At 60.9% G+C, this 52,127-nt stretch carries 44 protein-coding genes; 18 read left to right on the top strand and 26 right to left on the bottom strand.

Going from position 1 to position 52,127, the window contains the following annotated elements; all coding sequences use genetic code 11:
- Window positions 1–50: 50 nt before the first annotated feature.
- Window positions 51–1,160, bottom strand: coding sequence for a 2-aminoethylphosphonate--pyruvate transaminase (locus PMI21_RS04865; RefSeq protein WP_007940963.1), 1,110 nt, complete (start codon window positions 1,158–1,160; stop codon window positions 51–53).
- Between the two features lie 113 nt (window positions 1,161–1,273).
- Between PMI21_RS04865 and PMI21_RS04870 the strand changes: the two genes are divergently transcribed.
- Window positions 1,274–2,137 carry a LysR substrate-binding domain-containing protein gene (locus PMI21_RS04870; protein WP_007940962.1) on the top strand — a complete coding sequence of 288 codons (864 nt, stop codon included), beginning with the start codon at window positions 1,274–1,276 and terminating at the stop codon, window positions 2,135–2,137.
- Between the two features lie 22 nt (window positions 2,138–2,159).
- Here the strand turns inward: PMI21_RS04870 and PMI21_RS04875 are convergent, their stop codons facing one another.
- Window positions 2,160–3,590, bottom strand: coding sequence for a type VI secretion system Vgr family protein (locus PMI21_RS04875; RefSeq protein ID WP_007940961.1), 1,431 nt, complete (start codon window positions 3,588–3,590; stop codon window positions 2,160–2,162).
- Window positions 3,591–3,821: 231 nt separating this feature from the next.
- On the opposite strand from PMI21_RS04875, the gene PMI21_RS04880 reads away from it, so the two are divergent.
- Window positions 3,822–4,526, top strand: coding sequence for a YebC/PmpR family DNA-binding transcriptional regulator (locus tag PMI21_RS04880; RefSeq protein WP_007940960.1), 705 nt, complete (start codon window positions 3,822–3,824; stop codon window positions 4,524–4,526).
- Window positions 4,527–4,598: 72 nt separating this feature from the next.
- On the opposite strand, the gene PMI21_RS04885 is transcribed toward PMI21_RS04880, so the two are convergent.
- The 9 genes from PMI21_RS04885 to PMI21_RS04925 all read right to left on the bottom strand — a co-directional run bounded on the left by PMI21_RS04885 (window position 4,599) and on the right by PMI21_RS04925 (window position 13,870).
- Entirely contained in the window at window positions 4,599–5,903 is a 1,305-nt protein-coding gene (locus tag PMI21_RS04885; RefSeq protein ID WP_007940959.1) for a leucine-rich repeat-containing protein kinase family protein, read from the bottom strand.
- An 81-nt stretch (window positions 5,904–5,984) separates the two neighbouring features.
- Complete coding sequence (zapE, locus tag PMI21_RS04890) at window positions 5,985–7,115, bottom strand: cell division protein ZapE (RefSeq protein ID WP_033064188.1); 1,131 nt, start codon at window positions 7,113–7,115, stop codon at window positions 5,985–5,987.
- A gap of 235 nt (window positions 7,116–7,350) precedes the next feature.
- Window positions 7,351–8,397 carry an ABC transporter substrate-binding protein gene (locus PMI21_RS04895; protein WP_007940956.1) on the bottom strand — a complete coding sequence of 349 codons (1,047 nt, stop codon included), beginning with the start codon at window positions 8,395–8,397 and terminating at the stop codon, window positions 7,351–7,353.
- Window positions 8,398–8,415: 18 nt separating this feature from the next.
- Window positions 8,416–9,531, bottom strand: a complete 1,116-nt coding sequence (locus tag PMI21_RS04900) for an NAD(P)/FAD-dependent oxidoreductase (protein ID WP_007940955.1) — start codon at window positions 9,529–9,531, stop codon at window positions 8,416–8,418.
- Entirely contained in the window at window positions 9,528–10,883 is a 1,356-nt protein-coding gene (locus PMI21_RS04905; RefSeq protein ID WP_007940954.1) for an FAD/NAD(P)-dependent oxidoreductase, read from the bottom strand. Before PMI21_RS04905 ends, PMI21_RS04900 begins: the two co-directional genes overlap by 4 nt.
- A complete protein-coding gene (locus PMI21_RS04910) occupies window positions 10,880–11,170 on the bottom strand; it encodes a (2Fe-2S)-binding protein (RefSeq protein WP_007940953.1) in 291 nt (96 codons plus the stop codon). The genes PMI21_RS04905 and PMI21_RS04910 overlap by 4 nt, the downstream gene beginning before the upstream one ends.
- 7 nt (window positions 11,171–11,177) lie before the next feature.
- Window positions 11,178–11,972: an ABC transporter permease gene (locus PMI21_RS04915; protein WP_007940952.1), complete on the bottom strand. Its 795-nt coding sequence runs from the start codon at window positions 11,970–11,972 to the stop codon at window positions 11,178–11,180.
- A 6-nt stretch (window positions 11,973–11,978) separates the two neighbouring features.
- Window positions 11,979–12,848, bottom strand: coding sequence for an ABC transporter permease (locus PMI21_RS04920; protein WP_007940951.1), 870 nt, complete (start codon window positions 12,846–12,848; stop codon window positions 11,979–11,981).
- Entirely contained in the window at window positions 12,845–13,870 is a 1,026-nt protein-coding gene (locus PMI21_RS04925; RefSeq protein ID WP_007940950.1) for an ABC transporter ATP-binding protein, read from the bottom strand. The genes PMI21_RS04920 and PMI21_RS04925 overlap by 4 nt, the downstream gene beginning before the upstream one ends.
- 243 nt (window positions 13,871–14,113) lie before the next feature.
- Between PMI21_RS04925 and PMI21_RS04930 the strand changes: the two genes are divergently transcribed.
- Complete coding sequence (locus PMI21_RS04930) at window positions 14,114–14,950, top strand: IclR family transcriptional regulator (RefSeq protein ID WP_007940949.1); 837 nt, start codon at window positions 14,114–14,116, stop codon at window positions 14,948–14,950.
- A 36-nt stretch (window positions 14,951–14,986) separates the two neighbouring features.
- On the opposite strand, the gene PMI21_RS04935 is transcribed toward PMI21_RS04930, so the two are convergent.
- Both PMI21_RS04935 and PMI21_RS04940 read right to left on the bottom strand, forming a co-directional pair.
- Window positions 14,987–15,739 carry an anti-sigma factor family protein gene (locus PMI21_RS04935; protein WP_007940948.1) on the bottom strand — a complete coding sequence of 251 codons (753 nt, stop codon included), beginning with the start codon at window positions 15,737–15,739 and terminating at the stop codon, window positions 14,987–14,989.
- A complete protein-coding gene (locus tag PMI21_RS04940) occupies window positions 15,736–16,242 on the bottom strand; it encodes an RNA polymerase sigma factor (RefSeq protein ID WP_007940947.1) in 507 nt (168 codons plus the stop codon). Before PMI21_RS04940 ends, PMI21_RS04935 begins: the two co-directional genes overlap by 4 nt.
- A 259-nt stretch (window positions 16,243–16,501) precedes the next feature.
- Here PMI21_RS04940 and PMI21_RS04945 point away from each other — a divergent pair, with 259 nt between their 5' ends.
- From PMI21_RS04945 to PMI21_RS04965, 5 genes are all read left to right on the top strand, one after another.
- A complete protein-coding gene (locus PMI21_RS04945; protein WP_007940946.1) occupies window positions 16,502–18,103 on the top strand; it encodes an amino acid adenylation domain-containing protein in 1,602 nt (533 codons plus the stop codon).
- On the top strand, window positions 18,100–19,434 hold the full coding sequence (locus PMI21_RS04950) for a hypothetical protein (RefSeq protein ID WP_007940944.1): 1,335 nt from the start codon (window positions 18,100–18,102) through the stop codon (window positions 19,432–19,434). The genes PMI21_RS04945 and PMI21_RS04950 overlap by 4 nt, the downstream gene beginning before the upstream one ends.
- 54 nt (window positions 19,435–19,488) lie before the next feature.
- A complete protein-coding gene (locus PMI21_RS04955) occupies window positions 19,489–20,253 on the top strand; it encodes an enoyl-CoA hydratase-related protein (RefSeq protein WP_007940943.1) in 765 nt (254 codons plus the stop codon).
- A 122-nt stretch (window positions 20,254–20,375) separates the two neighbouring features.
- Complete coding sequence (locus PMI21_RS04960; RefSeq protein ID WP_007940942.1) at window positions 20,376–21,467, top strand: catalase family peroxidase; 1,092 nt, start codon at window positions 20,376–20,378, stop codon at window positions 21,465–21,467.
- Window positions 21,464–22,006 (top strand): cytochrome b, encoded by a 543-nt coding sequence (locus PMI21_RS04965; RefSeq protein ID WP_007940941.1) that lies wholly within the window; start codon window positions 21,464–21,466, stop codon window positions 22,004–22,006. The genes PMI21_RS04960 and PMI21_RS04965 overlap by 4 nt, the downstream gene beginning before the upstream one ends.
- Window positions 22,007–22,143: 137 nt before the next feature.
- Here PMI21_RS04965 and PMI21_RS04970 read toward each other — a convergent pair whose 3' ends face one another.
- Window positions 22,144–23,295: a M14 family metallopeptidase gene (locus tag PMI21_RS04970; protein ID WP_007940939.1), complete on the bottom strand. Its 1,152-nt coding sequence runs from the start codon at window positions 23,293–23,295 to the stop codon at window positions 22,144–22,146.
- A gap of 486 nt (window positions 23,296–23,781) precedes the next feature.
- Window positions 23,782–24,123: a DUF6124 family protein gene (locus PMI21_RS04975; RefSeq protein WP_007940938.1), complete on the bottom strand. Its 342-nt coding sequence runs from the start codon at window positions 24,121–24,123 to the stop codon at window positions 23,782–23,784.
- 129 nt (window positions 24,124–24,252) lie between these two features.
- Between PMI21_RS04975 and PMI21_RS04980 the strand changes: the two genes are divergently transcribed.
- Window positions 24,253–24,918 (top strand): LexA family protein, encoded by a 666-nt coding sequence (locus PMI21_RS04980; RefSeq protein ID WP_007940937.1) that lies wholly within the window; start codon window positions 24,253–24,255, stop codon window positions 24,916–24,918.
- Between the two features lie 39 nt (window positions 24,919–24,957).
- Here the strand turns inward: PMI21_RS04980 and PMI21_RS04985 are convergent, their stop codons facing one another.
- The 4 genes from PMI21_RS04985 to PMI21_RS05000 are packed head-to-tail and all read right to left on the bottom strand — an operon-like array spanning window position 24,958 to window position 30,525.
- Window positions 24,958–26,913 carry an acetyl/propionyl/methylcrotonyl-CoA carboxylase subunit alpha gene (locus tag PMI21_RS04985; RefSeq protein WP_007940936.1) on the bottom strand — a complete coding sequence of 652 codons (1,956 nt, stop codon included), beginning with the start codon at window positions 26,911–26,913 and terminating at the stop codon, window positions 24,958–24,960.
- A complete protein-coding gene (locus tag PMI21_RS04990; RefSeq protein WP_007940935.1) occupies window positions 26,913–27,728 on the bottom strand; it encodes a gamma-carboxygeranoyl-CoA hydratase in 816 nt (271 codons plus the stop codon). The genes PMI21_RS04985 and PMI21_RS04990 overlap by 1 nt, the downstream gene beginning before the upstream one ends.
- Before the next feature lie 13 nt (window positions 27,729–27,741).
- Complete coding sequence (locus PMI21_RS04995; protein WP_007940934.1) at window positions 27,742–29,349, bottom strand: carboxyl transferase domain-containing protein; 1,608 nt, start codon at window positions 29,347–29,349, stop codon at window positions 27,742–27,744.
- A gap of 12 nt (window positions 29,350–29,361) precedes the next feature.
- Entirely contained in the window at window positions 29,362–30,525 is a 1,164-nt protein-coding gene (locus PMI21_RS05000; RefSeq protein WP_007940933.1) for an isovaleryl-CoA dehydrogenase, read from the bottom strand.
- A 211-nt stretch (window positions 30,526–30,736) separates the two neighbouring features.
- On the opposite strand from PMI21_RS05000, the gene PMI21_RS05005 reads away from it, so the two are divergent.
- The gene (locus PMI21_RS05005; protein WP_007940931.1) at window positions 30,737–32,431 is read left to right on the top strand and encodes an AMP-binding protein; all 1,695 of its coding nucleotides are present in this window, start codon (window positions 30,737–30,739) and stop codon (window positions 32,429–32,431) included.
- 618 nt (window positions 32,432–33,049) lie between these two features.
- On the opposite strand, the gene PMI21_RS05010 is transcribed toward PMI21_RS05005, so the two are convergent.
- The 3 genes from PMI21_RS05010 to PMI21_RS05020 form a co-directional block, all read right to left on the bottom strand.
- Entirely contained in the window at window positions 33,050–33,949 is a 900-nt protein-coding gene (locus PMI21_RS05010) for a hydroxymethylglutaryl-CoA lyase (RefSeq protein WP_007940930.1), read from the bottom strand.
- A gap of 41 nt (window positions 33,950–33,990) precedes the next feature.
- Entirely contained in the window at window positions 33,991–34,389 is a 399-nt protein-coding gene (locus PMI21_RS05015; RefSeq protein ID WP_007904077.1) for a MerR family transcriptional regulator, read from the bottom strand.
- 137 nt (window positions 34,390–34,526) lie between these two features.
- A complete protein-coding gene (locus PMI21_RS05020) occupies window positions 34,527–35,462 on the bottom strand; it encodes a LysR family transcriptional regulator (protein WP_007940929.1) in 936 nt (311 codons plus the stop codon).
- 164 nt (window positions 35,463–35,626) lie between these two features.
- On the opposite strand from PMI21_RS05020, the gene PMI21_RS05025 reads away from it, so the two are divergent.
- Window positions 35,627–36,856: an acyl-CoA dehydrogenase gene (locus PMI21_RS05025; RefSeq protein WP_007940928.1), complete on the top strand. Its 1,230-nt coding sequence runs from the start codon at window positions 35,627–35,629 to the stop codon at window positions 36,854–36,856.
- A gap of 117 nt (window positions 36,857–36,973) precedes the next feature.
- Here the strand turns inward: PMI21_RS05025 and PMI21_RS05030 are convergent, their stop codons facing one another.
- Together PMI21_RS05030 and xthA are read right to left on the bottom strand one after the other, a co-directional pair.
- Window positions 36,974–38,314, bottom strand: coding sequence for a substrate-binding domain-containing protein (locus tag PMI21_RS05030; protein ID WP_007940927.1), 1,341 nt, complete (start codon window positions 38,312–38,314; stop codon window positions 36,974–36,976).
- Between the two features lie 70 nt (window positions 38,315–38,384).
- On the bottom strand, window positions 38,385–39,197 hold the full coding sequence (xthA, locus tag PMI21_RS05035) for an exodeoxyribonuclease III (protein ID WP_007940926.1): 813 nt from the start codon (window positions 39,195–39,197) through the stop codon (window positions 38,385–38,387).
- Window positions 39,198–39,436: 239 nt separating this feature from the next.
- On the opposite strand from xthA, the gene PMI21_RS05040 reads away from it, so the two are divergent.
- From PMI21_RS05040 to PMI21_RS05070, 7 genes are all read left to right on the top strand, one after another.
- Entirely contained in the window at window positions 39,437–40,087 is a 651-nt protein-coding gene (locus tag PMI21_RS05040) for a GNAT family N-acetyltransferase (RefSeq protein WP_007940925.1), read from the top strand.
- Between the two features lie 66 nt (window positions 40,088–40,153).
- A complete protein-coding gene (locus tag PMI21_RS05045) occupies window positions 40,154–41,881 on the top strand; it encodes an autotransporter assembly complex protein TamA (protein WP_033064187.1) in 1,728 nt (575 codons plus the stop codon).
- Window positions 41,878–45,552, top strand: coding sequence for a translocation/assembly module TamB domain-containing protein (locus PMI21_RS05050; protein ID WP_007940923.1), 3,675 nt, complete (start codon window positions 41,878–41,880; stop codon window positions 45,550–45,552). Before PMI21_RS05045 ends, PMI21_RS05050 begins: the two co-directional genes overlap by 4 nt.
- A gap of 245 nt (window positions 45,553–45,797) precedes the next feature.
- Entirely contained in the window at window positions 45,798–46,277 is a 480-nt protein-coding gene (locus tag PMI21_RS05055; RefSeq protein ID WP_007940922.1) for a MarR family winged helix-turn-helix transcriptional regulator, read from the top strand.
- Window positions 46,267–47,736 carry an efflux transporter outer membrane subunit gene (locus PMI21_RS05060; protein WP_007940920.1) on the top strand — a complete coding sequence of 490 codons (1,470 nt, stop codon included), beginning with the start codon at window positions 46,267–46,269 and terminating at the stop codon, window positions 47,734–47,736. Before PMI21_RS05055 ends, PMI21_RS05060 begins: the two co-directional genes overlap by 11 nt.
- 15 nt (window positions 47,737–47,751) lie before the next feature.
- Window positions 47,752–48,948 carry an HlyD family secretion protein gene (locus PMI21_RS05065; RefSeq protein ID WP_007940919.1) on the top strand — a complete coding sequence of 399 codons (1,197 nt, stop codon included), beginning with the start codon at window positions 47,752–47,754 and terminating at the stop codon, window positions 48,946–48,948.
- Window positions 48,949–49,012: 64 nt separating this feature from the next.
- Window positions 49,013–50,542: a DHA2 family efflux MFS transporter permease subunit gene (locus tag PMI21_RS05070; RefSeq protein WP_007940918.1), complete on the top strand. Its 1,530-nt coding sequence runs from the start codon at window positions 49,013–49,015 to the stop codon at window positions 50,540–50,542.
- A 127-nt stretch (window positions 50,543–50,669) separates the two neighbouring features.
- On the opposite strand, the gene lpxH is transcribed toward PMI21_RS05070, so the two are convergent.
- A complete protein-coding gene (gene lpxH, locus PMI21_RS05075; RefSeq protein ID WP_007940917.1) occupies window positions 50,670–51,398 on the bottom strand; it encodes a UDP-2,3-diacylglucosamine diphosphatase in 729 nt (242 codons plus the stop codon).
- The gene (locus PMI21_RS05080) at window positions 51,395–51,898 is read right to left on the bottom strand and encodes a peptidylprolyl isomerase (protein ID WP_007940916.1); all 504 of its coding nucleotides are present in this window, start codon (window positions 51,896–51,898) and stop codon (window positions 51,395–51,397) included. Before PMI21_RS05080 ends, lpxH begins: the two co-directional genes overlap by 4 nt.
- Between the last annotated feature and the right edge of the window lie 229 nt (window positions 51,899–52,127).

Here is a 52,127-nt window from a genome sequence, read left to right as displayed (position 1 = left end):
CAGCCGAACGCAGCCTCGCAGGCTCGGCAGCTGCTACGGATCGTGGTGGATCAGATTTCCAGGATTTCCATCTCGCGCAGCACCTCGGCGACGGCCGCCACTGCTGCGTGCATGTCGGCCTGGTTGACGTGGCCGATGCAGCCGACGCGGAAGGTTTCGACCTGGGTCAGTTTGCCGGGGTAGAGGATGAAACCCTTGGCCTTGACCCGTTCGTAGAACTCCTTGAACTGATAGCGCGGGTCTTTCGGTGCGTGGAACGTGACGATGATCGGAGCCTGGATCGCGGCGGGCAGGAAGCTGCGCAGGCCCAGTTTGGCCATGTCATCGAGCAGCACCTGGCAGTTGTTGTCGTAGCGCTGATGCCGGGCCGGCAAACCACCTTCTTCGTTGTATTGCAGCAAGGCTTCGTGCAGCGCCGCGACCACGTGGGTCGGCGGGGTGAAGCGCCATTGACCGGTCTTGGCCATGTAGGTGTGCTGATCGAACAAGTCCATTGCCAGCGAGTGCGAGTTACCGGCGGTCTTCGCCAGCGCTTCTTTGCGTGCGAAGACGAAACCCATCCCCGGCACGCCCTCCAGGCATTTGCCCGAGGCGGCGATCAGGGCGTCGAACGGCACCTGTTGCGCATCGATCGGCAGCGCGCCAAACGAGCTCATCGCGTCGATGATCAGGCGTTTGCCGTGCTGTTCGATGACGTGGGCGATTTCCGCCAGCGGGTTGAGGATGCCGGTGCTGGTTTCGCAGTGAATCAATGCGACGTGGGTGATGCTGGCGTCGCCCCGCAGCAAGCGGTCGACGTCGGCGGCGGTGGTCGGTTCGTCTTCGGCGGTTTCGAAGGTGCTGAACGAACGGCCGAGCACTTCGCAGATTTTCGCCAGGCGTTTGCCGTAGGCGCCGTTGATCAGCACCAGCACTTTACCGTCCCGAGGCACCAGCGTGCCGATCGCCGCTTCGACCGCGAACGTGCCGCTGCCTTGCAGGGGCACGCAGTGGTGGCTGTCGCCGCCGTTGATGATCGCCAGCAATTGCTCGCACAGGCTGGCGGTCAGCTGGTTGAAGCGGTCATCCCATGACCCCCAGTCGACCATCATCGCCTGACGGGTGCGCTGCGATGTAGTCAATGGGCCGGGGGTGAGCAGGGTGGGCTCGGCAATACGCATTCTTGTGTCCTTGCAAAAGCTCAGTGGGATGAAACTACGGGGCATAAATTGCAATTCGGCGTCCTATCAATCAAATTGTTTGTTGTTATGCCAGCTATCAGTGAGGGTTATCCATGAATCTGTTCCAGCTGCGCGCCTTCGACGCCGTGGCCCGCGAGGGCAGCTTCACCCGCGCCGCAGCGCGCCTGTTCATCAGCCAACCGGCGGTCACCGGGCACATCAAGGCGCTGGAGGAGCACTACCAGATCACCTTGTTGCGGCGCACCGCGCGGCGGGTCGAACTGACGGAAGAGGGCACCAGACTCGCGGCGATCACCCGGGCGATGTTCGGCCTGGCCGAAGAAGCGCAGGCGATGCTGGAGGCCAATCGGCAGTTACTCACCGGGCGCCTGGAAGTGGCGGCGGACGGCCCGCACATGGTCATGCCGATGCTCGCCAGCCTGCGCTCGCGTTATCCGGGGATCACCGTGAATTTGCGGTTGGGCAATGCCCGGGAAACCCTCGCGGCGCTGCTGTCGGAGCATGCGGATGTGGCGGTGCTGACCGAAGTCGAGCCGCGTAAGGGGTTGCACCTGCAAGGGTTGAGCGAATCGAGGATTTGCGCGTTGGTGCCCGCTGGCCATCCGTGGGCGCAGAAGTCGAAAGGGCTGCCGCTCAAGGAGCTGGATCAGGTGATCATGGTGTTGCGCGAGCCGAGTTCGATTACCCGGCGCACGTTCGACGAGGCGTGCGTTCAGGCCGGGGTCAATCCGCGGGTGTTGCTGGAGCTGGACAGTCGCGAGGCAGTGACCGAGGCGGTGGCCGCCGAGTTGGGCGTGGGTGTGGTGTCGTCGGTGGAAGTCAGCCACGACCCGCGGGTGGCGGCGGTGCCGATCATTGGCGAGGGGTTGGTCAATCGGCACATGATCGGTTGCATGGAGCGGCGGCGGGATTTGCGCTTGATACAGGCGTTTTTTGGGTTGGCGCCTGTCCGATAGACCGCGAAGAGGCCCGGTAAAATCACGGCATGAGATCCGAGCGGTTGATCAGCCAATCGAGCAGCAGACGGGTATCGCGGCGTGGTTCGGGAGCGGGTCGGGAAGGCTGGAGGCGGCCCATGCCGGCACACAACACCGGCCGGTCCGGATCACTGTCGAGAAAGCTGACCAACACTTCGCTGCCGGCGATGGGCAGCCTGGACGGATCGATCCGACCGTCCGGTGCTGCGAGGGCGACCGGTAGCCAAAGCCCAACGGACTCATCCGCCTCGAGCGTGGCTTTCGGCCACAAGCAGACCTGTATTCGGCCTTGCTCATCGAGCGCCGCCGGTTGCCCGACAGGGCCCAGCACCCGGGCGGTCTGATAGCCCGGGATGCTCGGCCTGGCCTGTTTGAGCGCGGGCCTGAACACCGTTGACCAGGGAATGGCGCTGAACTGATTGCTGTAGCGCCGGGCGATGCCATGGCCGGGCTTGTTTTCGACGAGAATCGACGGCTGCTGCCCCTGGTGCTGGATGTCGGTGAGCAGCCACTGATCGTTGAAACTCGAGAGCGGGTGCTGCGCCACTTGCACGATTCGTCCACTGCGCAGCTCATTCTGGGTGCTTTGGCCGTGGATCTGCCGATGCTGGCAACGCAGGCGTTCCAGCAAGCGGCGGCCGAGCTGCTCGCGATGAAGCTGTTCGGGTGCAGGTCTTGCCGTCATCGGGCCTGTTCTGGCGAGCGGGTGGTTGGCCGCGCCGTCGCCAATCACCTGCGTGCCGCGGTTTCTGGCATCCCATTGTGCCGGGGCGGGGGCCGGGTCATGGCGCTGGAACAGTTCGCTGATCACCGGCAAGAGCGGGTCGTTGAATGCGTCGGCATGGAACGGCATCAGCAGCGGTTCTTGCGGGAAACTCAGGCTGTCATCGGCCAGGACCAGGACGTGCCCGTCGTGCTGATGTTCGAAGTGGAAGTGGATGCCTTCTTCTTCACACAGCCGCTGCATGAAGACCAGATCGCTCTCATCGTACTGAATGCAAAAGGGCCGCAGCGGGTAGTGGCCGCAGGTAAGGTCGAAGCGATAACTGTGCTCGGGCAGCTGATGCTCCTCCAGCAACTGACGCACGATCGCCGGCACGCTGAGACGATGAAATACCCGACGCGAGCTGTGCAACTGAAGTCGTTGAACATGGGGCGCCAGCACCAGCGAGTAGCCGACCCGATGCGGGCCGCGATGTTCGCGGCTGACGCTGTGGATCACGCCATGAATGCCCTGATCAGCCGACAGCCTCAGGAACGCCGGTTGTTGCAGCAACCGATCCAGGTTCATTGCCGGTGCGAGGCCGATCACCTCGATGTCGAATCGATAGGGCTGGTTGAGGCCTTCGCGGCCATTGAACTGCAACACCTGCAAACTCAAACCGCCGTCGAGGAGTGTCAGGGTGTAGGGGTTTTCCTTGTCGTTGTGCATCGAACGCGCTTCTGCCTTGGAGAACGGGCGCAGAGGGTACGAAACCACAGCCCCGAAGCGTCACCGCAAATCGACTTTTCAGAATCGCCCTACAAGCACTGGTGAAGATGTCGACCGGTCATGGGCTGAAGATGTTGGAATTTTTGGTCGATTGGCATCTTTAGGCCGTATAAACTTGCGCTACGCGTCGGCCAATAGATGTCTCGGCGCCACAGATCAAGAGAGTGAGTAATGGGCGCACAGTGGAAGGTTAAACACAAAGAAGCGGCAGCCAACGCCAAGGGCAAGATCTTCGGCAAACTGGTGAAGGAAATCACCATTGCTGCACGCAACGGTGCCGATACCGCCACCAACGCACACCTGCGTCTGGTGGTCGAACAGGCGAAAAAAGCCTCGATGCCCCGCGAAACCCTGGAACGCGCGATCAAGAAAGGCTCCGGCCAGCTCGGCGAAACCGTGCAATACCATCGCGTGACGTATGAAGGGTTCGCACCGCATCAGGTGCCGCTGATCGTTGAATGCGTGACTGACAACATCAACCGCACCGTCGCTGAAATCCGCGTCGCGTTCCGCAAGGGCCAGTTGGGCGCTTCCGGTTCGGTGGCCTGGGACTTCAACCACGTCGGCATGATCGAGGCGTCCCCGGACAGCCCTGACGCCGATCCGGAAATGGCCGCGATCGAAGCCGGTGCCCAGGATTTCGAGCCGGGCGAAGACGGCGCGACGCTGTTCCTGACCGACCCTGCGGACCTGGACGCGGTACAGAAAGCGCTGCCGGAGCAAGGCTTCACCGTGTTGTCGGCCAAGTTGGGTTACCAGCCGAAGAACCCGGTGAGCGGCTTGAGCGACGAGCAGATGGCGGAAGTCGAAGCGTTCCTCGAAGGCCTGGATAACCACGATGACGTGCAGGACATGTTTGTCGGGTTGGCGGGTTAAGCGGTTCTGCAGTTTGTGATTTGACTTGTGGCGAGGGAGCAAGCTCCCTCGCCACAAGTTCTATATTTGCCGCTAGTTGAACGCGGCCAACTCCCGCACCACCTCACTGAACCCCGGCCGCGCCAGCACATCCGGCTGACAGCAGCGCTGCTGTAAATCCTCTAACGCGACCCGCTGTTCATCGCTCAACCCCGAGTCGATCCGTTCCAGCAATTCCCCCAGCAAAATCCCGAACGCCCGCACCTCGATCCGTTGCAGCGCGCGGCTTTCAAGGCTGTCCGAGGTGGCATGGAAAGATGCCGCGCCAAAATCCCCCAACAGACAATCGCCATGCTCGTTCCACAGAATATTGTGGCCATAGAGGTCGCCGTGGGTGATGCCTTGACAGTGCAGGTGCTCGGCCACCGAGGCGATGCCACTGGCGATGCGCATTGCCACGCCGGCGCTGAACCGGGTGTCGTCGGCATAGATGTCGCGGGAGCAGGACGCCAGGCTCGGCAGGCTGGCCAGGTTACGGTAGCTCGGATCGATCAGTTGCATCACCAGCCCGGCCTGCGCCTGTGGATGCCCGACGATGCGCCCTTCGACCCGGATCAGGTTGGGGTGGAGGCCAGCGGTGATGCAGGCGTTCATTTCGTGCAGCGGCGAGCCGTCGCTGGTCATCTCGCCTTTGTAGAGTTTTACCGCGACCTGTTTCGTCTGTTCCCACACCGCCTGATGAATGACCCCCGACGCGCCTTCGCCGAGTTTCTGCTCCAGGCTCAGCTCGGACCATGGAATGCTCGTCGTGGCTTCAAGTGCCGCCGCATCGGCTTCGGTTTCCAGTGGGTTACCGGCGTACGCCAGCCAAGTCAGGCCCGGCAGGGTCAGCAGCCACTCGGGAAGCTCGGTGAGCTGATTGGCGGCAATGCGGATCAGCTCAAGTCGATGACAGCGGCTCAGGCTCTCGGGCAAACGCTGTAACCGGTTGCCGGCGAGCATGAGTTTTTGCAGATGCGGGCGCTCGCCCAGTTCGGTGGGCAGCTCCGTGATGCGGTTGTCGGTCAGGATCAGCCAGCGTAGCAGCGGCGGCAGGGCGGCGGCCGGCACGTGTTCGATGGCGTTGGCCTTGAAGCCGATCATCGTCAGCGCCGCGCACTGGCCAAGGCAGGCGGGCAGTTCGGTGAACTGATTGTCCGAGCAGAACAGCACGCGCAAACGGGTCAGGCGGTGCAGATCGTCCGGCAGGCTGCGCAAGGCGTTGCCACTGAGGTTGAGCACTTCCAGCGAGTCCGCCAGGTCGAAGATTTCCCGGGGGAATTCGTTCAGGCCACAGACCAGGTCCAGGCGGGTGATGCCCGACAGTTGGCCGGCGCGCAGTTGTGCGAGAGTGTGCATAGGCAGGTTCGCTATTGATCAGTGGGAGGGCGCAGGGGCCTGGAAATGGGCGACATGATAGCGGGAAAGTGGTGGTGGCTGTCAGGCGAGTTCCCTGACTTCCACCAACTGCCCCAACCGGCTGCGCGTACGCGCCAGGTCGATGGCATCGCCATCCAGGCATTCGCGCAATGATTGGTGGCCGAGCAGAATCAGGTGTTTGTCCTGGTCGTACAAGACGTCGATCAGGTTGATGAAACGCTGCTGGGCGGCGATTGAACAGTCGGCGAGGCTGGGCAGTTTGTCGATGATCCAGCGGTCGAACCGTCGGCACAGTTCCAGGTAGTCCATGACGGCGGTGGGGTGTTCGCACAGGTCGGCGAAGGTGAAGCCGATGGTTCGCCCTTCGCAGTATCGGGCTTGAAGGTGTCGTGTTCCGACGGGCAGTCGAATGGCCGGTGCATCGTGTTCGAGCAGGTGCAGCGCCTGACGCTGGGCTACCGTGGCCGGCCAGACGTACTGGCCCTGGGTAAACAGCTGCTGCGCATGGGATCGCGCCTGACTGCGATAATCATGGGGGCCACCGACTTCCATCACCTGCATGCGCGTGTTGATCAGGTCGATCACCGGTTTGAAGCGGGCGTGGTAGAGCGGGTTGGGCAGTAAGCCTTCCGGCGGGTAGTTTGAGGTCACCAGCAGCAGAATCCCCCGGCGAAACAGCGCCTTGAACAGCCGCGTGATGAGCATCGCATCGCCGATGTCATGCACATGGAATTCGTCGAAACACAGCACCTGGCAGTTGTGCAGCAGTTCGTCGAGGGTACTTGCCAGCGCATCAGGCTGATCGCGATGGCTGAACATGCCCTGGTGCAATTGCGCAAAAAACTCATGGAAGTGCAGGCGCTGTTTTTCCGCGACAGGGATGGCCTGGAAAAAACCGTCGAGCAGCCAGCTCTTGCCGCGTCCGACAGCACCGTAGAGGTACAGACCAGGAAGTGTTGGCGCCGATGGGCCCAGCAGTGTCGAAGCGTGCTGCGCCATGCAGTCGATCACGCGTTGCTGGCTGTGGCTGAGGGTATAGCCCTGGGCATGGGCCTTGTGGTGGAAGTAGTCGTGGATCACCCTATCCTGCGCGCTGCCACTGGTCGGGGCCGAGAATGCCTTGCCGAAGAAACGGCGCAGCGCGGGCCAGCGTGGTGTGAGTCGCGCACGGTTGGGAGGTCGAACGGCCACTGTGATGTCACCCCGTAATCTTCAGGCCGGCTCCCCGAGCTGCGGCGGCGTAGTTTAACCAAATGGGGAATTTTCCTTCCACTGGTGTCGATGAAATCCCAAGGCCTGTAGGAGCGAGCGGTGCGGCGATCCGACTTGCCCGCGAAGAACGATGACGCGCGGTCCCTGAAAAACCGCGGTGCATTCTTCGCGGGCAAGTCGGATCGCCGCACCGCTCGCTTCTACAGGATTTTCGTTAGCGCTCGATACTGCGATTCCACCGGTCATTCCACGCCGGGCGCTGTTCGTTGACCTGATCCCAATCGATGGCAATCGCCGTTTCCAGATAGTGCTTCATCGCCTCGACCTGACCGCGGGTCTTGTCGGTGGTCGGTGTATTCGGGTTGGACGGAATCTGATCGCCATCTTCAAGCGCCGCGGCCTGTGCTTCAGGCGTCAGCAAGAAGGCCGCGAGTTTCTGCGCCAGTTCCGGCTGGGTGTTGTTGGCGATGGCGCATTCGGCCACGTTGAGCACCACCGAGCCTTCCTTCGGCTGCGCATACTCCACCGGCATGCCCTTGAGTTTCAGCGCGGTGACTTGGGTCGGGGTCAACGGGAACAGCGCCGCTTCGTCGGTCTGGAGCATTTCCGAGATTTTCGCCGAGCTCGGAATGTACTCCAGCACGTTGCGCCCGACGGTGTTCGGCCAGGCCTTGAACCCCGGTTCGACGTTGGTTTCGCTGCCGCCCTGAATCCGGTTGAACATCAGGAAACCGTGCAGGCCGAAGGTCGAGGAAGCCATCGACTGGAACACAACCTTGTCCTTGTATCGAGGATCGGCCATGTCCATCCAGGAGGTCGGCGCGTTCCAGCCTTTTTCCTTGAACAGCCGCGTGTTGTACGCCAACCCGGTAACGCCGAGGCTCACCGCCACCGCTTGATCCTTGATGCGGCCCTTGGCCGGAATCTGCGCCAGGGTCGGGCTGTCTTCGAGTTTGTCGCACAAACCCATGGCAATGGCGCGGTACATGATGCCGTCGTCGAGGAACATCACGTGCAATTGCGGGTTGCCTTTGCTGGCCTGGACCTTGGCCAGGATATCGGCCGAGGTTCCCGGCACGATCACCACTTTGACGTTATTGGCTTTCTCGAAAGCCGGCAGCACCTTGTCGGCGTAGAGCCGCTCCATGGTTCCGCCGTTCATGCCCAGGTAAAGCGTCGGTTCGGCCTGGGCCTGAGTGACCGTGAGCAGAGCGCTCAGGCATGAAAATCCGAGCAGTGCAGTGCGTTTGAAGTTATTCATTGGCGCGACCTTCCTCTATCAAGCTACGGAAATGGAGTGAAACCGGGTGATGGAAAACGCATCCAGCGGCGTCTTTGACGCGCCGCTACAGATGATCTCGGTGAGCGCCTGGCCCACCGCAGGCCCGATCTGAAAGCCCGCGCCGGCAAAGCCGAATGCGTGCAACAGACCGGGTTGCGTGCTGCTGTGGCCGATCACGGGTTGACGATCGGGTAAATAACCTTCGGTGCCGCTCCAGGTACGAATCGCCTGGGCGCCTTCAAGAAACGGGTAGAGCTCGACGGCCTGACGCAGGATCTCGATCACCGCGCTCTGACCAGGCCGGGCGCGGGCACCGTCGAGGGCAAAGCCCTGGCCGCCGCCCAACACGCAATTGCCCCGCGCGACCTGACGGGCATAGATGCCGCCGCCCTCGACACCGGTACTGGCATTCATCACCAGCGGCAATGGCTCGGTGACCAGCATCGCCGGGTGCCCGGCGTGCATCGGCACTGCTTCGCCGAATTGCGCGGCAAGGTTGCCGGCCCAGGCGCCGGCGCAGTTGAGCAGCCAGGGCGCGTGCAATTCGAGGCCGGTTTGAGTGCTGATGCGAAAGCGCTGACCATCATGTTCCACCGCCGTGACTGCGCATTGCTCATGCACCTGCGCGCCATGCCGACGTGCCGCTTGGGCAAACGCCGGCGACACCAGACGTGGGTTGGCATGGCCATCGTCCGGGCACAGCGAGGCACCGACCGCGATGTCTCCGACCCATGGAAAACGTGCGCGCAACTCATTGCGATCAAACAGCTGCAAATCAAGGCCGAACCCCTGGCTGCTGGCAGCGTAGTCCTGCAAGGCGTGCAGATCGTTGAGGCTGCGGGCGAGTTTCAGGTGACCGCTGCGCTGGTACTCGCCGTCGATGCCGATCAGTTGCGGCAGCTGTCCCCAGATTTCGTGGGCCCGTTGCGACAACGGCAATTGCGACAACGGCCGGCCCTGACGGCGCACGCCGCCATAGTTCACGCCGCTGGAATGCGAACCGCAAAAATCCCGTTCCAGTAGCGCCACGCGTCGGCCGGCCTTGCTCAGAAACAGGGCGGCGGAAGCCCCGACAATGCCACCGCCAATGATGACTGCCTCAACCTCGATCATGGCTCGACCTCCAGACCGAACGGCAAGGGTTTGATCGGTGCCTGAGCCCGCAACCGACCGATGTCGGATACTGAACGCTGACTTTCGCAGGCAATGATTTCCGCAGCGGCGGCCCCGCACATCCGGCCCTGACAGCGACCCATGCCGACCCGGCAATGGGCTTTGACCCGGTTGATCTCCCAGTGACCGTCGCGCACTACCTGGCGGATGTCGCCGGCACGTACTTCTTCGCAGCGACAGATCATCAGGTCATCCGCAGCGTCGGCGGCCCAGCTTTCGGGGAAGGCAAAGGCACGCTCAAGACCCCGGCGGAATCTGCCGATATCTTTCAGCGACTGTTCCAGCTGGGTGGCACGTTGCGGCGGGAGCAGGTAACCGCTGTCTTCGAGCAAGGCGAGGGCTGCCCGTTCACCGGCCATTTCCGCCGCGTCGGCGCCCATGATGCCGGCGCCGTCACCGGCCAGGTACACCTCGGCGACACTGCTGCGCCCGGCGCTGTCGCGCTGTGGCAGCCAGGCGCGGTTGAGCGGGTTCCAGGTGAATTTGCAGCCCAGCAGGTCGGCGAGTTGGGTTTCGCTGCGCAGGCCATGGGCGAAGGCGACGGCGTCGCAGTCGATTCGATGTTGGCCTTTTGCGTTGCGCCAGTTCAGCGATTGCACACGCTGTTGGCCATCGATGTCTGACAGGCTGGCGCCCTGATGCACCGGGATGCCGTGGGCGGTCAGCCAGGCGCGGTAATAGAGACCTTTGGCGAGGGTGGCCGGTTGCGACAACAGGCCGGGCAGGGCGCGGGCCTGAGCGCTGAACGGCGAGCTGTCGAGCACCGCGACCACGTTGGCTCCGGCCTTGGCGTATTGATAGGCCACCAGATACAGCAACGGACCGCTGCCGGCGAACACTACGCGTTCACCAATGGCACAGCCCTGAAACTTCAAGGCGATCTGCGCCGCGCCGAGGCTGTACACCCCCGGCAACGTCCAGCCCGGCACCGGCAGAATCCGGTCGGTGGCGCCCGTGGCGACAATCACCCGGGAGAACGCCACACGTATGGCGCGGCCCTCGCGCAAAGTGTCGAGCGCGTTGGCCTCGGCGTTCCACACCAGCGTGTCGGGGCGGTAGTCGAGTTGCTCGCGCAGTTCGTCGATGGTTTGATGCAGCGCGTTGGCCTTGGCGGCTTCGAAGCCGTACAACTTGACGGGCGAACGTTTGAAGTTGGCCGGTTGCCGCCGATAAATCTGTCCGCCACCGCGTGCGGCTTCGTCCAGCAGAACCGGGCGCACGCCATGCGCCACTAGCGTCTGTGCCGCACGAATCCCGGCGGGGCCGGCGCCGATGATCACCACAGCGTTCATACCAAGCGCCCCGGTTCGCGGCTGACGTGCTGTCCGGCTTCAAGCAGGGTCGAGCAGGCCCGCACCCGGCGGCCATCGCCCAAGCGTACCCAGCAGTCCTGACAGGCGCCCATCAGGCAGAAGCCGGCGCGGGGTTCGGCGCTGAAGTCGCTGCCGCGCAGGTGCTCGCTGCAGGTCAGCACGGCGGTCAGCAGGGTGTCGCCGAGCAAGCCACTGGCAGGCACGCCGTCGAGGGTAAAGTCCAGGGCCGGGCGGTCGCCTTCGGCCAGTCGTTTCAGCAGAGCCATGGCGCCCTCATTGTTTACCCACCAGAACCCGATCCAGGCCATAGACCCGATCGAGCAGAATCATCGTCAGCGCGGTCAGCGCGATCACCAGGGCCGACACCGCCGCCATCATCGGATCGATGGATTCGGTGGCGTATACGTACATGCGCACCGGCAACGTCTGAGTAGCCGGCGAGGTGACGAAGATCGACAACGTGACCTCATCGAAACTGTTGATGAACGCCAGCAGCCAGCCACCGGCGACCCCCGGCAGAATCATCGGCAAGGTGATTTGCCGGAACAGCGTGAAGCGCCCGGCACCCAAGGATTGCGCGGCGTGTTCGGCGCTGCGGTCCAGGCCGATGGCCGACGCCAATACCAGCCGCAGCACATACGGCGTGATCACCAGCACATGGGCAAAGATCAGCCAGGCGAAGCTGCCGTTGACGCCCATCAGCGCAAACAAGCGCAGCAACGCCACCCCCAGCACCAGGTGCGGAATGATGATCGGCGACAGGAACAGGGCGTTGAAAAAGTCCCGTCCGGGGAACTCGAAACGGGTGATCGCCAGCGCCGCCGGTACCGCAATCAGCGTCGCCAGGCTGGCCGCGCTGAACGCCAGGATCAGGCTGTTGTAGAACGCATCGACAAAGTCCGCGCGCTCGAACACGGCGCGGAACCAGCGCAGGGAAAAATCCGTGGTCGGCAGGCTCAGGGTGTTTTCCGGGGTGAAGGCGACAAGGCACACCACCACCAGCGGCGCGAGCATGAACAGCACCACCAGGGTATGGAACAGCAGGGCGAAAGGACCGTTTCTGGACATGACGAATTATCCCAATGACTTCTTGTAGCGGCCTTCGATCATCCGGTTCCACGACAGCATGATCAGCAGGTTGAGCAACAGCAGGGCCACGGCAATCGCGGCGCCCATCGGCCAGTTCAGCTCCGACAGGTACTGGTCGTAGATCAGCGTGGCGACCATCTTCAGCCGGCGTCCGCCGAGCAGTCCGGGAATGGCGAAGGAACTGGCCGCGAGGCCGAACACGATCAAGGTGCCGGAGAGCACCCCGGGCATGACCTGCGGCAACACTACTTTGCGTATCACCGTGAAGTGGCTGGCGCCCAGTGACAGCGCAGCCTGCTCGGCGGCCGGGTCGAGTTTTTGCAGCGAGGTCCAGACCGGAATGATCATGAATGGCAGCATCACGTGAACCAGCGCGATCACCACCGCGAACGGCGTGTAGAGCAGCTTCATCGGCGAGCCACCGAAGGCTTGCAGGGTCTGGTTGACCAGCCCGTCGGCGCCCAGCAACAGGCTCCAGCCGAACGCCCGCACCACCACCGAAATCAGCAGCGGCGTGAGGATCAGAATCAGGAAGATCGAGCGCCACGGCGCGCCCATGCGACTGAGGATGTAGGCCTCGGGCACGCCGATCAGCACGCAGAGCAGGGTGGTCAGGGCGCTGATCCACATCGTGCGCAGAAAGATTTCGTAGAAGTACGGGTCGCCCAGCAGGCTGCTGTAGTGGGCGAAGGTGTAGGCGTCGCTGTTGATCCCCGAGCTGTAGTCGAAGACGTTCAACGACAACACCAGCGTCAGCAGCAGCGGGATCGCCAGCAGGCCGATGTACAACGCCAGGGCCGGTGCCGACAACACATACCCTTGGCGTCCCTGGCGGATGGAGGCGAGCGTACTCATGCCGACACCTCGTCGACACTCAGCACCCGCAGCAGTGCCGCGTCCCAGTCGAGGCCGACCGGCGTGCCTTCGGCCAGTGGCGCCGAGCCGTCGTTGCGACGCACCACGCAGAGTTCGCCCAGGGTTGTTGTTACGCCGTACAGCCACTGGCTGCCGAGGAAGAAGCGGCTGGCGATTTTGCCTTGCAAACGACCATGGCCTTTTTCCCGCAGATCGATTTTTTCCGGGCGCAGGCTCAGCGTCAGTTCGCCGTTGCCGGTGTTGCACACCTGAACCACACCGGCGCCGTCTCGCTCACCGGGCAGCAGATTGGCTTTGCCGACGAACCCGGAAATGAACTCGGTGCGCGGGTGTTCGTAGAGGGTGTAGGGCGCGTCGATCTGAGTGATGCGCCCGGCCTGCATCACCACCACCCGGTCGCTGATCGACAGCGCTTCGGACTGGTCGTGGGTGACCATCAGCGTGGTGATGCCGACTTCGCGCTGGATGCGGCGGATTTCGAACTGCATCTCTTCGCGCAAATTGGCGTCGAGGTTGGACAGTGGTTCGTCGAGCAGCAACACCGGCGGCTCGATCACCAACGCCCGGGCCAGCGCAACACGTTGGCGCTGGCCGCCGGAAAGCTCCCGCGGGTAACGCTCGGCGTGCTGGTGCAGGCGAACCAGTTTCAGCACCCGGTCCACCCGTTGCTGCAACTCGCCGTTGGGCACTTTGCGCATGCGCAGGCCGAAGGCGACGTTGTCTTGCACGGTCATGTGCGGGAACAGCGCGTAACTCTGGAACACCACGCCCAGACCACGACTGGCGGGTTTGGCATGGGTGATGTCGCGACCGTCCAGCACAATGCGTCCGCTGCTGACTTCGACGAAGCCGGCGATCATTTGCAGGGTGGTGGTTTTGCCGCAGCCGGAGGGGCCGAGCAGTGAGACGAACTCGCCTTTTTCGACCGACAGGTTGGTGGCGACGACTGCGTCGATCTCGCCATATCGTTTGCCGAGGTTTTCAAGCTGCACAAAAGCCATGACTGCGCTCCACCTGAGATTGTTATGCGTCGCCATTGGCGCGCTTTTTTGTATGGGCAGATACGAAAAGATGTCGCGGGGGGTGTTGGCGCTCGACGTGCGTCGGCTGCCGTTGTTGTTCGAATCGCCCCTGTATGGACGCAGAGTAGGACGAAGAATAGGATGGGCTCAATAACCTATTTCACTGAAGCGATGACTATTTTCAGTTTTATTCAGTGAGTAAATTTATTGATGAGAAATCACATGCCTGATTCCACTGATTGGAATGAAAACAAAAATGAAGTCGGAGTCGGTGCGGTCTCGAGACTGTTTGCGGTGCTGCGCAGCCTGGGGGACACCGTCGAGGGCGGCGAACGCGTGACGCAACTGGCGCAACGCATCGGCTTGTCGCAACCGACCACCCACCGCTTGCTGCGCAGCCTGATGGACGAGGGCATGGTCGAGCAGGACGCCCGCAGCAAACGCTATCGCCTGAGCCTGGAGTTTTTTGCCTTGGCGGCCCGTGCCGGCAATACCGGCAACTTGCGCGAACTGGCGCGGCCGGCGTTGCTGCGGTTGTCGGCATCGTTGGGCGATTCGCTGTTTTTACTGGCGCGCAGCGGCTTTGATGCGATCTGTCTGGACCGCAGTGAAGGGCCGTTTCCGATCCGCACGTTTACCGGCGACATCGGCGGTCGGGTGGCGCTTGGCGTGGGGCAGGGCAGCCTGGCGATTCTGGCGTTTCTGCCAGAAGAAGAGCGTGAAACGGTGATTCGTTACAACTTGCCACGGCTCAAGGATTTTCATCTGTATGACGAGGTGTTCCTGCGCTCGGAAGTCGAGAATGTGCGCGCTCTCGGGTACGCCGGGCGCAACACCGGCGTGTTGCAAGGCATGGCCGGCGTGGCGGTGCCGATCCTCGACCGCGAAGGCCGGGCGGTGGCGGCGCTGAGTGTGGCCACGATCAGCGACCGCCTGGGGCCGGATCGTTTACCGACAGTGGTGGAAATGCTCAAGCGCGAAGCGGCGTTGATCGGGCCGCGGATCAATCCGTTTGATCCGCTGTTGCGCAGGCCTTCGCAGGTGTTTGGGCAGGGGTGACCACAATCTCCAAATGATCGCTCCCACAGGGGGGGATTAAAACTGCGCGGTCTGCTTGAGCATCTGCGCCGCCGGCGTGTCACTCGGGCTGACCATCGCGTAGTTGTACCCGGCATCCGACCAATACTCGGCCTGCAGTTCGCCGTCGCTGCGGCTGCCGCGGGGCAGGAGGAAGTTTTTCGGTCCCGGCGGACGGACGTAGAAGCTGATTTTATGGCCGCCCTGATCTTCGTAAACCACCATCGCTGCCGGCCCTTGTTCGGTACTGAGCAGCCGCCCGCTAATGGGTTTGTATCCAGAAACCGTCAGGTTCGGCAAACGATGGGCCTGGCTGAAATAGCGGTCGAGCCAACCCTGCATGTCGCCATCGTCGCTGACTTGGTAATCCGCCGGCAGAATGCCTTGCAGGGCAATCAGCCGGTAGGCCTGCATCGCATCGGTCATCGGCAGCGCGGCGCTGACCAGGGTCATTTCCCGTGCGTGCCAACCGCCCAATCCGCCGACGCTGACCGCGATCAGCAACACTGCGGCACTGGCCAGATGACGGCGAGACTGGCGTTTGAGGCGCTGGCGAATCAACGCCGGATCGAGTTCCGGGTTGGCCGGTTGCTGCAAGGCGCCGCTCAGGGCCGCGCGCAATTGCTGGGCATCCTGCTGCCAGGCGCGCACTTGCGCGGCGACTTCGGCGTTGCTGGCCAGATAAGTGTCCATCTGTTGTCGGTCGGCATCGCTGAGTTGGTGATCGACGTAGGCGTGCAGGTCACGCTCGCTGGGTGGCATGCTGATCATTTGAGTCTCCGCAGAGAAGGGCGGGTGATTTCGCCGTCGCTGAGTTGGCGCAAGGCCTGGCGCGCGCGGGACAGGCGCGACATTACGGTGCCGGTGGGGACGTCGAGAATCTCGGCGACCTCCTTGTAACTCAAGCCTTCGACCGACACCCAGAGCAGCAGCGCGCGCTGTTCGGTGCTGAGTTGATCGAAGGCTTGCAGGGTCGACTGGGCGATTACCGTGCGTTCTACCGAAGGCTGCGCATCGTCGCGCCCGGTAAAGAACTCGAGCATCCGCGCATACCGCCGGGAGCGGCGGTGGGCGTCGAGAAACTGCCGATAAAGAATCGAAAACAGCCAGGCCCGCAAGTCGCCTTCGGGACGTTTGCCACCCCAATTCGACAGCGCTCGCTCAAGGCAGGCCTGCACCAGATCGTCGGCACTGCTGGGGTTGCGCGTCAGCGACACGGCGAAGCGCCGCAGCCTGGGAATGATTTCACGCAATTGTCCGTCGATGTTGTTCATGGAGAAGGCGTGTTCTCTGGCTGTGATGAATGGCACTGACAAGAAGGACGCCGGCCACCGTGGTTTATTCCTTCGTCGGGGAAAACCATTACTTATTTGTGTAGGAGATTTCTGAGGGGGTTGTAATCCATGTAATGGCATCGAACTTCGCGGCTCAACCCATGCAGCAAGCTCAGGCAGTCAGCCCAGCCTCTCACCAGGCTGCGCAGAACCACCCGTGCTTGAACGTAAATATTGAGCCTGAAGAGAATTTTTTAACATGCAAGAGTGCAAAATTTCCCTTGAGTCGGCACCGATTTGTTCGCCGCTTCCAAACAATGCCCAGGACGTGTGGCCACAATTCGGTCGAGGGCCGACGGTTGCGCCTGAGTATCTTCTGATCCATCGCGCCATCGAGGCGCAAGCCGCCGCCAGACCTCAGGGCGTTGCCGCCCATTGTGAGGGCGAAACCATCACCTATGGTGAGCTGAACCGGCAGGCCAACCGACTGGCCACGCTGTTGCGTCAGCAGGGCGTCGCCCCGGGTGATCACGTGGCCTTGTTTGTGGAACGTTCGATTCCGATGCTGGTGGGAATGTTGGCCACATTGAAAGTGGGTGCTGCCTACATCCCTCAGCACGTAGGGATTACTCCCACTGCGCAATTGCGCCACATCATGGAAGTGGCCTCGACGCGGGTGGTGCTGACACTGTCGAGCCTCGAATCGCTAATTCCCCTGACGGCGCAGCAACACAGCATTTGCCTCGATGAGTTCATGAAGGTTGCGTCAACACCCGCTGACGATTTGAACGTGGCCGGTTTGCTGTCGTCGACCCCGGACCGACTGTGTTTCATTCTGTTTACCTCCGGCACCACCGGCCTGCCCAATGGGGTTCGGGTGACCCACCGCAATGTGTGCAATATTTTGCTGACAGCCCCGGGCAATCTCGGCATACGGCCTGGGCTCAAGGTCGGACAGATACTGAACATTGCCTTTGACATGGCGGCCTGGGAAATACTCGGTTGTCTGGTTCATGGCGCGACGTTGATGATCCGTGGCAAGGACATCGGCCAGACTGCCGAACAATGCGATGTGCTGATCGCCACACCCTCGATTCTCGGCACACTCGATCCATCGCGGTATCAGCAAGTCAAGGTCGTGGCCCTTGCAGGGGAGCCATGCCCGCAGCCCCTGGCTGATCGCTGGTCCTCGTTCTGCACTTTTTACAATGCCTGCGGCCCGACCGAAACCACGATCGTCAACACCATGCAGCATTACAGGGGCGCAGGTGCGTTGACGATTGGCAAACCCACGCCCAACAACACGGTTTACGTGCTGGACGAGGCGGGCCAGCTTTGCAAGGTGGGTGAGCAAGGCGAGATGTGGGCCGGTGGCGACTGTGTGACAGCGGGCTATTTGGGTAACCCTGCGTTGACGGCTGAACGCTATCGACCCGATCCGTTTCTGGGGCAGGGCCGGATGATGTTTCGCACACGTGATCTGGGGCGCTGGACAGCGAACGGCGAACTTGAACACCTGGGACGTGTCGATGACCAGGTCAAGGTCAGAGGGTTTCGGGTGGAGCTCGACTCTGTTTCTGCGGCTCTGGAGTCATCTGATCGCTGCGAGCGGGCGGTCACGTTGAAACTCGACAGTCGCCATCTGGTGGCCTTCGTCTATCCCCTCACCACGGACATCGATGCCGCAAGGCGTCGCTGTGAAGAACGGCTTGCCTACTATTGCGTCCCTTCGCTGATCCTCGCCGTGGATCACATTCCGCTGACATCACGCGGCAAGGTCGACAAGCGCATGTTGCTGGGATGGGCGGCGGAGCATCAGGCCGACCTTGCCGCGGCAAACAGGCAGGGGGTAAACGCATGAGGGGGGCGAATCCGGATACCTCGCTGCCCGCCAGGCGCGCGCTGTGGCTGCGATGGGGAACGTTGCCAATATTTTCTCATTACAACCGCCTGCTAGCCCTGGTGCTTGCACTCAATATTGCGGCACTGGCGCATGGGCTGACCGCCGGGCAGTGGTGGACATCCTCGGGGATTGTTCTTGAGGCGCTGTCGGGATTAGTGGTGGCGAATCTGTCGATGGCGATTTTGATTCGCCAGCAATACATCATCAATCTGCTGTTCTGGCTGGCAACCCGGGCGCCCACTTGCTGGCCGCTTGCGATACGCCGCTCACTGGCCAAGGTTTACCACTTCGGCGGCTTGCACAGCGGCGGCGCGCTGGCAGCCATTGGCTGGTTCGCGGTGTTGAGTGGCTCCTTGAGCTGGCATTGGATTGCGGGGCTGAATGGGGTTTCTCTGGCGCTGCTAGGGGTGAGCGCCGGGTTGCTGGGCACCTTGCTGTTGGTGGCGATCATGGCTCATCCACGGATTCGCGCACGTTTTCACAACGGGTTCGAGCGCATGCACCGCTTTGGTGGATGGACCGCACTCGCCCTGTTCTGGGTATGGACCGTTCTGTTTGTCCGGGACCAGAATCTGCAGATTCCCGTGCATGAGGCGCTGTGGACGTCGGCGGCATTCTGGATGCTGATTGTGCTGACGTTCAGCATCGCCTTGCCATGGTTTCGTCTGCGCAAAGTGCCGGTGCAACTGATCAGGCCTTCTTCTCATGCGGTGATAGCGCGCTTTGGCCATACCACGCCGTTTGCCGGCTCCTCCAACGCCATCAGCCTCCACCCGCTGATGGAGTGGCACTCCTTTGCCAATATTCCCACACCGGGTGAAGCGGGTTTTCGCCTGATCATTTCCCGCGCAGGTGACTGGACCGGCGAGTTCATCGAGCAAATGCCGACGCATGTCTGGGTCAAAGGCATTACCACCGCCGGAGTGGCGCATATCGAGACTCTGTTCAAATCGGTGGTGTACATCGCCACGGGCAGCGGCATCGGCCCGGTGTTGCCCCATTTGCTGGCCAGACAGGTACCGATACATCTGGTCTGGTCCACCCGCAGCCCCCGAATCACCTATGGTGATGCGCTGGTGGAGGAGATCCTGCAGGCCAATCCCGATGCCTTGATCTGGGACACCGACGTACTCGGCAAGCCAGACCTCGTGCAACTGGCCTATGACGCGGTTCGAACGTTCGGTGCCGAAGCGGTGATCTGCATTTCGAACCAGACGCTCACTCAGCGAGTGGTCGAGGAAATGGAGGGGCGGGGCATTCCGGCATATGGCGCCATCTGGGATTCCTGATGCTTGCCAAGCGCTTTTTCATTCAAACATTTCACCGTATTCAATGAGGTCACCATGCACACACTGATCGAACGTCATGATCGAGTCGTATTGATTCGTCTTAATCGCCCGCAGGCCAGGAATGCTTTGAGCTCGGCCCTGATGCGCGAACTGCTGGATACGTTGCAGCGGCTGGACCGTGATCCCGGGGTCGGCTGTTTCGTGATCACCGGGACGGCAGATTTTTTTGCGGCGGGCGCGGACATCAAGGAGATGTACGAAAAGTCTTATCTGGACATGGTCCACGAGGACTATTTTGCTGAATGGGAGGCCTTTGCTGCGTTACGTACGCCAAAACTGGCCGCTGTTGCCGGTTATGCATACGGTGGCGGCTGTGAGTTGGCCATGATGTGCGATCTGATCTTTGCGGCGGATACCGCTCGCTTTGGCCAACCGGAAATCAGGCTGGGGGTGATGCCTGGAATGGGCGGGACACAGCGTCTTACACGCCTGATCGGCAAGTCGAAAGCCATGGACATGATTCTGACCGGACGCTCGATGTCGGCCGAAGAGGCCGAGCGGGCAGGGTTGGTGTCGCGCGTAATCGCTGCCTGCGATCTACTGGAGCAATCCTTGGCTGCGGCGCAGATAATTGCCGGTTTCGCCAAAACAGCCACACTGGCTGCGCGAGAAGCAGTGGACCGGGCACTGGAGTCAGGATTGCGTGATGGCCTTCTTTTCGAGCGAAGAGTGTTTCATGGTTTGTTTGCCACGGTGGGGCAAAAGGAAGGTATGCAGGCTTTTTTGCAGAAGCGTGAGCCGTCTTTCAACCCGGTTTGACCAACCTTGGGGATTCGTCGCTAGCGGTGCTTTGAAAGAAACTACAGTACAGGGGGAATAATCCTGCGTGACGTACGTCTCATAGCTCTTTTCCCCTGTGGCCCTCGGCCCCGGAGACTTTCATGGTTGATCGCTCATCTACAACAGGGCCGTCTCGGCCGCCCCTGAGCACCGCGAGCCTGACGTTGCGCCTGACCGGCATTGCCGTGGTGGTCGCCGCGCTGGCCGGGGCTTTTGCCTACGTCAACGGCACACTCGACCCACAGCGCCTGACGCCGAAAGCGTTGATCAATGTGCTGGAGAAAAACAACGGCGTGCACCCGGGGTTCCGTCGTAACCACGCCAAAGGGGTGTGCGTGATCGGGCATTTCGAGAGCAGCGGCCAAGTGCGCGAGTATTCCAGCGCCCAAGTGTTCAGTGAAGCGCGGACCCCGGTGGTCGGGCGTTTCGCACTGCCTGCCGGCAACCCTTACGCGCCGGACAACAGCGTGCCGATCCGCAGCCTGGCGTTGCGCTTTACCCAGGCCAACGGTCAGCAGTGGCGCACCGGGATGAACAGCATGCCGGTGTTCCCGGTGGGCACGCCTGAGGCGTTCTATCAGTTGCAACAAGCGCAGTCACCGGACCCCGCCACCGGCAAACCGAATCCTGCGGCGGTGCCGGCGTTCTTCGGTTCTCACCCCGAAGCTGCGCCGTTTCTGGCTTGGATCAAGACCGCCAAACCTTCTGCCAGTTATGTGACCGAGACATATAACAGCGTCAATGCGTTTTACCTGGTGAATGCAGCGGGGCAGCGGCAAGCGGTGCGTTGGAGCATGACACCGGTTGCTCAGGACGCGGCGGGCGCGTCAGCACCGGAGGGCGCTGACTTTCTGGAGAAAGATCTGGTTCAGCGCTTGTCCGCCGGACCGCTGCGTTGGCAGTTGAACGTCACCCTGGCGAACCCCGGGGACCCGGTCAACGACGCGAGCAAGGCCTGGCCCGGCGACCGAAAAGTGCTGAACGCCGGCACGCTGGTGCTTGAAAGTACCCAGCCGCAACTCAATGGCGAGTGCCGCGACATCAACTACGACCCTCTGGTATTGCCCAGCGGTATCGAAGGCTCCGACGACCCGTTGCTCGCCGCCCGTTCAGCGGGTTACGCCAGTTCCTACCTGCGTCGCACCAGCGAAGTGAAGCAGTTGCCCAACGCCAAACAGGAGTCTCGACAATGAGCGCTCAACCGAATCATTTCGCTCCCCTGGCGCGGCTGCTGCATTGGCTGATGGCGCTGATGATCATTGCGATGCTGTTTATTGGAGCGGGCATGGTGGCCTCGGTGTCCGAGCGCCATGAGTGGTTGATCCACCTGCACAAACCTTTGGGCATCGCGATTCTGCTGTTGGTGGTCGTGCGTCTGGCCGTGCGTTTTTCGACCCGGCAACCACCGCTGCCGGCGGACCTGCCGGGTTGGCAAGTGCTCGCGGCGAAGGCCTCGCATGTTTTGTTGTACGCCTTGATGCTGATTTTGCCACTGCTGGGCTGGGCGATGATTTCGGCGGCTGGCGATCCGGTGATGCTCAGCAGCTCGTTGCAACTGCCGTCGATCCTGCCGGCGAATGCGCAGGTGTTTGCGCTTTTGCGCAAGGCGCATGGGTATCTGGCGTATCTGCTGTTTTTGACCGTGCTGCTGCACCTGGCGGCGGCGCTGTTTCACGGTTGGGTGCGCCGCGATGAGGTGCTGGACAGCATGTTGCGGGGCAGGGATCGGTAGCAGCGGAACTATGCGATAGGCGCAGGGGCTGCCGCAGGCTGCGATCTTTTGATCTTAAACATCGAAGGATTCCCCAAAATCAAAAGATCGCAGCCTGCGATAGCTCCTACACTGCGATCTTTTGATCTTAAGGGCAATCAACGCAGGGTATCGACCATGTCGGCAATGGTCGTCAGCACATCCTTACCTAACTGCTTCGAACGCTTGCCGGACCAGCCAGTCAGCGCATTCGGCGCGTCGTTGTTGTCCTTGAAGGGCATTTCAATGGTAAAGGACAGGCAATCGAACTTCTGACCGACGCTGTTGCAGGCCAGGGTCATGTTGGCTTTGCCCGGCTCGTCGCGGGTGTAGCCGTGTTTGGTCTGGAAGTCTTTGGTCAGGTGCTTCAGATGGCTGCGGAAGTGCTCTTCGAGTTTTTCGATCCGTGGTGTATAGCCAGGGTTGCCTTCACAACCGGCGGTGAACACGTAGGGAATTTCTTCATCGCCATGGATGTCGAGGAACAGGTCGACGCCGTATTTTTCCATTTGCTGCTGAACGAACAGCACTTCCGGGCTGATTTCCTGGCTGGCGTTCTGCCAGGCGCGATTCAGGTCCTGGCCCATGGCGTTGGTGCGCAAATGACCATGGAAGGCGCCGTCCGGGTTCATGTTCGGCACCAGGTACAGGTCGGCGCTGGCCAGGAGTTTTTTCAGTACCGGGTCGTCGTGTTTTTCCAGGCGCTCGATCACGCCTTCCATGAACCATTCGGCCATGTGTTCGCCGGGGTGTTGCTGGGCGATGATCCAGACCTTGCGCTGACCTTCGGCACCAGTCCCTTTGCGCAACAGCTGGATGTCGCGACCTTCAATGCTCTTGCCGGTGGCCAGCAGTTCGGTGCCGGCCTTGGTCAGTGCCTGTTCGATCAGCCAGTCATGACGGCCACGGCTGTAAGGTTCGAAATAGGCGAACCAGGCATGGGTGGCGGTGGCTTCAAGGCTGAAACGCAGACAGTCGCCTTCGAAGATGGTCGGCACCCGGAACCAGTTGACGTGGTCGTAGGACGCCACCGCCTGATAACCATCCCAGGCCTTGTTGTATGAGGATTTGCTGGCGTTGTTCAGGCGAAACCAATGCTCCTGACCCACATGCAGGCCGCTGGCCTTGAAGTGGAACCACTGGAAATGCTGGCTTCGGGTGTCTGGCCTGATGGCCAGCAACGCTTGCAGAGGATTGCTGATGTCCAGCACATCAATGTTGCCGCTGTCGAAGTTAGCGCTGATGTCGAAAGAAGATTTAGCCCCGGCCATAATCAATTCCTGAATACGATTTTTATGGCTGCTACTTTACACGCAAGAGGGGGAGAAACCGGGGGAAATTACGGGGGTGAAAAAGGGGGGGCGTCCTCCTTGACGCCGATGCAGCTTAGAGACTGCACGATTGATTCTCAAGTGCTATTTTCCGTTAGTTTCGCCCAGTGCTGCCGGGCTTCTCTTGCCAGCAGATATTCTTTTGATATCATCCGCGCCAATCGAATTTTGCAGTACCTACAGACTTCATTAGCCTGAAGCCAAAGCCAGATTAACTGGCAAAAAAAAGACCCGGCAAAAAGCCGGGTCAAAAACCGTGATTAGCCTGATGAGGAGATAGTCCAGGAGTCCGACCTAAGGTCTCTTGGTCTATCGACTGATCTCGCGACCAGTTGATGCAATAATAATCATTATCATTTGCAAGTCAAATGTTTTTACCTGCGCGATTGGAAAATTTTTCCTGTCCTCCTCCAATTCGCTCCAGCCTCAATTGTTCTGATTGCCTTCCAGGGCCCGGTCGACCATCGCCTTGGCCATGTCGATCATGTGCACCGTCGAAAACGCCAGATCCCGGCTTGCGCCCTGCAGCTGGTTGGCTGACTCATGCGCGGTGGCGACAGCACACCGCAGCAGATCCGAAGCATGGACCAGCGCCTCTTCGCTGCTGATGTTACGGTTCACATCAAAGAAACGTTCTTCGCTGGCTACTTCTGACACAGCTGGTTTCAAGTAATAGTCCAGTGCCCGCTGCGCCGCGGCAGAGCCTTTTGGCGAGGTGAGGCTGGTGTCGATTTGCATATCGGGCAAGGTATTGCTGGGGATGGTCATGGCGATGGCGAGCTCCGTGAAAGATTCAAATCCGTGAGCCCAGCTTAGTACGTACTGTATTTGTGTCTTTAGTTTTAATACTACAATTTGTGTTTTGATGGTCGGAGTACCCCACGTATCGTGCCGCACATGGATAAATGGATTGAATTGGTCAAGGCCAAAATGAGTGAACTCAAAGTCACTCAAGAAATACTCGCCGAGCGCATCGGGATGTCCCAGGGTGGCGTCGGCCACTGGCTCAATAAACGTCGTCAGCCTGGCATCGGAGAGATGAATCGTGTCTTGCGGGCGCTGGGCATGGACTATCTGGAAGTGGCGATGGTGATCAGGGAGCCGCTGCCCTCTGAGGATGAGGAGATCTCTCTGACGCAAAAGTACAACCCGTACTTTCGCTACCCGGTCAGTGACTGGCGGGAAACCGGGGAGGTGCGCGACGGAGAGCTATCGACCTATGGCACCTCGCTGGCTGTCAGCAAGCCACGTTTCGAGCTGTCCGATTACCACGCACAGGGCGCGGCGTTTTGGCTGGTGGTGGTCGGCGATGCGATGACGGCACCCTCGGGTGCGAGCATTGCCGAGGGCATGCTGATTCTGGTCGACCCGGCTATCGTGCCGGAGCCTGGCAAACTGGTGATCGCCCAATGGCCCGGCAGCGCCGAGGCGGTCTTTCGCAAGCTGATCGAAGAGGGCGGGCAGCGTTATCTGGTCCCGCTCAATCCGACGTATCCGAAAGCCCTTTACACCGAAGAATGCCGAATCATCGGCGTGGTGGTTCAGGCGACTGCCAAATTCTAATCGGATCGGTCCTCGCAACGCGTAGGACCGATCTTCATTTCACGCTTGTTCCAACTCCACCAACGCACTGCCTTCGCTGACCATTTCGCCCTCCTGGCAATACAACGCCTTGATTACCCCGGTGTGGGGCGCGCGAATGCTGTGCTCCATCTTCATCGCTTCCAGCACCACCAGTTGCGCCCCGGCTTCGACCGTTTGCCCGGCCTCCACCAGCACCCGCACGATGCTGCCGTTCATGGGCGCGGTGAGCCCGCCCTGATGGCTGTGACTGGCTTCGACGGCGCTGATCGGGTCATACGACTCGATGCGACGCAGCTCACCGTCCCATTGCAGATACAGCGTATCGCCACGGCGGATGGCCCGGTGCTGGCGGCGCAAACCGTGGTGTTCGGTCAGCAGGTATTCATCTTGAAACCGTGCGGTATGCGCGTCGGCATCGCCCAGGGTCAGCGCCCGATCTTGTCCTTCGCAACTCAGATGCAAGGTGATTTCTGTCGGCAGCCCGGCACGGAAACCATTGTTGAAGGCCCATGGCGAACTCGGGTCATCGGCGCGCAAAACAGACGGCTGACTTTGTGCAAACGCCTGGGCCGCCGCTTGCCAGAACGCATCACTGAGCGGCGACGGTGCTGGCAGAAGTTGTTCCTGATAACGCGGAATGAACCCGGTATCCAGTTCGGCGGCGGCAAACGCCGGGTGGCCGATGATCCGGTGCAGGAAGTTGATGTTGGTCTTCAGACCGCCAATGGCAAACTCATCGAGCATGCTCAGCAACCGCAGCCGCGCCTGTTCACGGTCTTCGCCCCAGGCAATCAGCTTGCCGAGCATCGGGTCGTAGAACGGCGATACCTCGTCGCCTTCTTCGACGCCGCTGTCCACGCGACGCCCCGGCCCTTCGGCGGATTCGCGGTACAACGCCAGACGCCCGGTGGCCGGCAGAAAATCGTTGCCCGGGTCTTCGGCATACAACCGCACTTCAATCGCATGGCCGATCAGCGGCACCTGATCCTGCGTCATCGGCAGCGCTTCGCCGCGAGCTACACGAATCTGCCAGGCCACCAGATCGAGGCCGGTGATCGCTTCGGTCACCGGGTGTTCAACTTGCAGGCGCGTGTTCATCTCCATGAAGAAGAACTCACCGCGCGCATCCAGCAAAAACTCCACGGTGCCGGCGCCCACATAGCCGATCGCTTGAGCCGAACGCACGGCGGCTTCACCCATGGCGCGACGCAATTCCGGGGTCAGGCCTGGAGCAGGTGCTTCTTCGACGACTTTCTGATGCCGACGCTGAATCGAGCAGTCACGTTCGTTGAGGTACAGACAGTTGCCATGCTGGTCGGCGAACACCTGGATTTCCACGTGACGTGGCTTGAGCAGGTACTTCTCGACCAACATCCGCGAATCGCCGAACGACGATTGCGCTTCACGCTGTGCCGAGGCCAGGGCTTCGGCCAGTTGGCTGACGTCCTCGACCACTTTCATGCCTTTACCGCCGCCGCCCGCCGTGGCCTTGAGCAGCACCGGATAACCGATGCGTTCGCAGGCGTCGCGGAAGGTGTCGAGGTCCTGGGCTTCGCCGTGATAGCCGGGCACCAGCGGCACACCAGCGGTTTCCATCAAGGCTTTGGCCGCAGACTTGCTGCCCATGGCGTCGATGGCCGAGGCGGGCGGGCCGAGGAAAATCAGGCCGGCCGCTTCGATTGCCCGGGCGAACCCGGCGTTTTCCGAGAGAAAACCATAACCGGGATGAATCGCCTGAGCGCCGCTGGCCTTCGCGGCGGCGATCAGTTTGTCGATTTGCAGGTAACTGTCGGCGGCTTTGCTGCCGCCCAGGTCGACGCGGATATCCGCTTCGCGGCTGTGCCGGGCGTCACGGTCGGTGGCGCTGTGCACGGCCACAGTGGTCAGGCCCAGAGCCTTGGCGGTGCGCATCACCCGGCAGGCGATTTCGCCACGGTTGGCCACCAACAGGGTGGTGAGAACAGGTGCGCTCATCAACGCGGCTCCTTGAGGGTGATTTCGGCTTGCCAGGTGGGCGAACGTTTTTGCAGGAAGGCACGCAGGCCTTCCTGACCTTCCGGGCTGACGCGAATTCGGGCGATAGCATTCTCGGTGTAGCGGCGCAGCGCCGGGGTCAGCGCGCCGTTGCCGACTTCACGCAGCAGATCCTTGCTGGCGCGCATGGCTGCCGGGCTGTTGAGCAGTAGATTGTCGATCCACTGATCGACTTTCTGCTCCAGCTCTGCCATCGGATAGCTCTCCGACAACAGGCCGATTTCCCGAGCCCGTTGCCCGCCGAAACGTTCGGCAGTCAAGGCATAACGCCGCGCCGCGCGCTCGCCGATGGCTTGCACCACGAACGGGCTGATGACTGCCGGCGCCAGGCCGATGCGCACTTCCGACAGGCAGAACTGCGCGTCGTCGGCGCCAATCGCCATGTCGCAGCAACTGATCAGGCCCAGCGCGCCGCCGAACGCCGCACCTTGCACCACGGCCAGCGTCGGGACTTTCAGTTTGGCGAGGTTGTACATCAACTCCGCCAGTTCCCGGGCGTCATCAAGGTTGGTGTGGTAATCGAGTTCGGCCGATTGCTGCATCCAGGCCAGATCGGCACCGGCGCTGAAATGCTTGCCGCGCCCACGGATCAGCAGAAAACGCAGGCTGGCATCGCTCGACACTTTGTCCAGCGCGAGAATCAGTTCGCGGATCATTTCGGCGTTGAACGCGTTGTTCTTTTCTTCTCGGCTGAGCCACAGGGTGGCAAAACCACGCGGATCGGTCTGCAGCTCGAGGGTGTTGAAGTCACTCATGGTTTTCTCCAGATCACATCCGGAACACGCCGAAGCGGCTCGGTTCGATGGGTGCGTTCAGCGATGCCGACAAGGCCAGGGCCAACACGTCGCGGGTCTGCGCCGGGTCAATGACGCCGTCGTCCCATAGCCGGGCGCTGGAGTAGTAGGGGTGGCCCTGTTCTTCGTACTGATCGAGGATCGGTTGCTTGATTTCGGCTTCCTGCTCAGCGCTGAAACGATGCCCGCTGCGCTCGGTTTGCTCACGCTTGACCTGCACCAGGACGCCCGCCGCCTGTTCGGCGCCCATCACGCCGATCCGCGCGTTCGGCCACATCCACAGGAAGCGTGGATCGTAGGCGCGCCCGCACATGCCGTAGTTACCGGCACCGAAACTGCCGCCGATGATCACGGTGAATTTCGGCACCTTGGCGCAGGCCACGGCCGTCACCAATTTCGCGCCGTGTTTGGCGATGCCGCCGGCCTCGTATTTCTGGCCAACCATGAAACCGGTGATGTTTTGCAGGAACAGCAATGGAATGCCGCGCTGGCAAGCGAGCTCGATGAAGTGCGCGCCTTTCTGCGCGGCCTCGGCAAAGAGGATGCCGTTGTTGGCGAGGATCGCGATCGGGTAGCCATGCAGGTGGGCGAAACCGCACACTAAAGTCGTCCCGAACAGCGCCTTGAACTCATCGAATACTGAGCCGTCCACCAGTCGCGCAATCACTTCACGCACATCGAACGGTTGCTTGGCGTCGGCCGAGACCACGCCGTACAACTCGTCGCTGCTGTACAGCGGCGCGATCGGTGTGCGTTGCTGCAGTTCACCGAGCTTGCGCCAGTTGAGGTTGGCAATGCTGCGCCGGGCCAATGCCAGAGCATGTTCATCGCTTTCGGCGTAGTGGTCGGCGACCCCGGAAATCTTGCAGTGCACATCGGCCCCGCCGAGGTCTTCGGCGCTGACCACTTCACCGGTCGCGGCTTTCACCAGCGGTGGGCCGGCGAGGAAAATCGTTGCCTGCTGACGAACCATGATTGCTTCGTCGGCCATCGCCGGCACGTAAGCGCCCCCGGCGGTGCAAGAGCCCATGACCACCGCAATTTGCGGAATGCCCATGGCGCTCATGTTGGCCTGGTTGAAGAAAATCCGCCCGAAGTGCTCACGGTCCGGGAACACTTCATCCTGACGCGGCAGGTTGGCGCCACCGGAGTCCACCAGATAAATGCATGGCAGGCGATTCTGCTGGGCGATGGTTTGCGCGCGCAGGTGTTTTTTCACGGTCAGCGGGTAATACGAGCCACCTTTCACGGTGGCATCGTTGGCGACGATCATGCATTCGACGCCTTCCACCCGGCCGATCCCGGCAATCACACCAGCGGCAGGAACGTCTTCGCCGTACACCGCGTAGGCCGCCAGTTGGCTGATCTCGAGAAATGGCGAACCCGGATCGAGCAGGCGATTGATCCGCTCACGGGGCAGCAATTTGCCCCGCGAAGTGTGGCGTTCTTGCGCCTTCGGGCCACCACCTTGCTGCACTTGCGCGAGCAGGGTGTGCAGGGCGTCGACCTGTTTGAGCATCGCCGCGCTGTTGGCGGCGAACTCCGCCGAACGGGGGTTGAGCTGGGTATGCAGGATAGCCATGGACAGCTCCGTTTAGCGGGTTTCGTTGAACAGTTCGCGACCGATCAGCATGCGACGGATCTCACTGGTGCCGGCGCCGATTTCATACAGCTTGGCGTCACGCAGTAGGCGACCGGCCGGGAATTCGTTGATGTAGCCGTTGCCGCCGAGAATCTGGATCGCGTCAAGGGCCATTTGCGTGGCCCGCTCGGCGCTGTAGAGGATTACCCCGGCGGCGTCCTTGCGGGTGGTTTCGCCACGCTCGCAGGCTTGGGCCACCGCATACAGGTAGGCGCGGCTGGCGTTGAGCTGGGTGTACATGTCGGCGACTTTGCCCTGGATCAGCTGGAATTCGCCGATGCTCTGGCCGAACTGTTTGCGGTCGTGGATGTACGGCACGATCAGGTCCATGCAGGCCTGCATGATCCCGGTCGGGCCACCGGAAAGCACCACGCGCTCGTAGTCGAGGCCGCTCATCAGCACCTTCACGCCGCCGTTGAGCACGCCGAGGATGTTTTCTTCCGGCACTTCGACGTCATCGAAAAACAGCTCGCAGGTGTTCGAACCGCGCATGCCGAGCTTGTCGAATTTGTTGCTGCGGCTGAAGCCTTTCCAGTCGCGTTCGACGATGAACGCGGTGATGCCGTGCGGGCCTTTTTCCAGGTCGGTCTTGGCGTAGATCACGTAGGTGTTGGCGTCCGGACCGTTGGTGATCCAGGTTTTGCTGCCGTTGAGTACGTAGTGGTCACCGCGTTTGTCGGCGCGCAGCTTCATCGAGACCACGTCGGAGCCGGCATTCGGTTCGCTCATGGCCAGCGCACCGATGTGCTCGCCGCTGATCAGTTTCGGCAGGTATTTGCTTTTCTGTTCGTGGGTGCCATTGCGGTTGATTTGGTTGACGCAGAGGTTGGAGTGGGCGCCGTAGGACAGGGCGACCGACGCCGAACCACGGCTGATTTCTTCCATGGCGACCACGTGTGCCAGATAACCCAGGCCCGCGCCGCCGTACTCTTCCGGCACGGTGATGCCCAGCAGGCCCATGTCGCCGAATTTGCGCCACAGGTCGGCGGGGAACAGGTTGTCGATGTCGATCTGAGCGGCGCGCGGGGCGATCTCTTTGGCGACGAAGGACTGAACCTGATCGCGCAGCATGTCGATGGTTTCACCGAGGGCAAAGTTCAGGGATGGGTAGCTCATGGGGCACCTTTTGGCTTTTTTGTAGGGTGGGGAGGGCAGTGATTCGGCTCTCACCTTTACGTTAACGTAAGCCTGTGACGAATGGCTGTCAATCACCCTTTACGTTAACGTCAACTTGAGCGAGAGTAGAGCCAGTTCTGAAAGACCAGCGTCGCCTTCTGTGGCTCGCCACACAAGCCTCGCTCCTACAATAAAGACAATAGGGGTCGTCATGGATCAACCCAGTGCAAACCCGCAGCGCAGCTATACCCGTGGTTCCCAGGACAAAGCCTTGCTGGCGATGACCATCGGCCAGGCGTTTGATAACACCGTCGCGCAATACCCGAGCGGGGAGGCGCTGGTCGTGCGCCATCAACAGCTGCGTTACACCTGGCAGCAGCTGTCGGATGCTGTTGATCTGCACGCCAGAGCATTCCTGGCGCTGGGTTTGCAAACCGGTGACCGGCTTGGCATCTGGGCCCCGAACTGTGCCCAGTGGTGCATCAGCCAGTTCGCCAGCGCGAAAATCGGCGTGATCCTGGTCAACATCAACCCGGCTTACCGCAGTTCCGAACTCGAATACGTGTTGAAGCAGTCCGGTTGCCAATGGCTGGTCTGTGCCGGGGCCTTCAAGACTTCCGACTATCACGGCATGCTGCAAGGGTTGGTGCCGGAGTTGGCGGAACAATCCATCGGCCGCTTGCAGAGCGAGCGCCTGCCGGAACTGCGTGGGGTCATCAGTCTGGATGCGCAGCCACCCTCGGGTTTCCTGCCGTGGTCGCAACTGGCCGATCTGGCGGCCAGCGTGTCGGTCGAGCAGTTGCGCGAACGCCAGGACAGCCTGCATTTCGACCAGGCGGTGAACATCCAGTACACCTCCGGCACCACCGGTTTCCCCAAGGGCGCAACCCTCAGCCACTACAACATTCTCAACAACGGTTACATGGTCGGCGAAAGCCTCGGCTTGACCGCCCATGATCGGCTGGTGATTCCGGTGCCGCTGTATCACTGCTTCGGCATGGTCATGGGCAACCTCGGCTGCGTCACCCACGGCAGCACCATGATTTACCCCAACGATGCCTTCGATCCGCTGCTGACCCTGACCACCGTCGCCGAAGAAAAGGCCACGGCACTCTACGGCGTGCCGACCATGTTCATCGCCATGCTCGATCAGCCCAAGCGCGCCGAATTTGATTTATCGAGCCTGCGCACCGGGATCATGGCCGGGGCGACGTGTCCGATCGAGGTGATGCGCCGGGTCATCAGCGAAATGCACATGAGCGAAGTGCAGATTGCCTACGGAATGACGGAAACCAGTCCCGTGTCTTTGCAGACCGGTCCGTCAGACGACCTGGAATTGCGCGTCACCACAGTCGGCCGCACCCAGCCGCAACTGGAAAGCAAGATCATCGACGAGGCGGGCAATCCGGTGCCACGCGGCACCATTGGCGAGCTGTGCACTCGGGGTTACAGCGTGATGCTCGGCTACTGGAATAACCCGCAGGGCACCGCCGAGGCTATCGATGAAGCGGGCTGGATGCACACCGGCGACCTGGCGAGCATGAACGACGAAGGCTATGTGTGCATTGCCGGGCGTAACAAGGACATGATCATCCGCGGCGGTGAGAATATTTACCCAAGGGAGCTGGAAGAGTTCTTCTTTACCCACCCGGCGGTGGCGGATGTGCAGGTGATCGGGATTCCTTGCCCTCGGTACGGCGAAGAGATCGTCGCCTGGATCAAATTCCACCCCGGCCACAGCGCCACCGAGCAGGAGCTGCAAGCCTGGTGCAAGGAGCGTATCGCGCACTTCAAGACGCCGCGTTACTTCAAGTTCGTCGAGGAGTTTCCGATGACCGTGACTGGCAAGATCCAGAAGTTCCGGATGCGCGAGATCAGCATCGAGGAGCTCAAAGCAATGCGTTGAAGATCAAAAGATCGCAGCCGTAGGAGCTGCCGAAGGCTGCGATCTTTTGAGGAGAAAGTGGAATGCCGGAAAGCACAAAGGGGAGCCGAAGCTCCCCTTTAATTTTGTCGTTACGTGCTCTTTTTTTATTATTGAGGGGCGGTCTGTTGTTGTTTTTGGCAACCGTGGCCCTTTACCGCTGTTTTTGTCGATCCCCATCCGGGATCAAGAGCAAACGTATTTTTTTGAGCGCTGATCTACTTTTTCGCCAAGCGATCCAACCAGTTCGGGAGCTACCTGAAGGTAGTTTTATTGTTCTCTGCCCGGTTGCGGGTTACTCCGAAAAGCACCCTGAAAAGCACACCTTCTCCAAAAAAATCTGTTAGCTGCGTCTCTGCCGTGTTGTTCTTGTTATGTCAGAGTCGTTACGTCTTATTTTTATTGGTTTGCAGCTTTTTATTCTTGTTATGCCATAGAGATAGCAGAAGCCGTGCCAACTTTAAAAAGTCCTTTAAAATCAACGGTTTGATTTTTTTTCGAGATTTTTCATCCGTGCCAAACCTGACAATTTGTTTCCGTGTTACTCGTTTCCGCCCCACGTGCCAGAACACGCGGTAACACCCGGACACATCCACGTTGTCACTGTGCGCTGCGGGCCTTGGCCACGCGAGAACCGGTAGGGCGCCCCAGCACCGCGCAAATCTGCTGGCCGGCGCGAATCAAGGCGTCCAGGTCGATGCCGGTCTCGATGCCCAAGCCGTTTAGCAGGTAAACCACGTCTTCGGTCGCGACGTTACCGCTGGCGCCCTTGGCATACGGGCAGCCGCCAAGGCCGGCGATGGAGCTGTCGAACACCGCAATGCCTTCCAGCAGGCTGGCGTAGATATTGGCCATGGCCTGGCCATAGGTGTCGTGGAAGTGCCCGGCCAGTTTTTCCCGTGGCACGTCGGCCGAAACCACTTCGAACATCTTGCGGGTCGCGCCAGCGGTGCCGGTGCCGATGGTGTCTCCCAGCGAAACCTCGTAGCAGCCCATCGCATAGAGCTCGCGAGCGACCCGCGCGACTTGTTCCGGCGCGACATCACCCTTGTAAGGGCAGCCCAGCACACAGGACACGTAACCGCGCACACTCACACCATGTTGTTTGGCGGCGTCCATGATCGGTACGAAACGCTCCAGGCTTTCGCTGATCGAGCAATTGATATTGCGCTGGGAAAACGCTTCGGACGCTGCGGCGAACACGGCGACTTCCTTGACCCCTGCGGCGATAGCGTCTTCAAAGCCCCGCAGGTTGGGGGCGAGGGCGCCATAGGTCACCCCTGGTTTGCGCTGGATCTGCGCGAAGACCTCGGCGGAACCGGCCATTTGCGGCACCCATTTGGGCGAGACGAAACTGCCGACTTCTATATAGCCGAGGCCTGCGGCGGTGAGCGCATCGACCAATTGCACCTTGTCCGCAACGCTGATGGGTTGGGCTTCGTTTTGCAGACCGTCGCGGGGGCCGACTTCGACCAGGCGTACGTGGGTGGGGAGGGACATGGGAATCGACCTGTTGAGATTGTATGAATGTTTACAGAACCCTACACGAGCTGCTGGCTCTTGATCGTTTGCTCCAGCGCCTGGGTGCAGCGCTCTTCGGCCGTGTCGAGTTCCAGCTTCATCTGTTCGATGTCCAGCAATTGCTGTTCGAGTTGTTCCCGGCGCTCGGCGATTTTCGCCAGCATGCTGTGCAATTGCTTGGTGTTACCGCTGGAGGGGTCATAGAGCTCGATCAGCTCGCGGCATTCGGCCAGGGAAAAACCAATGCGCTTGCCCCGCAGGATCAGCTTCAGGCTGACCTTGTCACGGGGTGAATAAATGCGTTCCTGGCCGCGCCGCTCGGGGCTGAGCAGGCCTTGCTCTTCATAGAAGCGAATGGCCCGGGTGGTGATGTCGAGCTCGCGGGCGAGGTCGGAAATGCTATAAGTCTGGCTGCTCATGGAAGCGCTCGAAAAAGGTCATGGCGCTAAGCTAATGGCAGGTTGACGTTTACGTCAAGGGGCGAAAAGATCGCAGCCTGCGGCAACGCCCACAGACGCGTAGGAGCTGCCGCAGGCTGCGATCTTTTGATCTTTCCTCAAACCACCTGTTTATCCAGCTTCTTCTCATGCGCCGTGACCTGCTGGCACAACTCGATCATCTGCTCGCGCATCCAGCGGTTGGCCGGGTCCTGGTCGGTGCTTTCGTGCCAGTAGAGGTGGGTTTCCACCGGCGGAACTTCTTTGACCGGCAGGTTCACCGAGTACAAATCATGGCGACGAGCGAAGCGTTCCGGCACGGTCATGACCATGTCGGTCTGCTGTAACACCTGGGACGCCATCAGGTAATGCTGGGAGCGCAGGGCGATCTTGCGCTGGATGCCCATTTTGCCCAGGGCCAGGTCGACATAGCCCAGGCCGCTGCGGCGGCTGGAGATATGGATGTGGGTCAGGGACAGGTAATCGTCGAGGGTGAATTTCTCTTTGCCCGCCAGCGGATGGCCCTTGCGCATGGCGCACACATAACGGTCTTCCATCAACTTGACGTGACGCACCTGCGGATCGGTGTTGAGCGGCGCATCCACCGCGAAATCCAGGCGCCCGGCCGCCAGTTCCTTGGTGGTCTCGCGGCGTTTGGACAGGAAACTTTCGATGATCACCGTCGGCGCCATGCGGCGCAGGCGCTGGAACAGCGGCGGCAGGATCACCGCTTCGGTGAGGTCGGTCATGCTGATGCGGTAGGTCTTCACCGCCTGCAACGGGTTGAAGATGCGGCTTTCCTGCACCGACACCCGCAGCAGGGAGAGGGCGTTGCGCACGGGGCCGATGATGTTCTGCGCCATCGGCGTCGGCACCATGCCCTGGGCGGTGCGCACGAAAAGCGGATCGTTGAAGGTTTCGCGCAGGCGGGCCAGAGCGTTCGATACCGCCGGTTGAGTAATGCCGACAATCTGCCCGGCGCGGGTCAGGTTGGCTTCGGTGTAGATCGCGTCGAAGACGATGAAAAGGTTGAGGTCGACCTTGCTCAGATTCATTGCGCTGCGCTCTCTGCTCTTGTTATAGGAAGGTGGCTCGATCAGTCGATCATATATCGGTGATGAATGTTAATACACGCCGAGAATAGGCTAGGTAAATTATCAACGCTGTTCTAGCATCGAATGCATGACCTGAACAACCTCCCTTTAGAAGGTAGCTGCCCATGGATTTCGCTTATTCGCCCAAAGTGCAAGAACTGCGTGAGCGCGTGACTGCGTTCATGGACACCTACGTTTACCCTGCCGAAGCGGTGTTCGAACGCCAGGTCGCCGAGGGCGATCGCTGGCAGCCGACGGCAATCATGGAAGAGCTCAAACTCAAGGCCAAGGCTGAAGGCCTGTGGAATTTGTTTCTGCCGGAGTCCGAACTCGGTGCCGGCCTGACCAACCTCGAATACGCGCCATTGGCGGAAATCATGGGCCGCTCGTTGCTGGGCCCTGAGCCGTTCAACTGCTCGGCGCCCGACACCGGCAACATGGAAGTGCTGGTGCGTTACGCCAACGAAGAGCAGAAGCAGCGTTGGCTCGAACCACTGTTGCGCGGTGAGATCCGTTCAGCGTTCGCCATGACCGAACCGGACGTGGCCTCTTCTGATGCCACCAACATGGCTGCCCGTGCCGTGCGTGATGGCGATGAATGGGTGATCAATGGCAAGAAATGGTGGACTTCAGGGGCCTGCGATCCGCGCTGCAAGATTCTGATCTTCATGGGCCTGAGCAACCCGGATGCCCCGCGCCATGCGCAGCACTCGATGATTCTGGTGCCGGTGGATACGCCGGGCGTGAAGATTGTGCGTCCGCTGCCGGTGTTCGGTTATGACGACGCGCCTCACGGTCACGCTGAAGTGCTGTTCGAAAACGTCCGGGTGCCGTACGAAAACGTCCTGCTGGGCGAAGGGCGCGGCTTCGAAATCGCCCAAGGTCGCCTCGGCCCGGGGCGGATTCACCACTGCATGCGATCGATTGGCATGGCTGAACGTGCGCTGGAGCTGATGTGCAAGCGGGCGGTCAATCGCACCGCGTTTGGCAAACCCCTGGCGCGTCTGGGCGGTAACATCGACAAGATCGCCGACTCGCGGATGGAGATCGACATGGCGCGACTGCTGACGTTGAAGGCGGCGTACATGATGGACACTGTCGGTAACAAGGTGGCGAAGAGCGAGATCGCGCAGATCAAAGTGGTTGCACCGAACGTGGCGTTGCGGGTGATCGACCGGGCGATCCAGATCCATGGCGGGGCAGGGGTGTCCAACGATTTCCCGCTGGCCTACATGTATGCCATGCAACGCACCCTGCGCCTGGCCGACGGCCCGGACGAAGTGCACCGCGCGGCGATCGGCAAGTTCGAGATCGGCAAATATGTGCCTAAAGAGATGATGCGCAACGGGCAGTAAAAGCGCGTCATCGTTCTTCGCGGGCAAGCCTGTAGCGGTCCAGTTTTTTTAGACCAATCTGTAGGAGCGAGGCTTGCCCGCGAAGGCGTCGGCCTATTCACCACAGCAACATCTGATTCAATACACCCAAACCTCAACCCGCCGATTCTTGATCCGCCCCTCATCCCCGCTGTTGGCCGCTACTGGCATCTCAGCGCCAAAACCACGAATCTCGCGAAACACCACACCGCTTTTCACCAGTTCTCGCCGTACCGCCATGGCCCGCAGTTTCGACAGCAGGTCGGCCCGCGCGGGGTCGCTCTTGGCGTCGCCAAACCCCACCAGTGTCACCTGCCGATTGGTTTTGTCGTGCTGCTTTATATAGTCGAGCACCCGTGACAGGTCTTGTCGGGCCTTGTTGTCCAGCGTCGCGCTGCCTTCTTCGAAACGAAAATTTACCGTCAGCCGCTGGGCATGCCTACTGAGTGCCTGATAACCCTCGGGCATCAGCGCATTCGGCGTGACGGCCATGGCCTGAACGGTCTGCGCGATAAAGCCGTTAGCCGCGACAATCGCCTGGCCTTTGCTGCTCTGGGCGAACTTCACCAACGCCTTGGCCCAGGGATTTTTCCCGTTGGGCGGCAGGTAAAAGAACAGCCGACGGGACAGCGGGTAATCTTCCGTCGCGATCAGGCTATTGAGCGGCAGCATGGCCTGGGAGTCGCCATCGACAATGGCCACGGGCTTGGCCTGGCGTACATAAGGCAAACCGATGAAGCCGATGGCTTGCGGGTCCAGACTGACCGCGTCGGACAGTTGCTCGCTGGATTCGAAGCGTTTCGCATTGCCGCTCAGGGTTTTTCCCCGCGGGCTGAGGACCAATTCCTTGAACGTGTCGTAGGTGCCCGATTGGTCATCCCGCGCGTAGAGATGAATCGTCCCACCGGTGCCGCCGAGTTCTTCCCAGGTTTTTGCTTCACCACTGAAAATTTGCGCCAGTTGCTCGGTGTTGAGTTGCTTCAGCGGATTGTGCGGATGAAGGATGATCGCCAGGCCGTCGATGGCGATGACTTGTTCGGCAACCGGGCTTTTCAGGTCGCCCAGCGGTTCGAGACCCAGCCGTTCGCTGTCCTTGATCGGCCGTGACGAGGCCGCGAGATCGGCCTCGGTGTTTTTCAGGGCTTTGAATCCGGTGCTGGAACCGTGGGCCGCGACTTCCACCTCGACTCGACGGCCCTGAGCGGTTACGCCGACGATGCGTTGTTCGTTGGCTTTGTCAGGGGCTTCGCGGTGCACCTTGAGCAGGCCCTGCTCAAGCATCAACCCCTCGACCAGCGCCGGCCCCAATGCCGCGCCAATGGTGTTGGAACCCTGGATGCGCAGCACCGGGCCGCGTTCGGGTGTCGGCAAATCGCCGGCCGACACCGTCAACGGCAGCACGGCGCCGAGCAGCAACAGGAACAACACGCGCAGGGTCATGCCGGCACCTTATAAGCCAAAGAAAGTGCCGGGAGAATAAGTCAGTAAGGTTTCTGAACGATGACAGTGATCAGCTCAACTCAAGCCAGATCGGCGCGTGATCGGAAGGCTTTTCCATCCCGCGCAGTTCGTAATCCACGCCCGCGTCCTTGACCCGCGGCAACAACCCGTTGGAGGCCATGATCAGGTCAATCCGCAGCCCGCGCTTGGGCTCATCTTCAAAACCGCGGCTGCGGTAGTCGAACCAGCTGAAACGGTCGGCGACGTCTGGGTTCAGGTGGCGGAAACTGTCCACCAGCCCCCAGTTCTTCAAGCGGGCCATCCATTCGCGTTCTTCGGGCAGGAAGCTGCATTTGCCGGTTTTCAGCCAGCGTTTCATGTTGTCCGGGCCAATGCCGATGTCGCAGTCTTCCGGGGAAATGTTCACATCGCCCATCACCACGATCGGCTGATCGTTGCTGAACTGGCTTTCCAGCAATTGCTGCAAATCGCTGTAGAAACGCTCCTTGGCCGGGAACTTGGTGGGGTGATCGCGGCTTTCGCCCTGTGGGAAATAGCCGTTCATGATGGTCACCGGCACGCCGTTGGCGTCGGCGAATGTGCCCCAGATAAAGCGCCGCTGAGCGTCTTCTTCGTCAGTGGCGAAACCTTTGTGCAGCGCAATCGGCTCCTGGCGCGAGAGCAGGGCCACACCGTAGTGACTCTTTTGCCCGTGGAAATACACGTGATAACCCAGCGCCTGCACCTCGGCCAGGGGGAACTGGTCGTCGTGGACCTTGGTTTCCTGCAACCCGATCACGTCCGGTTGATGCTTTTCGATCAGCGCCGCCAGCTGATGCGGGCGAGCGCGCAGCCCGTTGATGTTGAAGGAGACGATCTTCATGGTCGGCAGTCCTGGCAAAAGTGCGATGCTAGCTGACATGTGGGAATGGGGCCAGCTTTGGGGTGAGGGGATTCGTGGTGTCCTGTCAGAGATGTGTTGGCAGATCCGGCCTCTTCGTGGGCAAGTCGATGAAGCTCCTCGCTTGGTCTATACCTGTCTGGGGAACTGTGAAGCTACCCCAAGGCTCGTACCAAGAAGAGCGCAGCCATCTGAGCTGTGCCCCAGGGAGATCCGCCGTTATGCCCGAAACCTCGACCGCCATCGCCGATATTCACATGCTCGACAGCGGCTATTCCCGCGAAGCACGCTCCCTGTTGTACCAGGCGTACCGGCACGAGCCGACGTTCGGCTACCTGTTCGAAGCCGAACGCCCCGGTTATGAACAGCGGGTCCGGGCGACGGTGCGCGAACTGATCAAACAACACTTTCTGCAGGATTTACCGGCCATCGGCCTGCTGGTGAATGACCGCTTGATCGGTATCGCCCTGATCGCGCCGCCGCAACGCCGCCTGGGTATCACCGAAAGCTGGGCCTGGCGTTTGCGGATGGTGCTCAGCACCGGATTTCGCTGCACCCGACGCTACCTCGATTACCACGCCGCTGTGATGGCGTGCGTGCCGTCCGATTCGGTGCACGTCCTGCCGTTGCTGGGGGTTCACCCGCAATTCCAGGGCAAGCACTTCGGCGAACAATTGCTGCAAGCGGTGCACAACTGGTGCGCGGTCGATGAGCACTCCCAGGGCGTGATCCTCGACACCGGGAATCCTCGCTATCTGGAGTTCTATAAGCGTCAGGGCTATGAGGAAATCGGCGAGGTGGCCGTAGGACCGATTCGTGAGCACGTGTTTTTCCACGCCAACCCGCAGATGTTACAAACAGCAACAGCGTAATCGTCGAACTTTTTGGGACAAGTCCGGCTCTATCAGGCTCCCAAGCTCGTGATAGCATCCGCGCCTATGAATGTTCCAGGAAGAATGACCAGCGGCCTGCTGATGCTGTTATCCAGCTGCGCGGCGCTGGCGCAAAGTGAATTGGATGTGCGGATCAAACCATCCAATGATGAACTGAAGGCCAATATAGAGGGCTATATCGGTAGCCTTGGCGATCGCGATGAAGAAGCCTTGCTGCGCTTCAGTCGCGGCGCCGAAGAACAGGCGCGCAAGGCCGCCCAGGCCTTGGGTTATTACCAGCTGCAAATCGACAGCGACGTGAAGGGCGGCAAGACGCCACGCCTGGTGCTGAACATCGATCCCGGCGAGCCGATCCATTTGCGCAACGTCACGGTGCGTGTCGAGGGGCCTGCGGCTGACCTCAAATCCTTTCGTGTGCCGAAAAGCGACCTGTTGAAACCCGGTGCGGTGCTTAACCATGGCCGTTACGAAGACGCCAAGCGGATGATCCAGAACCAGGCCTCGCGCTTCGGTTTTTTCAGTGGGCGTTTCACTCGTCAGAAGTTGTTGGTGGACCCGCGTGCGGGCGTCGCCGACATCGAGTTGATCTACGACAGCGGTCCGCGTTATGCGCTGGGCAAAGTCAGTTTTGAAGGCGACACACCGTTCGACGAAGACCTGCTGCAACGCATGGTGCCGTTCAAGGCCGGTACGCCCTATGACTCCGAACTGATCGCCGAACTCAACCAGGCGCTGCAATCGAGCGGTTATTTCGAAGGCGTGCGCGTCGACGCGGCGCCGACCGCGTCCAAGGACGACGTGATCCCGGTGGCGGTCAAGCTCGACACCCGCAAGCCCCGGACCATGGGCTTGGGTCTGGGGTTTTCCACCGACGTCGGCCCGCGAATCAAGGCCAACTGGACCCGGCACTGGGTCAACCCGCAAGGCGACAGCTATGGCTGGGAAGCTGAACTGTCGGCGCCGCGGCAGAACGTCGGGGTGTTTTACGACATTCCCCTGGACCCACCTCTGACCGACAAACTGCGCTGGGCCGCTGGCTATCAATATGAAGATATCGCTGGCACCGACTCCCGCAGCAAACTGCTGACCCTCGGCCCCGAGTGGCACAGCAAATTGCCCAGTGGCTGGCAGCGGGTGGTGTCGCTCAAGTGGCAGCGCGAGGAATACACACTCGGCGACGACTCGGGGCTCAGCACCTTGCTGATGCCCGGCGTGAGCTATTCGTACCTGAAAAGCGACAATCGCATCGACCCGCACAACGGCTATCGCCTGCAATTCGATACCAAGGTGGCCAAGGAAGGATTGGGTTCGGACACCAACCTGATCTATGGCACGGCGTTGGTTAAAGGCCTGACCACGGTCTTCGACAAACACCGCTTTCTCGGTCGGGTGCAGGTCGGCGGCAGCGCCACCAACGGTTACAAATCGGTGCCGCCGTCTCTGCGCTTCTTCGCCGGTGGCGATCAGAGCGTGCGCGGTTACGACTATCAGAGCCTGTCCCCGGAGAACTCCGAGGGCGACCGTATCGGTGGCCGCTACATGGTAGCCGGCAGCGTCGAGTATCAATACTCCATCGCCGAAAAGTGGCGGGTCGCAACCTTCATCGACCAGGGCAACTCCTTCAACACCCTCGAACTGCCGAACCTCAAGACCGGCGTCGGTATTGGCGTGCGTTGGGTTTCGCCGGTGGGGCCGATTCGCCTCGACCTGGCCCACGCGATGGACGACGACGGCGGGATTCGACTGCACTTTTCCATGGGGCCTGAGCTGTGAAGCGTGGTTTGAAAGTAACGCTGCTGGCGATCCCGGCGCTGCTGATGCTGGTCGTACTGGCGTTGATCACCGTGCTGGGCACGGCAACGGGCAGTCGCTGGGCGCTCGGGTTTGTGCCGGGTTTGACCGTGGAGAATTTCCAGGGCCGTTTGGGTGGACAGTGGAGCGCCGACCATCTGCTGTGGCAGCAGGACAACAGCCGGGTTGAGCTGAACCAGGCGATTTTCGCCTGGTCGCCGCTGTGCCTGACGCGCATGACGCTGTGCATAGAGCAATTGCAGGCCGAGCAGGTCAGCCTGCAATTTCCGCCGGGCGCGGAAGAGCACAGCAGCGGGCCGATCAGCCTTCCGGATTTGAAGTTGCCACTGGCCGTCGAGTTGGGTGACGTCAAAGTCGGCCGTCTGTTGTTCAATGGCAGCGAAGAACTCAAGGGCCTGCAACTGGTGGCGCACTGGACCGAAAAGGGTTTGCAGATCGACTCGGTGCACTTGCAGCGTGATGAACTGAGCCTGAACCTGTCCGGCTTGTTGCAACCGAGCGGCAACTGGCCGCTGACCGCCGAAGGCAAACTGACCTTGCCGGCGCCGGGCACCGAACCCTGGGCATTGGTGTTGAAGGTCGACGGCGATCTGCTGAAAACCCTGAAGCTGAAAGCCGACAGCAGCGGTTACCTCAACGGGCAGTTGACCGGCGAATTGCAGCCGCTGGTGGAAAACCTGCCGGCCAAATTGCGCATCACCGCTGACGGCTTCAAGGCCAGCGCCGATCTGCCGGACACCCTGCAACTCAATAACCTGGAACTCACCGGCGACGGCGATCTGAAAAACGGCTACCAGTTGCTCGGCAAAGCCACGTTGCCCGCAGAGCTTGGCCCGGTCGCGTTGTTGCTGCAAGGCAAGGTCGACGCCAAGGGCGCACAAATCGCCGGTCTCGACCTGACGGCCAACGACAAACAAAGCCTCAAGCTCACCGGGCAACTGGACTGGAGCAAAGGCCTGAGCGCTGATGCAAAAATCGACTGGCTGGATTTCCCCTGGCACCGCCTCTATCCGCTGATCGACGAGCCGCAAGTGGCACTGCGCAGCTTCAACGGCGAAGTCTCCTACACCGACGGCAACTACATCGGTAACTTCAAGGCTGCTTTGGACGGCCCGGCCGGGGCGTTCAGCCTGAACAGCCCGTTCAGCGGCGACCTGAGCCAAATCCATCTGCCGCAATTCAAGCTCGAAGCCGGGCAGGGCAAGGCCGAAGGGCACCTGAACCTGCAATTTGCCGACGGCATCGCCTGGGATACCGCGCTGGACCTCTCGGCGATCAACCCGGCGTACTGGCTTGCGGAGTTACCGGGTACGTTGGCTGGTCCGTTGCGCAGCAAAGGCGAGATGAAGAACGAAAGGCTCAGCCTGACCGCCGATCTGGATCTGAAAGGCAAACTGCGCGGGCAACCGGCGGTGTTGCAGGCCAAGGCCGATGGTGGCGGCGAGCAATGGAACCTCAGCGCGTTGCAGATTCGCCTCGGTGACAACAGCATCAATGGCCAAGGCAGCCTGCAACAGAAACTCGTCGGCCAGATCGACATCAAAATGCCGCGCCTGGCCCAACTCTGGCCGCAACTGCGCGGCCAGCTCAATGGTCGGGTCAATGTCGCCGGCACGCTCAAGGCACCGCAAGGCAAGCTCGCCCTGCAAGGCACGCAACTGGTCTTCGAAGACAACCGCCTGCAAAGCCTCAATCTGGATGCCACTCTCGACAGCGCCCAGCGGGCGAACATCGACCTCAAGGGCAGTGGCATCCAGACGGGTGACACGTCACTGGGCACGTTGACCGCCAGCGGCCAGGGCGACATCAAAAAACAGAAACTGACCCTCGACCTGCAAGGGCCGAAACTGAAACTGGCGCTCGGTCTCGACGGCACCCTGGATAAGGGCAACTGGCGCGGGCGTCTGGCCAGTGGCGATATCCAGGCCGGCGGTCAGGACTGGAAGCTGCAAAATCCAGCGAAGCTCGAACGGCTGGCGGACGGCAAAATCAACTTCGGCGCCCATTGCTGGATGTCCGGCCCGGCCAGCCTGTGTGGCGAAGACCAGCGCTTGATGCCGGAGCCGAAGCTGCGTTACCACCTCAAGCAGTTCCCGATCGACAGCCTGGCGCAATGGCTGCCGAAGGATTTCGCCTGGCAGGGCCGGCTCAACGCCGACCTGCAACTGGACTTGCCGGCCAGCGGCCCGAACGGCCAGATCAGTGTCGATGCCAGCGGCGGCACGTTGCGCATGAAGGAAAAGGATCAGTGGCTGGATTTCCCGTACCAGACCCTGAAACTCACCAGCAAACTCACGCCAAAACGCATCGACACCGACCTCAACTTCGTCGGCGGCAAGCTTGGTGAGCTGATGCTTCAGGCGCAGATCAACCCGTTGCCGAAGAACAAACCGCTGACCGGCTCATTCCGTCTCAACGGTCTGGATTTGTCGGTGGCACGGCCGTTTGTACCGATGGTCGAGAAACTCACCGGGCATTTGAACGGCAGCGGCACGCTGTCTGGCGGGTTGCTGGCGCCGCTGGTCAACGGCAACCTTGAGCTGCGCGACGGTGAAATCTCCGGGCCGGAACTGCCAATGGCGCTCCAGGCCCTGCAACTGCAAGCGGTGATTGCCGGTGAAACCGTGCAACTGAACGGCGGCTGGAAAAGCGGCAAGAGCGGGCAGGGCAGCCTCAATGGCAACATTGCCTGGGGTCAGGCGCTGATGGTTGATCTGGCGCTCAAGGGCTCGAAGTTGCCGGTCACCGTTGAACCCTACGCCGCGCTGGAAGTCGCGCCGGACCTGAAGATCTCCATGAAGGACGACAAACTGGCAATCGTCGGCAAGGTGCTGGTGCCCAAGGGTGAAATCACCGTGCGCGAACTACCGCCGTCGACGGTCAAGGTCTCCGATGACACGGTGATCGTCGGTCAGCAGACCGAAGAGGGCAAGCCGCCGATGGCCATGGCGATGGACATCGACGTGGTGGTCGGGGAAGACAAACTCAGCTTTGCCGGGTTTGGCCTGACCGCCAACCTGCAAGGGCATGTGCACATTGGTGACAACATGGACACGCGCGGCGAGCTGTGGCTCAACGACGGGCGTTATCGCGCCTACGGCCAGCGGCTGACGGTGCGCCGGGCGCGCCTGTTGTTTGCCGGTCCCATCGATCAGCCGTACCTCGACATTGAAGCGATCCGTCAAACCGACGACGTGATCGCCGGCATTCGCCTGAGCGGCAGTGCCGAACAGCCGACCACACAGATATTTTCCGAACCGGCGATGAGTCAGGAGCAGGCGTTGTCCTACCTGGTGCTGGGGCGTCCGCTGAGCACCACCGGTGAAGACAACAACATGCTCGCGCAAGCCGCCCTCGGCTTGGGTTTGATGGGTAGTTCCGGCGTGACCAGCGGGTTGGCCAAGGATTTGGGCATTCAGGACTTCCAGCTCGATACCCAAGGCAGCGGCAACACCACCAGCGTGGTCGCCAGCGGCAACATCTCCGAGAAACTCAGCCTGCGTTATGGCGTAGGCGTGTTCGAACCGGCCAACACCATCGCCTTGCGTTACAAACTGAGCAAAAAGGTCTACCTCGAAGCCGCCAGCGGCGTGGCCAGCTCGCTGGACATCTTCTACAAGCGGGATTTCTAGCCTCCCAAGATCTAAAGATCGTTCCCATGCTCCGCGTGGGAATGCAGCCCGGGACGCTCCGCGTCCCTTCCAGAGCCGAACGCAGAGCGTCCGTTGAAGCATTCCCACGCAGAGCGTGGGGACGATCGATCGTGAGCCATTTATCAGCCGAATACAAAGCATCCTAACTATTGCGTTGACATTGGCTGCCTAAGCAGTAATATCTCGACATACATTCACTGCCTAGGCAGCTAATCGGTGGTCAGATGAAACATTTCTCCTCATACGATTTCCATAATTGCCATCTCGGCCTCTTGCTCGGCCGCGCCGCATTGCTCAAGGACCGGATCATCGACACGCACATGGAACCCCACGGCATCACCGCCGCGCAGTTCAAAGTGCTGATCATCATGGCCCAGTTCGGCGTCGATACCCCGGCCGAGCTGTGCCGTCACCTGTCGCTGGACAGCGGTTCGATGACCCGCATGCTCGATCGTCTGGAACAGAAAGGTTTCCTCGCCCGCCAACGCTCCGAGGCGGACCGCCGTCAGGTGCAGTTGGTGCTGACCGAACAAGGTCAGCAGTTGACTGATCAGCTGCCGCAGATCGGCGCCGATGCCATGAATGAACTGGCCGGTGCCATCACCCCGGAAGAATTGAAAACCCTGGAACACATCCTGAAGAAAATCCTGGTAGCGGCGGGTGACTCGATCACCTTGCTGCGGGTAGGTGGCCATGAACAGTAAACGCCTGCGTACCGGATTGAGCCTGGTGCTGTTGGCCATGAGCGTCGCCGGTTGCGCCAGTTACAGTGGCTTGAACACTGAAGGCGTCAGCCTCGATGCGAAGAACCTCAAGGCCGGGCAGTCCCTCAATGGCGTGACCCTGTCGCCTGCCGCATGGCCGAAAAGCGACTGGTGGAAAAGCCTCGGCGACCCGCAGCTCGATGGCCTGATCCGCGAAGCCCTGCACGACAGCCCCGACATGCAAATCGCCGACGCCCGTGCTCACCAAGCCAGCGCTGCCGCGTATGCCGCCGACGCCGCGCGCATGCCGACCCTCGATGCCAACGCCGGTGTCAGCCGTTCGCGTCTGGCTCGCGATAAAGACCCGAGCGGGCAGGGTGGAACGTATTCCACCGTGCGTAATCTCGGTGCCAGCTTCAATTACACCTTCGACCTCTGGGGCGGGCAACGCGATGCCTGGGAGGCCGCATTGGGCCAGGCCCGTGCCGCCGAAGTCGATCAGCAGGCCGCACAACTGACCTTGTCTGCCGACGTCGCCCGCGCCTACAGCGATCTGGGGCAGGCGCACATCATCCATGACCTGGCCAGTGAAGACCTCAAACGCACCAGACAAATGCTCGACCTCAGCCAGCGTCGCCTGAGTTCGGGGATCGACAGTCAGTACCAGTTCCAGCAAACCGAAAGCCTTGAAGCCAGCGCCGAAGCCAGCCTGATCGATGCCGAGAAACGCCTGCAAAGCGCGAAAATCGCCTTGGCGGTGCTGCTGGGCAAAGGCCCGGATCGCGGTAACGAAATCGCCCGGCCGAAAGTCCTTCAGGCCAGTGCCGTGGCGTTGCCATCGGTGCTGCCAGCGGAGTTGCTCGGTCGTCGCCCGGACCTGGTGGCGGCACGCTGGCGGGTTGAAGCGGCAAGCAAAAACATCGCGGCGAGCAAGACCCGGTTCTACCCCAACCTCAACCTGAGCGCGGCGGCCGGTGTCGAGTCGTTGCTGGGGGATGCGATGTTCGGTTCCGCCAGTCGTTTCTTCAACATCGCCCCAACGATCTCGGTGCCGATTTTCGACGGCGGCCGCCTGCGTGCGGACCTCGATTCCCGCGACGCCGATTACGACCTCGCGGTGGCGCAGTACAACAAAAGCCTGGTGAAAGCCCTGGGCGATGTCAGCGACACCATCAACCAGTTGCACGATATCGGCCGGCAAATCGGTGCCCAGCAACACGCCACCGACATTGCCCAGGACTCTTACAACACCGTGGTCCAGCGCTACGGTTCCGGCATCGGGAATTACCTGGACGTGCTCAGCATCGAGCAGCAGTTGCTCCAGGCCCAGCGTCAGCTGGCCAACCTGAATGCCGAGCAGATCGACCTGTCGATCCAACTGATGCAGGCGCTGGGTGGCGGTTTTCAGGGCGAAACCCTGACCGCCGCCAACGCATCCCCAGCCACGCAGCACAACTAATTCAAGGTACTTGTCATGGCCACTGCAGATACAACCTCTGACGACACTCAAGACACGAGCAACCCGCGCAAGCGCAAAGTGATGCTGTTAGTCCTGACTATCCTGGTGATCCTCGCCGGAGCCGGCGTCTGGGGTTATCACCAATTCTTCGGTCGCTGGAGCGAAAGCACCGACGACGCCTACGTGAACGGCAACGTGGTGGAAATCACTCCGCTGGTCACCGGCACTGTGGTCAGCATCGGCGCCGACGATGGCGATCTGGTCCACGAAGGCCAGGTACTGGTCAACTTCGATCCGAACGACGCCGAAGTCGGTCTGCAAAGTGCCCAGGCCAACCTGGCCCGCACTGTGCGTCAGGTGCGCGGTTTGTACAGCAATGTCGACGGCATGAAAGCCCAGGTCAATGCGCAGCAGGCCGAAGTGCAAAAGGCCCAGGACAACTTCAATCGGCGGAAAAACCTTGCCGCCGGCGGGGCGATTTCCCAGGAAGAACTGTCCCATGCCCGTGATGACCTGACCTCGGCGCAGAACGCCCTGGCCAACGCCCAACAACAGCTCAAGACCACCAGCGCGCTGGTCGATGACACCGTGGTGTCGTCGCACCCGGACGTGATGTCCGCCGCTGCGCAATTGCGTCAGGCGTACCTGAACAACGCCCGCAGCACCTTGATCGCGCCGGTCACCGGTTATGTCGCCAAACGTACCGTGCAACTTGGTCAGCGTGTCCAGCCGGGTACCGCGCTGATGGCAGTGATTCCGCTGGACCAGCTGTGGATCGACGCCAACTTCAAGGAAACCCAACTGCGTGACATGCGCATCGGTCAGCCGGTGGACATCGAAGCCGATGTCTACGGCAGCGACGTCAAATACAGCGGCACCATCGATAGCCTCGGCGCCGGGACCGGCAGCGCGTTTGCCTTGCTGCCGGCGCAGAACGCCACCGGTAACTGGATCAAAATCGTGCAGCGGGTGCCGGTGCGGATTCACATTAATGCCGAAGAACTGGCCAAGCACCCGTTGCGGGTCGGCCTGTCGACTCAGGTCGAGGTGAACCTGCGCGACCAGAGCGGTCCGGTGCTGGCGCAACAGCCGCCGCAAAAGGCTTCGTTCAGCACCAGCATCTACGACCGTCAGTTGGCCGAAGCCGACGCGATGATCACCCAGTTGATCCACGACAACAGCGCCGCGGTCAGCAAAACCGCGCAACGCTGATTCGCCAATCCGTCAGCTGCGCCTGTAACGGGCGCAGCGCCATCCCCGCTTCAAAGGATTCGCGATGAGCAATAACGCCTCTTTCTCGCCACCCAGCCTTTTGCTCAGCACCATTGGCCTGTCGCTGGCGACCTTCATGCAAGTGCTCGACACCACCATCGCCAACGTGGCCTTGCCGACGATTTCCGGCAACCTGGGCGTGAGTTCGGAGCAGGGCACTTGGGTGATCACCTCGTTTGCCGTGAGCAACGCCATCGCGCTGCCGCTGACCGGTTGGCTCAGCCGGCGCTTTGGTGAGGTGAAGTTGTTTTTGTGGGCGACGATGCTGTTCGTGCTGGCGTCGTTCCTGTGCGGTATCTCGACCTCGATGCCGGAGCTGATCGGCTTTCGCGTGCTGCAAGGCCTGGTGGCCGGGCCGTTGTACCCGATGACCCAGACGCTGCTGATCGCGGTCTATCCCCCGGCGAGGCGCGGCATGGCCCTGGCGTTGTTGGCGATGGTCACGGTGGTGGCGCCGATTGCAGGTCCCATCCTCGGCGGCTGGATCACCGACAGCTACAGCTGGCCGTGGATCTTCTTTATCAACGTGCCGATCGGGGTTTTCGCGGTGATGGTAGTGCGCCAGCAGCTCAAGGCGCGTCCGGTGGTGACCAGTTACCAGCCGATGGATTACGTGGGTTTGATCACCTTGATCATTGGCGTCGGCGCGTTGCAGGTGATCCTCGACAAGGGCAATGACCTGGACTGGTTCGAGTCGAATTTCATCATTATCGGCGCGGCTATTTCAGTGATTGCGCTGGCGGTGTTCGTGATCTGGGAGATGACCGACAAACACCCGGTGGTCAACCTGCGGCTGTTCGCCCACCGCAATTTCCGCATCGGCACCATCGTTCTGGTGGGTGGTTACGCCGGGTTCTTTGGCATCAACCTGATCCTGCCGCAATGGCTGCAAACCCAGATGGGCTACACCGCCACCTGGGCCGGATTGGCAGTGGCGCCGATCGGCATCCTGCCGGTGGTGTTGTCGCCGTTTGTCGGCAAGTATGCGCACCGGTTCGACTTGCGGCTGCTGGCCGGTGGCGCGTTCCTCTGCATCGGTTTGAGTTGCTTCATGCGCGCAGGCTTTACCAACGAAGTGGACTTCCAGCACATCGCCCTGGTGCAGCTGTTCATGGGGATTGGCGTGGCGCTGTTCTTCATGCCGACCTTGAGCATTTTGATGTCGGACCTGCCGCCGAGTCAGATTGCCGACGGCGCAGGTCTGGCGACCTTCCTGCGGACCCTGGGCGGCAGTTTTGCGGCGTCGTTGACCACCTGGATCTGGATTCGCCGGGCCGATCAGCACCACGCGTATTTGAGTGAAAGCATCACCACCTATGAGCCGGCGACCCGGGAGGCGTTGAACACGCTGGGCGGGGCGGGCAACCCGGCCTATGCGCAGCTGGATCATGTGCTGACCAGTCAGGCGTACATGCTCTCCACCGTGGATTACTTCACGTTGCTGGGGTGGGCGTTCATGGGCTTGATTCTGCTGGTGTGGCTGGCGAAACCGCCGTTTGCGGCGAAGGCGGGGCCGGCTTCGGCTGGGCATTGACTCAGTGGCGCCTGTTAAAAGATCGCAGCCTCGCTCCGCTCGGCAGCTCCTACATTGACCGCGTTAGGCAATGCACCTGTAGGAGCTGTCGAGCGGAGCGAGGCTGCGATCTTTTGATCTTTGGCTTTTATGGCGTAACGAAATCAAACGGCGCCAACGCAAACCCTTGCTCATCCACCTGCAACGCCCATCCCTGACGGTCCCAATCCCCCAGCACAATGCGCTTGGCCGCCAGCTCGCCAATCTGCAACTTGTGGATGGCAGGGCGATGGGTATGGCCGTGGATCAGGGTTTTCACGCCGTATTGCTGCATGATCCGCGGAATCTCTTCCGGTGTGACATCGACAATGTCATTGGCCTTCATCCGCGTCTGTGCACGGCTTTCGCTGCGCAGCTTGCGCGCCAGTTTATGGCGGGTGCCCAAGGGCAGATGGCGCAGGATGAACAGGGTGATCGGGTTACGCAGGTAGCGCCGCAGCTTCATATACGCTTCGTCGCGGGTGCAGAGGCTGTCGCCGTGCATCAACAGCACCGGCTCGCCGTAAAACTGCACGACACTCGGATCTTTGAGCAAGGTACAGCCGGCTGCTTTGCAGAAGGCCTTGCCGAGCATGAAGTCGCGATTGCCGTGCATCAGAAAAATGGCCGTGCCGCTGTCGCTTAAGTTGCGCAGGGCCTGGCAGATGGAACGCTGGAACGGCGTCATGGCATCGTCGCCAATCCACGCCTCGAAAAAGTCGCCCAGAATGTACAACGCACTCGCCGAGCGGGCGCGTCCAGCGAGCAAATTCAGAAACGCCCGGGTAATGTCCGGGCGCTCCTCTTCCAGATGCAAGTCTGAAATCAGCAGTATCACTCAATGATCTCGGCTTTCTCGATGATCACGTCGTCTGCAGGTACGTCCTGGTGACCGGCCTTGGAAGTGGTGGCCACGCCTTTGATCTTGTCGACGACGTCGGTGCCTTCAACCACTTTACCGAACACTGCATAGCCCCAACCCTGAACGGTCTTGGCGCTGTGGTTCAGGAAGCTGTTGTCTGCAACGTTGATGAAGAACTGCGCGGAGGCCGAATGCGGCTCCATGGTGCGGGCCATGGCCACGCTGTACTTCTGGTTTGGCAGGCCGTTGTCGGCTTCGTTCTGGATGCTTGGGCGCTTGTCTTTCTTTTCTTTCATGCCTGGCTCGAAACCGCCGCCCTGGATCATGAAGTTACCGATGACGCGGTGGAAAACGGTGTTTTCGTAGTGACCGGCCTTGACGTATTCGATGAAGTTGGCAACGGTCAGCGGTGCCTTTTCAGCGTTCAGTTCCAGGACGATGTCGCCGAAGTTGGTAGACAGTTTGACTTGGGTCATGATGGGTACTCATTCTAGGAATTCGTGGGTTTTGGGGCGCTTTGACCCTCAACCGGTCCGGCCAGTGTCGGCCAAGGTGCGCAGTTTAGCGTGCCGGGCGTGAATTTCGAGGCTGTTTTTCATCGGCAGCCGATTAAATGCAACCGATTGCCGGCCTGCTCTGTCAGCCACTTGACAGCATCGGCTATGATAAGCCCCTTTGATTTATAACAGCCGCTTTGATTTGGCC

This window comes from Pseudomonas sp. GM18 (assembly GCF_000282195.1).
Classification (GTDB): domain Bacteria; phylum Pseudomonadota; class Gammaproteobacteria; order Pseudomonadales; family Pseudomonadaceae; genus Aquipseudomonas.
The sequence above is the reverse complement of the archived record's forward strand: the minus strand, read 5'-3'. Positions and strand labels throughout refer to the sequence as shown.

Bases quoted from the DNA above. Each gene is read 5' to 3' on its own strand.
- PMI21_RS05015 (WP_007904077.1), bottom strand. From the start codon at position 34,389: ATGAGCAGCCAGACTTATAGCATTTCCGACCTCGCCCGCGAGCTCGAC.
- PMI21_RS04875 (WP_007940961.1), bottom strand. From the start codon at position 3,590: ATGCACAACGACAAGGAAAACCCCTACACCCTGACACTCCTCGACGGC.
- PMI21_RS05055 (WP_007940922.1), top strand. From the start codon at position 45,798: ATGAAACATTTCTCCTCATACGATTTCCATAATTGCCATCTCGGCCTC.
- PMI21_RS04990 (WP_007940935.1), bottom strand. From the start codon at position 27,728: ATGAGTGACTTCAACACCCTCGAGCTGCAGACCGATCCGCGTGGTTTT.
- PMI21_RS05000 (WP_007940933.1), bottom strand. From the start codon at position 30,525: ATGAGCTACCCATCCCTGAACTTTGCCCTCGGTGAAACCATCGACATG.
- PMI21_RS04980 (WP_007940937.1), top strand. From the start codon at position 24,253: ATGGATAAATGGATTGAATTGGTCAAGGCCAAAATGAGTGAACTCAAA.
- PMI21_RS05080 (WP_007940916.1), bottom strand. From the start codon at position 51,898: ATGACCCAAGTCAAACTGTCTACCAACTTCGGCGACATCGTCCTGGAA.
- PMI21_RS04895 (WP_007940956.1), bottom strand. From the start codon at position 8,397: ATGAATAACTTCAAACGCACTGCACTGCTCGGATTTTCATGCCTGAGC.
- PMI21_RS04870 (WP_007940962.1), top strand. From the start codon at position 1,274: ATGAATCTGTTCCAGCTGCGCGCCTTCGACGCCGTGGCCCGCGAGGGC.
- PMI21_RS04985 (WP_007940936.1), bottom strand. From the start codon at position 26,913: ATGAGCGCACCTGTTCTCACCACCCTGTTGGTGGCCAACCGTGGCGAA.
- PMI21_RS04995 (WP_007940934.1), bottom strand. From the start codon at position 29,349: ATGGCTATCCTGCATACCCAGCTCAACCCCCGTTCGGCGGAGTTCGCC.
- PMI21_RS04920 (WP_007940951.1), bottom strand. From the start codon at position 12,848: ATGAGTACGCTCGCCTCCATCCGCCAGGGACGCCAAGGGTATGTGTTG.
- PMI21_RS04950 (WP_007940944.1), top strand. From the start codon at position 18,100: ATGAGGGGGGCGAATCCGGATACCTCGCTGCCCGCCAGGCGCGCGCTG.
- PMI21_RS04865 (WP_007940963.1), bottom strand. From the start codon at position 1,160: ATGCGTATTGCCGAGCCCACCCTGCTCACCCCCGGCCCATTGACTACA.
- PMI21_RS05070 (WP_007940918.1), top strand. From the start codon at position 49,013: ATGAGCAATAACGCCTCTTTCTCGCCACCCAGCCTTTTGCTCAGCACC.
- PMI21_RS04885 (WP_007940959.1), bottom strand. From the start codon at position 5,903: ATGCACACTCTCGCACAACTGCGCGCCGGCCAACTGTCGGGCATCACC.
- PMI21_RS04945 (WP_007940946.1), top strand. From the start codon at position 16,502: ATGCAAGAGTGCAAAATTTCCCTTGAGTCGGCACCGATTTGTTCGCCG.
- PMI21_RS05020 (WP_007940929.1), bottom strand. From the start codon at position 35,462: ATGAATCTGAGCAAGGTCGACCTCAACCTTTTCATCGTCTTCGACGCG.
- PMI21_RS04955 (WP_007940943.1), top strand. From the start codon at position 19,489: ATGCACACACTGATCGAACGTCATGATCGAGTCGTATTGATTCGTCTT.
- PMI21_RS05040 (WP_007940925.1), top strand. From the start codon at position 39,437: ATGCCCGAAACCTCGACCGCCATCGCCGATATTCACATGCTCGACAGC.
- PMI21_RS04910 (WP_007940953.1), bottom strand. From the start codon at position 11,170: ATGGCTCTGCTGAAACGACTGGCCGAAGGCGACCGCCCGGCCCTGGAC.
- PMI21_RS05025 (WP_007940928.1), top strand. From the start codon at position 35,627: ATGGATTTCGCTTATTCGCCCAAAGTGCAAGAACTGCGTGAGCGCGTG.
- PMI21_RS05005 (WP_007940931.1), top strand. From the start codon at position 30,737: ATGGATCAACCCAGTGCAAACCCGCAGCGCAGCTATACCCGTGGTTCC.
- PMI21_RS04900 (WP_007940955.1), bottom strand. From the start codon at position 9,531: ATGATCGAGGTTGAGGCAGTCATCATTGGCGGTGGCATTGTCGGGGCT.
- xthA (WP_007940926.1), bottom strand. From the start codon at position 39,197: ATGAAGATCGTCTCCTTCAACATCAACGGGCTGCGCGCTCGCCCGCAT.
- PMI21_RS04880 (WP_007940960.1), top strand. From the start codon at position 3,822: ATGGGCGCACAGTGGAAGGTTAAACACAAAGAAGCGGCAGCCAACGCC.
- PMI21_RS04970 (WP_007940939.1), bottom strand. From the start codon at position 23,295: ATGGCCGGGGCTAAATCTTCTTTCGACATCAGCGCTAACTTCGACAGC.
- PMI21_RS04930 (WP_007940949.1), top strand. From the start codon at position 14,114: ATGCCTGATTCCACTGATTGGAATGAAAACAAAAATGAAGTCGGAGTC.
- PMI21_RS04925 (WP_007940950.1), bottom strand. From the start codon at position 13,870: ATGGCTTTTGTGCAGCTTGAAAACCTCGGCAAACGATATGGCGAGATC.
- PMI21_RS04905 (WP_007940954.1), bottom strand. From the start codon at position 10,883: ATGAACGCTGTGGTGATCATCGGCGCCGGCCCCGCCGGGATTCGTGCG.
- PMI21_RS05010 (WP_007940930.1), bottom strand. From the start codon at position 33,949: ATGTCCCTCCCCACCCACGTACGCCTGGTCGAAGTCGGCCCCCGCGAC.
- PMI21_RS05060 (WP_007940920.1), top strand. From the start codon at position 46,267: ATGAACAGTAAACGCCTGCGTACCGGATTGAGCCTGGTGCTGTTGGCC.
- PMI21_RS04960 (WP_007940942.1), top strand. From the start codon at position 20,376: ATGGTTGATCGCTCATCTACAACAGGGCCGTCTCGGCCGCCCCTGAGC.
- PMI21_RS04940 (WP_007940947.1), bottom strand. From the start codon at position 16,242: ATGAACAACATCGACGGACAATTGCGTGAAATCATTCCCAGGCTGCGG.
- PMI21_RS04935 (WP_007940948.1), bottom strand. From the start codon at position 15,739: ATGATCAGCATGCCACCCAGCGAGCGTGACCTGCACGCCTACGTCGAT.
- PMI21_RS05030 (WP_007940927.1), bottom strand. From the start codon at position 38,314: ATGACCCTGCGCGTGTTGTTCCTGTTGCTGCTCGGCGCCGTGCTGCCG.
- PMI21_RS04965 (WP_007940941.1), top strand. From the start codon at position 21,464: ATGAGCGCTCAACCGAATCATTTCGCTCCCCTGGCGCGGCTGCTGCAT.
- PMI21_RS04915 (WP_007940952.1), bottom strand. From the start codon at position 11,972: ATGTCCAGAAACGGTCCTTTCGCCCTGCTGTTCCATACCCTGGTGGTG.
- PMI21_RS04975 (WP_007940938.1), bottom strand. From the start codon at position 24,123: ATGACCATCCCCAGCAATACCTTGCCCGATATGCAAATCGACACCAGC.
- PMI21_RS05045 (WP_033064187.1), top strand. From the start codon at position 40,154: ATGAATGTTCCAGGAAGAATGACCAGCGGCCTGCTGATGCTGTTATCC.
- PMI21_RS05065 (WP_007940919.1), top strand. From the start codon at position 47,752: ATGGCCACTGCAGATACAACCTCTGACGACACTCAAGACACGAGCAAC.